Origin of the sequence: Flavobacterium restrictum, assembly GCF_007097245.1 — a bacterium.
Lineage (GTDB): Bacteria > Bacteroidota > Bacteroidia > Flavobacteriales > Flavobacteriaceae > Flavobacterium > Flavobacterium restrictum.
The window spans coordinates 1-57,671 of record NZ_VJZT01000012.1; the positions used below are offsets into that span (position 1 = coordinate 1).

Sequence of the window (57,671 nt, forward strand, 5' to 3'; positions counted from 1 at the left end):
TATTTTTTACCTTTCTTTTAATAACCTCTAAACCCGAGCGTTGCAAACAACACCTTAATGCCAATTCTAGCAATTTTATTGATTTTAAACATATATTCCTCGCGTTTTCTTGGCTTTTGATGGTAACGGCTTTGCGTGAGGGGGCGAAGTGGAGCTCTTTTTAGGACTGGCTTTTGCAGCCAGACCTAAAAAAGCGGGAACAAAGCACCCGACCCGACCTTTTTTAGGGAGGGACACGTCATAATTATTAGTTTAATTGGGTTGAAAATCCTTTTATTATAGGTTTTCAAGCGCAATGGTGGGGAATTGGTATGTTTAGATTCAGAAAAAGCGGTGTATGTAAGGAGTGATTTATGTAATTCAAGAAAACAAATAGGGTTTATCACTTTAAAGAGACGCCTCCTTATCTAATTTACATCAAATATATCTGGAATTCGTAGCTAGGCGAACAACAAAATACTCCATTTTCTGTTTACTTTTGCAAGAAATAAAATCCCATGTCAATAACAGTAAACAATATATCGAAAAATTATGGTGCCCAAAAAGCTCTTGACGCCATTTCATTTACAGTAGAAAAAGGAGAAATCGTTGGTTTTTTGGGGCCAAATGGAGCTGGGAAATCGACTTTGATGAAAATACTAACCACTTATATTGCTGCGGATGAAGGTGTGGCATTAGTAAATGGATATGATGTAAACAGCCAACAAAAATTGGTTCAGCTGTCTATTGGTTATTTGCCAGAGCACAATCCATTGTATTTGGATTTATATGTTCGGGAATATTTAGCTTTTAATGCGGATGTGTATCGTGTTGCAAAATCCAGAATCGAAGAAGTGATTCAGCTAACGGGTTTATCCAGTGAAAGTCATAAAAAAATAGGACAACTGTCAAAAGGATACCGCCAGCGTGTAGGATTGGCCAATGCTTTATTGCATAATCCTGATGTGTTGATTCTGGATGAGCCTACTACTGGTTTGGATCCAAATCAATTGATTGAAATTAGAAATGTGATAAAAAACGTGGGGAAAGACAAGACTGTTTTTTTGTCTACACATATTATGCAGGAAGTGGAGGCGATTTGTACGCGTGTCCTTATTATAGACAAAGGAAAAATTGTAGCCGATAAAAAACTAGACCACTTAATTTCGGCAGATACCGAGCAAATTATTGAAGTTGAATTTGATTATAAAATTGAGGAACAATTGATTGCTACCCTTACTAATCTGGTTTCTTATACCAACACACACGATATGATTTGGGAACTCACCTTTGTTTCAGACAAGGATATGCGATCAACAGTCTTTGATTTTGCAACTGCAAATGGTTTGAAGACATTACAACTCAACCAGAAGAACAAAAATCTAGAAACCGTTTTCAGGGAGATTACCAAATAATTAAAAAAGGCAGCTTATTGAAATAAGCTGCCTTTTTTACATAAATACGAGAATACCAATTGAAAAATGTTATCCCTAACTACTCTTGCTCATTTCCTTGACATAAGGCTGGATTGTAATTCCTGCCGCATCAAAAGCGAGTTTGCAGTTTTCTAATGTTTCGGAAAAAACGGCTCCAAAATCCTCGTTGTTTGCCCAAGGTCTTACGGCTAATTGAATAGCATTATCGGTTAGATTTTTTACGGAAACCTCTGGAACAGGCGTTTGAAGCACTTTGGGGTTGGTATTCAAAACGGTCTCGATAATGGATTTTGCCATTTTGATATCGGTATCATAGGAAATGGCAATTGTCAAATCAGCTCTTCTATAGCCTTGCATCGAATAATTAGTAATAGTCCCATTTGACAAAGCTCCATTAGGGACAAAAATAGTTTGGTTATTGGCTGTGATTAATTTGGTTACAAAAATCTGAATTTCATGTACCGTTGCCAAAACCCCTTGCGCCTCAATGGTATCGCCCACTTTGAATGGTTTGAAAAGAATAATTAACATTCCTCCTGCAAAATTTGACAACGAGCCTTGCAACGACAACCCCACTGCGAGTCCCATTGCTCCGAGAATTGCTACAAAAGAAGATGTTTCGATGCCTAGTTTTGAAATAAAAGTCACAAACAAAAGTACTCGCAAGACCCAGATTAAAATATCGGCAAGAAATTTTGTCAATGTGGGATCCAAATCCCTTTTTACCATTATTTTTTTGATAATTCTAGTAATTACCCGAATGGCGTAAAGACCAACAAAAAGGATCAAAAAAGCAGCAATCAATTTAGGCGAATAATCCAGTATTGCTTTGATAAAAGTGTTGGCGTAACTGGTAATTTGGTCAGGATTTAAGTTCATGTGTTGTGTATACTAAAAAACCTTCTATAAAAGAAGGTTTTGATTTGAAATGCAAAAGTACATTTTATTTTATTTTCAAAAAATTAATCGGCCTCTTCTTCCAGACGATTTTCGATATTTTTTAATGTCGTTGTGGCTTCTGAATCGGAATCATTTTTTAAGGACTCCACTTTATCTATTGCTACTGCCGCTTTTTCTTTTACCGTTTCAACCACTTTTCCTAACGCATCGCTTGCTTTTTCGGAGTATTCAGCGGCAACCGTTTTGGCTTGTTCTGCAAGTACATCGGCTTTTTCAATTACTGGAGTTGCGGTTTCTTTAACTTTATCGATTGTTTCAGCGACAAAAGTTTCGGCTTTATCAAGCATTGGTTCCGCGGTTTCTTTTACTTTGGCCATGGCTTCATCGGCAAAAGTTTCGGCTTTTTCCAGATACGGTGTTGCTGCTACTTTGGCTTCTTCAAAACTAGCTTCTGCTTTATCGGCCAATTCGGTTGCTGTTTCTTTGGCTGAACCAAATAAATTTTTAAAAAAAGATTCTATTCCCATGATATTTTAGTTTTTGATTACCCTACAATACTACTTCTTTTTTTTATAAAAAACTAAAAAAATAGAAACAATTTACTGATTATCAGACGTTGTAATCCAAATACAACCAAACAAAAGCCTTTTATTTAAATCGCTTCTACTATGATACCTTCTTCGTTCAACATACTTTTTAGCATGCTTTCGATACCGCTTTTTAATGTAAAAGTCGAAGAGGGACAACCATTACAAGCGCCTTGCATAATTACTTTTACGGTTTTGGTTGTTTCATCATAGGAATCAAAAAGGATATTCCCACCATCGGCAGCTACGGCTGGTTTTACATATTCCTCTAGAATGTTTATGATTTTTTGAGAGGTTTCGTCTAAACTGTCAAAAGTGGCATCCTTAACGGTGTCGTCTTTTACGGTTGCTTCTAGTAAGCTTTCGTCAAGGACTGTACCGCCATTTTCGATGAATTGTTTGATAAAGGTGCGCAGTTCCAATGTTATTTCTTGCCAGTCGTTCACCTCATATTTAGTTACCGAAATATAGTTTTCGTCGATAAAAACTTCCTTTACATACGGGAATTTAAACAATTCCTTGGCAAGCGGCGAAGCGTTCGTTTCATCTATGTTTTTGAACTCTACAGGATTTTTAGTCAACATTCTACTCACCACAAACTTCAGAGCCGCAGGATTGGGTGTAGACTCGCCATAAACAGTGATGGGTTGTTTTTTTGGTTTGTTATCATCGATTTTGATGATGATGCCGCCATTGTCAACAAAACTTTCTATTTGTTCCGCAACGGCTTCTTGTACATCCTCCCAAGCTACAATACTAAATCGCTCAATGGCAATGAAATTTCCTGAAATGTAAACCGTTTTTACAAAAGGCAAATAGAATAATTGTTGTGCCAATGGAGAGTTTCCTGCTTCGTCAATGTTCTTAAATTCAAAGCTTTCGTTTTGAGTGATAAAATCTTGAAATTCAAATTTTAATATCGCTGGGTTTTGGGTGTCTTTTATTGTAAGTTTAGTCATGATTTTGTAATTTTTTACAAATTTAGTAAAGTTATTTTCTACGAATACCTATATTTGGTTTTTAAATGAAATAAATCAGGAAAATAAGAGTTATCTAAATTGATTTTCATTTAATTGCCCCCAATTGTTTCGCTTTTATTATATAAAATTATTTAGATGTACACCAAATTTAAACTCCTACTAGCCCTTTTTATGCTAACCACCTATTCCTACTCACAGGAGGGAATTCCGGTATATTCGGATTATTTGTCAGACAATTATTACTTAATACATCCCTCGATGGCTGGTGCCGCAAATTGTTCTAAAATCAGGTTTACTGCCCGTAAACAATGGTTTGGTCAGGACGATGCACCACAATTGCAAACGGTAAGTTTTAACGGACGCATCACTGATAAAGCGGGAGCGGGAATCATCTTATTTAATGATAAAAATGGATACCACTCTCAAAAAGGGATGAAGCTTACCTACGCCTATCACTTGATGTTCTCGAGAGATGAGATTGATTTGAACCAATTGTCCTTTGGAATTAGTGCTGGATTTATACAGAGTCAATTAGACGAAACTGGATTTTTGCAATCTGGCGATTACGACCCTATTATTGATGGTACCGTGGTACAAAAGGATGCGTACATGAACTTTGATTTTGGAATGTCCTATAATTACCTTGATTTTTATGTTCATGGTACGGTAAAAAATGCTGTAGAAACCCGACGCCAAATTTACACCGAATATGAAAGTGATAATTTACGAAAATACCTTTTGAGTGCCGGTTACGTTTTTGGGAACAAAGACAAAATTTTGTGGGAACCGTCTCTTTTATTTCAAGTAGTGGATCGAACTAAAGAAAAATCGATTGACTTAAATTTAAAAGCCTACAAGAATTTAGATTTTGGTAGCCTTTGGGGTGGATTGTCCTATAGAAGAAGTTTTGATGGTGCTGAATATACAAATGGAACAACGGTTTCTAAACAAAAACTACAATATGTAACTCCTATTATAGGTATTACTTTCAATAAATTTATGTTTGCCTACACATATTCGCATGTTGTGGGTAATGTAAAATTTGACAATGGTGGCTACCACCAAATCACTTTGGGTATTAACTTATTTTGTAAACCCGAAAAATACGAGTGCAATTGTCCTGCCATTAACTAGATTTTATTTTTATAAAAAAAAACCAAAAGACCTCACACATCCTGCGAGGTCTTTTGGTTTTTAGGCGGTATTGTCTTTTTTTGGAATCTTATTACTAGCGTTGTTTTCTCTCGTTTGTGGGCACGGATTGCAAAGCTTTTGCTATCCAACAGGATGGATCTACTCCAAAAAACTACATCTTCTTGCGCATTCTAGCTACAGGAATATCGAGTTGTTCTCTATACTTGGCAATGGTGCGGCGGGCTATGGGATAGCCACGTTCTTTTAGGATTTCGGCTAATTGATCATCAGGAAGCGGTTTGTGTTTGTCCTCTTCGTCTATGACATCTTTTAGGATTTTTTTGATTTCAAGTGTCGAAACTTCTTCGCCTTGGTCGTTAGTCATGGCTTCCGAGAAAAACTCTTTGATGAGTTTGGTCCCATAAGGTGTTTCTACATATTTGCTGTTGGCAACCCGAGAAATGGTGGAAATATCAAGTCCAACTCTGTCCGCAATGTCCTTAAGGATCATGGGTTTCATTTTGGTCTCGTCACCATCCAGAAAAAATTCTTCTTGGTAGTGCATAATGGCATTCATGGTCACAAAGAGTGTTTCTTGGCGTTGCCGTATCGCATCAATAAACCATTTGGCGGAGTCTAACTTTTGCTTGATAAACTGGACAGCATCTTTTTGCTGTGCTGATTTGTCTCGAGAATCCTTGTAGGTTTGCATCATTTCCTGATAGTCCTTGGAAACGTGCAACGAGGGTGCATTTCTTCCGTTTAAGGTCAACTCGAGTTCGTTATCAACAATGCGAATGGCGAAATCAGGAACTACGTTTTCGGTAATTTTATTATTTCCTGTAAAGGAACCGCCTGGTTTTGGGTTCAATCGTTCTATTTCGTGAATGGCTTTTTTGAGTTGCTCATTCGAAACGTTGTATTTTTGGAGGAGCTTATCGTAATGTTTTTTGGTAAAGGCATCAAACTGATTTTCAATAATATCCGTAGCCAAAGCTACGTATTCCGTAGGGGTTTTGTGTTTTAATTGCAACAACAAACATTCCTGCAAGTCCCGTGCTCCCACTCCCGAAGGTTCGAGTTCGTGAATAACGTGAAGCATGCGTTCGACCATTTTCTCATCGGTATAAATGCCTTGTGTAAACGCCATATCGTCGACCATATCCGGAATACTGCGCCTGATGTATCCCATATCGTCGATACTTCCTACCAAGAATTCGGCGATTTCTCGCTCGTCGTCATTGAGAATAAATGTATTCAACTGATTGATTAAGTCTTGATGGAAACTTACTGGAGCAGCAAAAGGTGTTTCGCGCTCCTCGTCATCGTCGCTGTAATTATTGGCTTGCGTTTTGTAATCTGGTGTGTCGTCGTTGCTTAAATATTCATCTATATTGATGTCTTCGGCTTCAATTCGCTCGGATTCGGCATCGTCATAATCATCATAATCCTCGTTGTCGAATTCGTCTTTCTCGTAATCTTCGGCTTCTTTTCCAGATTCTAACGCTGGATTTTCGTTCATTTCTTCCAACAAACGCTGTTCGAATGCTTGCGTAGGCAATTGAATTAACTTCATCAACTGGATTTGTTGTGGAGATAATTTCTGGGATAGTTTGAGATTTAAAAATTGCTTAAGCATTTTTTTTATAAATTATAAGTTAAAAATTGAAGCAAACACAATTTTCTGGTACTACAAATGGTTTTAGAAATCAAGTTATTATTTAATAGCTGTATAAAATTTTATTCAACATTATTAATGGTAATAGGAAATACAAATAATGTTCTAACAATTTGTCCACTCTTTTTTCCAGGATTCCATTTTGGGGATTTTTGAAATACTCGTAAAACAGCCTCCGCACTTCCATAACCAATATCTTGAGTTATTTTCATATTAGTCAGTGAACCATCTTTTTCTACTATGAATTCTATTATAACTTTTCCTTTTAATCCAGATTTCTCTGGAGCCAAAAAATTGCTCGCAACAAATTTGTATAGCTTTTCTACTCCTCCTTCAAAATCGGGCTTTGCTTCAACTTCTGAAAGTTTGTATATAGTATCATCGTTTATTAGCTCTTGACAATAACTATTTGTTGTAAACGCCAACAAGAAAAATAAAATGATTTTTTTCATTAGGTTGAATTTAGTTTTTAGTTTTATAGTATAACTCTTAACTTATAACTTCATTAAAATTCAGCATTCATTGGCGTTCTCGGAAACGGAATAACATCTCGAATATTGGTCATTCCAGTTACAAAAAGCACCAAACGCTCAAATCCTAGCCCAAAACCAGAGTGAACTGCCGAACCAAATCGTCTCGTGTCTAAATACCACCACAACACTTCTTCGTCAATGCCTAGGGCTTTCATTTTTTCGACCAAAACGTCAAAACGTTCTTCTCTTTGTGATCCGCCCACGATCTCTCCAATGCCTGGAAAAAGAATATCCATAGCCCGAACGGTTTTGCCGTCTTCATTCAAACGCATGTAAAACGCCTTGATATTGGCTGGATAATCAAACAAAATTACAGGACATTTAAAGTGCTTTTCGACCAAATAACGCTCGTGTTCACTTTGTAAATCGGCACCCCATTCGTTGATGATGTATTGGAATTTTTTCTTTTTATTGGGGGTGCAATCTCTTAAAATATCGATTGCTTCGGTGTAGGAAACGCGCTTAAAATTGTTTTCCAACACAAAGTTTAGTTTCTCCAACAACCCCATTTCGCTTCTTTCGGCCTGTGGTTTGGATTTTTCTTCTTCTAATAAACGACCTTCCAAGAATTTCAAATCATCCGAACATTTTTCCATTGTGTATTTAATTACATATTGGATAAAATCTTCGGCCAAGTCCATATTATCGTTCAAATCATTGAAAGCCACTTCGGGTTCAATCATCCAAAATTCAGCCAAATGTCGCGACGTATTAGAATTTTCGGCTCTAAAAGTGGGGCCAAAAGTATAAATTTGTCCCAAAGCCATAGCAAAAGTTTCGCCTTCTAATTGTCCGGAAACGGTTAGATTGGTGTGTTTTCCGAAGAAATCTTTTTTATAATCGATGTTGCCTTCTTCGTTTTTAGGCAAATTATCTAATGGTAAGGAAGTGACCTGAAACATTTCGCCAGCACCTTCAGCATCAGCACCTGTAATGATGGGCGTGTTGACATACACAAAACCTTTTTGTTGAAAATAGCTGTGAACGGCAAAAGATAAAACCGAGCGCACCCGCATAATCGCTCCAAAAGCATTAGTTCTCACTCTTAAATGGGCGTTCTCACGCAAAAATTCCAAGGAATGTTTTTTGGGTTGCATGGGGAATTTCTCGGCATCCGAGTCGCCCAAAATTTCTAATTTGGCAACCTGAATTTCATATTTTTGTCCCGCTCCTTTGCTTTCGACCAAACTTCCTGTTACAGAAACGGCGGCTCCAGTGGTAATTCTTTTTAAGGTTTCGTCAGGCGTGTTTTCAAAATCGACAACACACTGTATATTATTTAGGGTCGAACCGTCGTTCAAAGCAATAAACTGATTGTTTCTAAAAGTTCGTACCCAACCTTTTGCGTTAATTTCGGGCAACGTGGTGGTGCTGCTTAGTAAGTCGCTAACTCTTGTATGTCTCATCTTCTGTTTTAGATTTCTGATTTAATCAATCGAATTACAAATATAATTGATTTGTTTGGAAAAGTTTGGAGCTAATTGCAGCTATTCAATTAAATTAGGCTTCGTCATCCGTTAGGTCTTCCTTTCGGGCTCTCTTTTTTTCAAAAGTCAAAACCAAAGCGGGCAACACCAGCAAATTAGCAAACATTGCAAAAAGCAACGTACAAGAAATCAATCCGCCCAAAGCGATGGTTCCGCTAAAACTAGAGAGCGTAAAAATGGCAAATCCAAAGATTAACACAATCGATGTGTAAAAGGTACTAATACCCGTTTCTTTCAAGGCACTAAACACTGATTTTTTGACTTTTTCGTTATTTTGTAATAAATCATGGCGGTATTTTGCCATAAACTGAATGGCATTATCAACCGAAATTCCAAAGGCGATACTGAATACCAAAATAGTTGACGGCTTGAGCGGAATCCCAAAATACCCCATCAATCCAGAGGTAATACAGAGTGGTAAAACATTAGTAATTACGGATGCCAAAACCATTTTGCCAGATCGAAACAAATAAGTCATTAATCCCGCAATCATCAAAATTGCAAAAATAAGGGATTCGATAAGGTTGTCTATCAAGTAGGAAGTTCCTTTCTGGAATACCAATGCTTTTCCGGTAAAGGTCACTTCATAGCGGTCTTTCGGGAAAAGTATATCTGTTTTTTTACGCAACTTCGCTTCTACTTTAGCCATTTCTTCGGTGCCAATGTCTTTCATAAAAGTGGTGATTCGGGCGTATTGTCCAGTAGAATCAACGTAACTTTTCATGAGATTGTCTTTACTGTTTTTAGTTGCATTTTTGGCATAGGACAAGATAAATGTTTGCTCTTGCGAAGTGGGCAATTCGTAATATTCTGGTTTTCCGTTGTAGTAGGCTTGCTTGGAATATTTAACGAGATTGACAATCGAAACGGGTTTAGATAATTCAGGAATACTAGTAATAGTTTGTTGCAATTGATCCATTTTTTTCATGGTCGATAACTTCATAACGCCTTTTTTATGCTTGGTGTTAATCATTATTTCCAAAGGCATGACACCATTAAATTCTTTTTCGAAAAATAAAATATCCTTAAAAAAAGAAGCGCTTTTGGGCATTTCGCCAATTAAACTTCCTGAAACTTTCATTTGCGAAACACCAATTATACTAAAAACGAGTAACAAACCATAAATTATGTAGATTGTTTTTCGTTTGTATTTCACTATGTTTTCGACCCAATTCAACAATCTTGAAATATAGGTTTTGGTCAAATGTTGCAAGTGTTTCTCTTTTGGAATGGGCATAAAACTATACACAATAGGCACCACAACAAGCGTTAGCAAATACACCGTTATGACATTTATGGAGGTAACCAACCCAAATTCAAACAACAAGTCGTTGCCTGTAATCATAAAGGTTGCAAATCCAGCTGCCGTGGTAAGATTGGTCATCAAGGTCGAAACGCCAATGGTCGAAATCACGCGTTGCAAAGCTTTTGCCTGATTTTGATGGATTTTTATTTCTTGTTGGTATTTGTTAATCAAGAAAATACAGTTTGTGATACCAATAACAATTATTAGCGGCGGAATAATGGCCGTAAGAATTGTGATTTTGTAATGAAACAATCCCAAGGTTCCAAAAGACCACATAACCCCAAAAAGCAAAATACAAATCGAGATAAAAGTTGCCCGAAACGAACGAAAAAAGAAAAAGAAAATCAGCGAAGTAATCAGCAAAGCGGCGCCAATAAAAAGCCCAATTTCGCCTTTCATATTCTCGGCATTGATGGTTCTAATGTAAGGCATTCCCGAAACACGAAGATCAATCCCAGTGGTTTTTTCGAATTTTTCGATTTTTGGAATTAGATTTTCGACTACAAATGTTTTTCGGTTGGGTGTGTTGACAATTTTTTTATTCAAATAAATCGCTGACCGAATGCTCCCTGATAGTTTGTTAAACAACAACCCTTCGTAAAAAGGGAGGTTATTAAAGAGTTCGAATTTTATTTTTTGAAGATAAGCCGGTTGTACCGTTTGGCTTTGATCAATAAGCGGCACAAGTTCAAATTTCTGGGCTATGGTATCTTTTTGCAGTTTTTTTAAATCATTTAAGGAGACAACAAGTTCCACTTCTTTGGCATTTTTTAAACCTGTCATAAGCTCATTCCACGCAGCAAAAGCTTTTGGAGTAAAAAAAGTATCGTCTTTGAAACCAATAACAATCAAGTTTCCCTCTTCGCCAAATTTGCTCAAAAAATCTTCGTATTGTTGGTTTACGATGTGCTTTTTGGGCAATAAATTAGCTTCGGTATAGGTCATGCCTAAATTTTTCCATTGCAAGGCTAGAAAAACGGTTAAGACCAAAATAACGGCTAAAATGGTGATTCTATTTTTAAGTACGATTCGGGCAATTGATTCCCAAAAACCGACTTTAATTTTCTTTCTCATATTTGAATTAAAATGCGTGCAAATGTAATCAAAACCGCTAGAATTCATTTCGTTTAAGTAGTTTTTTTGATTTTTACTAGGTCAATTCCTTGTTTTTTTAACTTTACAATAAGATAATTTTATGAGATATAAATTATATATTTGATTTCGTCATCTTTGTGTATATTTCAGAGAGATTAGACTACATCAAAAAAATATGAAAAAGTATAAAAATACATTGTTCTATTTTGGTATAACTGGAGGATTTACAGCTCTAATGTACTGGATTATAAGACAAGGCAAGCATTTAGAAGCAACTAAAACCATTGTTGCGCCTGTGGTCGAAAACAATTCATGGAGTGCCTTTTTGGGTGCAATGCAGCATAATTTTCAGGATCCTTTGGCGATACTTTTACTCCAAATTATTACAATAATTGTGGTGGCGCGCATTTTTGGATGGATTTTCAAAAAAATCGGGCAACCTTCCGTAATTGGTGAAATTATTGCTGGAATTGCACTTGGACCCTCTTTATTAGGCATGTATTTTCCTGAATTTTCGGCGATTTTATTCCCCGCAGATTCATTAGGAAATTTAAAATTCTTGAGCCAAATAGGGTTAATCCTTTTCATGTTTGTTATAGGAATGGAACTGGATTTGAAAGTACTCAAAAACAGAGCCAACGAGGCTGTTGTCATCAGCCATGCCAGTATTGTATTCCCTTTTACGTTAGGGATTGGACTGGCGTATTTTGTGTACAATAGTTTTGCTCCTCAAGGGGTTAAATTCTTGTCGTTCAGTTTGTTTATGGGTATTGCTATGAGTATTACGGCTTTTCCAGTTTTGGCTCGAATTGTGCAAGAACGAGGTATTCATAAAACAAAGTTAGGTGCCATTGTTATTACCTGCGCTGCTGCCGATGATATTACGGCTTGGTGCATTCTAGCGGTGGTGATTGCTATTGTAAAAGCAGGAACTTTTGTGAGTTCACTATATGTTATTTCGCTGGCAATTGGGTATGTGTTAATTATGCTTTTCATCGTAAAACCTTTTTTGAAACGAATAGGTGATTTATACGCTACCAAAGATGCGATTGTAAAACCAGTTGTTGCCATCTTTTTTCTAACACTTATTCTATCGTCTTATGCCACCGAAGTAATTGGTATTCACGCCTTATTTGGTGCTTTTATGACGGGAGTAATCATGCCCGATGTAGCTAAATTTAGAAACATATTTATCGAAAAAGTTGAGGACATATCGGTTATTTTATTATTGCCTTTGTTTTTTGTATTCACAGGTTTGCGAACCGAAATTGGATTGATTAACGATCCTTATTTATGGAAAGTGACAGGTTTTATTATACTTGTAGCCGTAGTTGGAAAGTTTTTTGGTAGTGCACTAGCAGCCAAATTTGTGGGTCAAAATTGGCGTGATAGCTTGACTATTGGTGCCTTGATGAACACACGAGGATTGATGGAATTAATTGTTTTGAATATTGGTTTAGAACTAAAAGTCCTAACACCCGAAGTGTTTACCATGATGGTTATCATGGCATTAGTAACCACGTTTATGACGGGTCCAGCACTAAATTTGATTAACTTTATTTTCAAAACCAAAGATGTTGCCGATGTAGAAGTCGATATTCGTTCGGATGTGTATCGCATTTTGATCTCTTTTGGCAATAATGAAAAAGGGAAATCCTTATTGCGATTGGCAAATAGTTTGGTCAAAAAACAAAAAAACACTTCCTCCATTACCGCCATGCACTTGTCATTAAGCGACGAAATGCACCCTTTTAATATGGAAGATAAAGAAAAAAATAGCTTTATTCCCATTGAAGAAGAATCCAAGTTATTGAAACAAGAAATTACTACCATTTTTAAAGCCACCATAGATATCGAAACCGAAATTACGGATATTGCCAATCAAGGCGATTATGATTTGCTATTGGTTGGTTTAGGGAAATCCATTTTTGAGGGTACTTTATTGGGCAAAGTCATTGGTTTTACCACTAGAATCATCAATCCCGAACGTTTGATGGATAAGTTTACTGGCAAAGAAGGGCTGTTTGTCAACTCCCCTTTTGATGAAAGAACCAGGCAAATAGTACTAAAAGCCAAAATGCCACTGGGAATTTTAATTGACAAAGAACTACAAAAAGTAGATCAGGTATTCATTCCCATTTTCAATTCCGAAGATTCCTTTTTGATTGATTATGCACAAAAATTAATTTTCAATAACAATTCGAAAGTGGTTGTTTTAGATGTAAATGGTCACATTAATACTAATTTTGTTATTGGTAATGCCATTAGCTCTTTGGAACTAAAATACCCAAACAACATTAGTTTGCATGATGATAGAATTATAAAAAAGGAGTTTTTGGCCAAACAAGATTTAATGATTATTAGCCTCGAAAGCTGGAAAGCATTAGTTGATTCTAGAAGCATTTGGTTGAGTGGCGTGCCTTCAGTTTTGATTATAAAGCCTTGATTTCCATATTTTAAGACATACCACAAATTGGACTAGGCAATATTTGCGTTAGGAATTAAACGAGGTAATACCTCCGATTAATTTCATTTCTTATGTAATATAATACCTGTGCAAACTCTTAATTTTGTTGTCATATCTACCAAACAATTCTACGTTTCGTTGACTCAAAAACAATAAAAAAAACCATCAAAATGACTCTTGATGGTTTTTTTATATATTTTTTTTGCAAAGAAATTAAGCCAATAAATCCAAAATAACGGAAGGGAATAATCCTATGATTACATTCAAAACCAATGCTACAATGGCAACTGCATAAATCAAAAAGGGTTTACCCGTTCTAGTTTCATTTGGTTCTTTACCATACATGGCTAGAATTAATTTAAAATAATATCCCACGCTTATAATTGAATTGATAACTGCAGCAATTACAACAACCAAATAACCCGCTTGAATTGTTTGACTGAACAAAACTAATTTGGCAAAAAATCCAGCAAATATTGGTATTCCAGCCATCGATAATAGCGCACCTGTAAGAACAGCAGCTAACAAAGGATTGGTTTTTCCAAGTCCGTGAAAATTGGTAATATCTTCGTTATTTTGGTTTTTGCAAACGTATAAAATCACACTAAAAGCAGCGATTCCAGCCAGGGAATAAGCAGTTGCGTAATACAATAAGCTTCCTGCGGACGTTGTAATGCTCAATAAAGTCATGAGCATAAATCCAGCATGTGAAACCCCTGAAAAAGCTAACATTCGTTTGACGTTGGCTTGTTTTAATGCCATGATATTCCCAACTGTCATCGAAGCGATAGAAATCACTACAATCACCATTTGAAATCCGTAATTAATATCTGCATTCATTGCCGATAATAATTTATACAAAGTCGCCATAGCCACCACTTTTGCCAAAGTACTCATCGTAGCCGTAGTTAATGCTGGTGAACCTTCGTAAACATCTGGTGCCCAAAAATGGAAAGGCACTGCGGCAACCTTAAAGAACATGCCAATAGTTACTAACACAATTCCAATTGGAAACCAAATAGGCAACTCGGCGGATTGTGACATTTCGCTGATTTCAGCAATATCAAATGTTCCCATTGCACCGTAAATCATGCAAATTCCAAACAAGATAATTCCAGAAGCAAAGGAACCCATCAAGAAATATTTCATTCCTGCTTCGTTACTTTTCAAATTCATTCGGTTACTGGCCGCGAGAATGTATAGCGAAATTGATAATACTTCGATTCCTAAAAAGAACATGGCCAAATTGCCAAAAGAAACCATCGCAACAGCTCCACAAAGTAAAAATATTTTTATGGCAATAAAATCCGAAAGTTTACTTTGATGATTTTCGTAGAAATTATGACTTAATGCTACCAAGAAAATCGTTAAAACAATAAATAAACTCGAAAAGCAAACCGAAAATTTATTGACCACAATCATGTTGTTGTAGTAACTGTTTGGAGCATTGTATTCGGAAATTGTTAATCCAAGTACGCCCAACAAACCAATTATTGTTATGGGAATAATGGCTTTTCTGAAATCTAGTATTTCAAATAAAAGGCATAAAACACCTAATCCTATTATAGCTATTAATGTATTCATTTTTTTATTTGACTAGTTAATTCGATTAATTTGGGTTAAAATTTCTTCTAGACTTGGTGTGATCAAATCTATAATTGGTTTTGGATACAGACCAAAAAAGAACAATACAGCAACGATTAGTACTAATGTGATTCCTTCATTGGCAGTTACATCGGCAAAAATACGTTTGTTAGTTTCTCCCAACATGGTGTATTGAAACATTTTCAACATATAATAAGCGCCCAAAATAATGGTCGTTCCTCCCAAAACAGCAAACCAAACATTGATTTGAGACAAACTGTATAAAACCGTAAATTCTCCTACAAAGTTAAATGTGGTAGGTAACGCTACAGATGCCAATACCAATAGTAAAAATAAGGAAGTGAATTTGGGCGTTTGTGCACGGATACCACCCATTTCGGCTATAGTTCTTGTTTCATATCTTCTAAAAATGATTTCGGCTACAAAAAATAATCCCACAACTACAAATCCGTGAGCAATCATTTGCAAAACCGAACCTCTCAATCCATCAAGTGTCAAAGTGTAGGTTCCTGCGGAAATCAGCCCAACGTGTGCTAATGATGAATACGCCAATAATTTTTTCAAATCTTTTTGTCTCAAAGCCACGATCGAACCATAAATAACGCCCGCAATTCCAATCCCAATCAAGACAGGTAAATACTCTTTTGCGGCAAGTGGAGCCAATGGTAATTGCCAACGGATAACGCTGTACAATCCCATTTTTAACATAATCCCAGAAAGTAACATTGTCCCAACGGTAGGTGCTTTTTGATACACATTGGCTTGCCAAGTGTGAAAAGGAATCAAAGGAATTTTGATGGCATACGCCAAAAAGAAAGCCAAGAAAATCCACAATTGTTCGCTAGAGGATAAGTTAAGTTTGTATAAATCTTCAATCAAGAAACTGCCTGCTTTGAGGTACAAATAAACAAAAGCGACAAGCATAAATAAAGATCCAGCAAGCGTGTAAATAAAGAATTTCACCACTGCTTTTTTGCGATCTTCGGCATCGCCATTTCCCCAAATCAATGCGATGAAGTAAATAGGAATAAGTGCTAACTCCCAAAATATGTAATACAAAAGCCCATCTGATGCCAGGAATGTTCCTGTCATTGCAAACGACATAAATAGGATTAAGGCATAAAATGCTTTTGAATTTTTATATTCATTTCCAAAAGAAGAAAAGATGATAATAGGAGTTAGTGCTGTTGTCAAAAGCACCATAGCTAACGAAAGTCCATCGGCTTTTAAGGCAAAGGATACATTAGGTTGTGTAATCCATCGTGTAATAAAACTGATGTTTTCACCCAAATTATAATGGTTTAATAAAACGATAGTGCAACCAAGTGATGCCAAACCAAAGAACAAAGCTACTTTTGATGCCAGTTTATCGCCAGCAAGATAAGTGACAATAGCACCAACCAAAAGCAGTATTAGTAGAAGAGATACATTCATAATATAGAATTATTGTTGAGCTAAAAATAAATAGGAAACAATGGCACAAAGCCCTAATACGAAAGCAAAAAGATACAATCCAATACTTCCATTTTGTACTTTTTTGCCATAAAAACCAATTTCGTTCGTTACTTTTCCGAATCCAAAAACCAATGCCGACAAACTCGTTTCGACAATGTCTCTAAAGAAACGGGACAATTCGTTTATCGTTTTTACAAAAACAAAATTGTAAATTTCATCTACATAATATTTGTTGTACAATACTTTAGAGAATCCAGTAATTGCAGCGTCTTCGGCAGGAACAGTATTTTGTTTGTTGTATTTGATGTACGCAATAGCAATTCCCACTACTCCACCAATAACGGCAAGTGTCATCAATAGGTATTCGGTGCTGCCTAAACCATGTTCTTCTGTCGCTACTTTCGTGAAAAGTGGCGCTAAATACCCGTTTAACCAATTGTATTCTGGAAAAGGCAAGCTAATGATACCGCCAATTGTTGCCAAAACAGCCAATACAATTAAAGGAAATGTGATCAAAGCAGGACTTTCGTGCAAATGGTGTTTTTGCTCTGCCGTTCCTCTAAATTCGTTGAAGAATGTTAAATACATCAATCGGAACATATAAAATGCCGTCATGATAGATGCAATAGAAGCCACTACCCAAAGTGGAATACTATGTTCAAAAGCGACTAATAAAATTTCATCTTTGGAGAAAAATCCAGAAAATAGCGGTATTCCAGAAATTGCTAATGAAGCAATAAGCATCGTGATATAGGTAATAGGCATCGCTTTCTTCAAACCACCCATTTTACGCATGTCTTGTTCGCCATGCAAACCGTGAATCACAGATCCTGACCCCAAGAACAAACACGCTTTAAAGAAAGCATGTGTGATTACATGAAAAACAGCTACTTCATAAGCACCCAATCCCAAAGCCAAAAACATCAATCCCAGTTGCGAAACCGTAGAATACGCCAAGACTTTTTTAATATCATTTTGAACCAAACCTATTGTAGCGGCTACTAATGCTGTAATCGCACCAATAATTGCAATAATAGTTTGTACTTGTGGAGCCAAATCAAAAACAAAATTTAATCTTGTAATCATAAAAATCCCTGCAGTTACCATTGTCGCTGCATGTATCAATGCCGAAACTGGTGTTGGCCCCGCCATCGCATCAGGCAACCACGTATACAAAGGAATTTGTGCCGATTTTCCGCAAGCGCCTATGAACAAACAAAATGCCGCTATGGAGATCCAATATGTATTTAAATTTGTGGCACCAGTAATTGCAGTTTTTAAACTAACATAATCTAATGTCGAAAATAAATTTCCAATGATAAAAATCCCAACGAGTAATCCTAAATCTCCAATTCTATTCATAATGAATGCTTTCTTGGCAGCATCATTAAAATGTTGATTTTTATACCAAAAACCAATCAATAAGTAGGAACAAAGTCCCACGCCTTCCCAACCAATGAATAATACCAATAAGTTGCTACCCACAACGAGTAGTATCATAAAGAAAATAAATAGGTTCAGGTAGGCAAAAAAGGAGTGCATTTTTTCATCATCGTGCATATAACTGAACGAATACAAATGGATTAAAGCACCTATACCAGTTACAAATAACAACCATAAAACGGATAATTGGTCTAACAAGAAACCAAAATTCACCTTAATATTGCTTATTTGAATCCAGTCAAACAATGCAATCGATAGGGGTTGTTTTGTGTTGTTTATTTGCATAAAAAAATAAAGCGTTGCGACAAATGAAACCACAACCGAAACCGTTCCAATCATTCCAGAAACTGATTTTCCTAAACTTTTTCCGAAAAAGACATTGATTAAAAACCCTAAAAAAGGAGCGAGAACTAAAACTAAAGCTATGTTGGTATTCATTTCCATTATCCTTTTAAGTTTTTCAAATTATCAATTGTAATGGATCCTAAATTTCTAAAAATAGAAACCAAAATTGCCAATCCCACCGCAACTTCTGCAGCGGCTACTGCCATCGAAAAAAACACAAAAACCTGTCCTTGTGCATCTTGATGGTACGTAGAGAAGGCAACAAACAATAAGTTCACGGCATTTAACATGATTTCAATCGACATAAATACGATGATGGCATTTCGTCTATACAAAACTCCAAAAACGCCTATACAAAAAAGGATAACGCTCAAGAAGATATAGTTTTCAATACCAATCTGATTTAAAATATTATTCATCTTATTTTTCTAGTTTTTCTTTTTTAGACAATAAAACCGTTCCAATCATTGCTACCAATAACAATATCGATGCAAATTCAAAAGGAACCATATACTCGTTCAACAACACTTTCCCCAACACTTTTATAGATTGAAAATCTTCTCCACTAGAGTCGTAATCACCAACTATAGGTTTCGAATTAATAAATATGGCAATCAAAACAATACAAATTAAACAAAAAGATACAATTGCTCCAAGCCTTGTAATTCGGGGTTTGTGTACCTCATGTTCTTCATTCAAATTCATTAACATAATCGTAAACAGGAACAAAATCATAATAGCCCCAGAATATACTATTATATGTACAATGGCCAAAAATTGAGCATTCAACAACAAATAATGACCCGCAATCGAGAAAAAACAAATGACCAAATAAATGGCACTATGTATAGGATTCCGACTAAAAATAGTCAAAAAAGCAGTCGCTAACGTGATGATTGCTAGAATACAAAAAACAATTTGTACAGGCGTCGCATGAGCTAAATCAGGTATGTGTATCATTAATTAGCGTTTTTTAGTTGAGCATTTTTCATTGCCATTTCTAGTGGCATCACCAATTTATCTTTTCCAAAAATAAAATCTTCTCTTTCGTAACTAGAAGGAACCAAAACCTTTGAAGTGGTCAAGTAAATCGCATCTTTCGGACACGCTTCTTCGCACAATCCACAAAAAATACAACGCAACATATTGATTTCATATATTTCGGCATATTTTTCCTCACGGTACAAGTGTTTTTCGTCTCCTCTACGTTCAGCAGCCTTCATTGTAATTGCTTCAGCAGGACACGATAAGGCACACAAACCACAAGCCGTACAGTTTTCACGACCTTGTTCATCTCGTTTTAGCATGTGTTGTCCACGGTACACAGGACTCATTTCCCGCACTTGTTCAGGATAATGAATTGTTGCTTTTTTTGTAAAAAAGTGTTTGATGGTAATCAACAACCCTTTTACAATCGCTACAAGATACATGCGTTCCAAAAAAGTCATCTCCTTATTGGAGACCATTTTTTTTCTACCCGACAAGGATATAGTTTCTATTGACATTTTTATTTTTTTTTATTTTGAAGCTAATCCTGCACCCGAGCCTGAAAGAGCGAACTGGCGAAGCAATCCGTTACAATTTTTTATGCCGAACATCGGTACAAAAGGATTTTTACTACTATCAGGGCTAGGGTATTTCGTATTTAATACACTCTAGTTTTTATAACCAATTTTCGTTCTTTCGATTCTGTTTTCATTCTTATCAATTAATTCATCTAGATAATTGAAAACAAGCTCTATGTTTTTATCGTGATTTATTAATTTTTTTTTTATATCCTCAATTTCTAACTTAACACTCAAATTGTTAGTTAGAAATTCTCTCATTTTTATAAATGCTTCGACTATTTTTATACTAAATTCAATTGCTCTATCACTGGTCAATATATTCCCTAACATCATTGTTCCATGTTCTGTAAAAACATAAGGCAAGGTTGACGAGAATTTTAATTTATTGAGGTGGTCGCAATTTGCTACCACCTGCTCTTTTTCAATAGCAGTCAATTGAAACATAAAATTATTTGGAAAACGTTTTGTGTTTCTTTTTACTTGTTGGTTCAATTGTTTAGTTGTAACTCCGTATAGTGTTGCTAAATCAGAATCAATCATTACCTTTTGATTTCTAATAAGTAAAATTTTACTCATTATAAATTCTTCTGTAATTATAAATTCTGTATCCATTTTTTAATTTTTATTTTGGATGTGGTCACAGATTGTGACCACCTGTATTTTAACTTGAGGTGCCAATTGGCTTCTCAAAATGTAATTTTTCGTTATTCTATTATAGAATAGATTAAAATTACAATCTTAAAATCCCAAATAAGCTGCTATATCACTCCTCAAAAGCACAATTCCAGTAATCATAATATTTACAATCGAAAGCGGAATCAATATTCTCCATCCCAAATGCATCAATTGATCGTATCTAAATCTTGGAATCGTCCAACGAATCCACATATAGAAAAAGATGAATCCACAAATTTTTGCAAATAAAACAATAATTCCAATGATATTCCCAATATTCACCCCAACGTTTTCAACAACCCAACTCATTCCGGGATAATTATAACCTCCAAAGAACAAAATCGCTAAAATCGTAGACGAAATAAACATATTTGCATATTCAGCAAAGAGATAAAATCCCATTTTCATCGAAGAATATTCTGTATGGTATCCTCCAATTAATTCACTTTCGCATTCCGCTAAATCAAAAGGGGTCCTGTTTGTTTCTGCAAAAGCACAAATCAAAAAGATTAAAAAGGATAGTGGCTGGTAAAATACATTCCAATTCATTCCTGCTTGTTGTGCCGAAATCTCTCTCAAACTCAACGTTCCAGTCATCATCAACAAGGCAATCATCGACAATCCCATCGCAACTTCGTAAGATACCATTTGCGAAGCGGCACGAACCGCTCCCATCAATGAAAACTTATTATTTGATGCCCATCCGCCAATCATAATCCCATAAACACCCACCGATACTACTCCAAATACATAGAGTAATCCAATGTTTAAATCAGTAGCTTGTAATAAAATATCTCTGCCAAAAATATGTAATTTGTCCCCCCAAGGAATAACGGCACTCGTCATCAAAGCGGTACTCATGGCTATTGCGGGTCCAACAAAAAACAAAAATCGATTTGGGGTATTGGGTTCAAATTCTTCTTTCGAGAATAATTTCAATCCGTCAGCAAGTGGTTGTAATAAACCTCCCCACCCGGCACGATTAGGACCAACTCTATCCTGCAAGTAAGCTGCTACTTTACGCTCTGCCCAAGTAGAATACATGGCCATAATCATAGTTATGGCAAAGACCACAACAATAACAACACTTTTTTCTATAATAAACGTACTATCCATTGCTTATGAATTTGTATTATTAGCATTCAATGGAATTTCAGCCATACTAATTTTTTTCCGGTCTTCATCTCTACCCAAAAGAATATTTTTTTCGGTTGCTATTTCTACTTTTTCTAATTTTTGGGTGTAATTATTTTGATTGATAACCGAATCTTTCTCGAATTCTCTTGGGCTTTCGATTGTCCAATCTTCCACGTTTTTATGATCAAAACGGCAACCGTTACAAATGAATTCTTCTACTTCATGGTACTCATCTTTGCGACCCGTTACCCGTTGTATTTCGCCACCAAACATCCAAACGGTTGTTTTACCGCAACATTTATCGCAATCTCTGTGAGCATTATAAGGTTTGTTAAACCAAACTCTCGATTTGAAACGAAAGGTTTTATCGGTCAAAGCACCTACAGGGCACACGTCAATCATATTTCCTGAAAATTCATTGTCAATCGCTTTCGAAATACAAGTCGAAATATTGGCATGATCCCCACGATCCATCACACCATGCACTCTATTATCGGTCAATTGATCCGCAACTTGTACACATCGTTGGCATAAAATACAACGGTTCATGTGCAATTGAATATTTGGACCTATATTTTCGGGTTCAAAAGTTCTTTTTTCTTCAATAAAACGGGTTTGTGATTTTCCGTGCTCGAAACTTAAGTTTTGCAAATCACATTCTCCTGCTTGATCACAAACGGGACAATCCAAAGGATGATTGATCAACAAAAATTCGGTTACCGATTTTCGGGCTTCGGTGACTCTTTCAGATGATTTGCTGTTTACTTCCATTCCGTCCATACAACCCGTTACGCACGATGCCATCAATTTTGGCATTGGTCTCGGATCGGCATCACTTCCTTTGGCAACTTCTACCAAACAACAACGGCATTTACCACCGCTGCCTTTTAGTTTAGAATAATAACACATCGCTGGCGGCACTACATCTCCACCAATCATACGTGCTGCTTGCAGGATGGTTGTTCCTGGCGCTACTTCTATTGACTGACCGTCTATTGTTACTTTCATTATCGGCTACTATTTCTTATTTCTGAAATCAAAATCGTTATTCTTAAATGTATTGTTTCGCAACTAAATGCTTCACTTTCTCAAAAGGTTCATTCACAAAATGGTCTCTGTTTTTTATTTTTTCTGGAAAACGAATGTGGTATTCAAACTCCTCTCTAAAATGACGAATTGCAGCAGCTACAGGCCACGAAGCGGCATCTCCAAGAGGACAAATCGTGTTTCCTTCAATTTTGGATTGAATACTCAAAAGCAAATCGATGTCTTCCTCACGACCGTGACCATTTTCGATTCTATGTAATACTTTTTCTAACCAACCTGTTCCTTCGCGACACGGTGTGCATTGTCCGCACGATTCGTGGTGGTAAAAGCGAGAAAAATTCCAAGTGTTCCTAACAATGCAAGACGTGTCATTGTAAACAATAAAACCTCCAGAACCTAACATAGAACCTGTGGCAAAACCACCGTCGCTTAAGGATTCGTAGGACATTAAACGATCTTCGCCTGCGGCTGTTTTGTAAATTAAATGTGCTGGTAAAACAGGAACAGAACTTCCTCCTGGCACAAAGGCTTTCAATGGACGATCGGAACTCATTCCGCCCAAATATTCGTCGGAATTCATGAATTCATAAACGGATAATCCCAATTCTATTTCATAAACTCCTGGATTTTTAATATGTCCCGAGGCAGAAATCAATTTGGTTCCTGTAGAACGACCGATTCCAATTTTGGCATAATCCGCACCTGAATTGTTTACAATCCAAGGCACAGCGGCAATAGTTTCTACGTTATTGACCACAGTTGGGTTTGCCCAAAGTCCAGAAACCGCTGGAAATGGCGGCTTAATACGTGGATTACCTCGTTTTCCTTCTAGAGATTCTATCAAGGCTGTTTCTTCACCACAAATGTAAGCTCCTCCTCCTATTTGAACATAAAGTTCTAAATCAAATCCTGAACCTAATATATTTTTTCCCAAAAATCCAGCAGCTTTCGCTTCGTTAATGGCTCTTTCTAAAATTTTGTACACCCACATATATTCGCCACGAATGTAGATATAAGAACGGTTTGCACCCAAAGCATAACTGGAGGTAATCATTCCTTCAATCAATAAATGAGGGATATATTCCATTAAATAACGATCTTTGAATGTTCCAGGCTCTGACTCATCGGCGTTGCAAACCAAATGACGTGGTTTTCCTGATTTTTTGTCAATAAAACTCCATTTCATTCCTGCGGGAAAACCGGCACCTCCACGACCACGCAATCCCGAAGTTTTCACTTCTTCGACTACTTCGTCTGGTGTTAGGGTTTTTAACGCTTTTTCTACCGAGGCATACCCACCGTTTGCACGATAGACTTCGTAGGTTTTAATCCCAGGAATATTGATTTTGTCTAATAATATTTTTTGTGACATATTATTTATCGTGTAATATAATTTTATCTCCTTTACAATCGGCAATCAATTGATCGATTTTTGTTTCATTCAAATGTTCCTTGTAAAAATCACCCAATTGCATCATTGGTGCATAGCCACAAGCTCCTAAACATTCTACGCCTCGTATTTCAAAAAGTCCGTCTGGAGTTATTTCCCCAATTTTTACACCCAGTTTTTCACAAGTGTAATCCATCAAGTTTTCTACTCCATTCAAACAACAGGGTGAAGTTTGACAAAATTCAAACATGTATTTACCAATAGGTTTTTGATTAAACATGGTGTAAAAAGAAACCACCTCATACACTTCGACAGGTTTTATCAAAAGTATTTGGGCGACTTTATCCATTAATTCAATACTCAACCAATTCTCGTGAGCATCTTGAACTTCGTGTAAAACAGGCAATAAAGCTGATTTTCTTTTGTCTTCAGGATAATGACTGATTAATTCATCGATGCGATTCATCAATGCTTCGGTCATGTTTATTTCTTGTTTGTGGTACGTTCTTTCCATTTTAATTATTTTAAATTTTGAATTATAAATTTTAAATATTTTCGAATAATTTATAATTTAAAATTCATCATTTATAATTTTTTTATGCGTCTAATTCTCCAGCAATAACATTTAAACTTGATAAAATAACAATTGCATCCGAAAGTAAAGCTCCTTTAATCATTTCTGGGTAGGCTTGATAGTATATGAAGCAAGGCCTGCGGAAATGCAATCGATATGGCGTACGACTGCCGTCGGTTACGAGATAAAAACCAAGTTCTCCATTTCCTCCCTCAACAGGATGGTAGATTTCGGCAACTGGAACGGGAATTTCGCCCATTACAATTTTGAAATGATAAATAAGGGATTCCATATTGTGATACACGTCTTCTTTTGGGGGAAGGTAATATTCAGGAACATCGGCGTGAAATTCGTTTCCTTCTGGCATTTTTGCCAAGGCTTGTTTAATAATGCTAATGCTTTCCCAAACTTCGGCATTACGAACGCAAAAACGATCGTACGTATCTCCAGATTTTCCAACAGGAACAATAAAATCAAAATCTTCGTAGGAACTGTATGGTTGTGCTACCCGAACGTCATAATCAACGCCAGCAGCACGAAGGTTTGGACCTGTAAATCCATAAGCCATAGCTTTCTCGGCGGTAATGGCTCCCACATTTACGGTACGGTCAATAAAAATTCTATTTCTTTCAAACAGGTTTTCAAATTCTTTCCAAGCTATAGGGAAATCAATAAGAAATGTATTTAATAATTCAAAAGCTTTTGGCGACCAATCTCTCTCGAAACCACCAATTCTTCCCATATTTGTTGTCAAACGGGCTCCACAAATTTCTTCGTAGATTTCATATACTTTTTCTCTAAACTGAAAAACATACAAAAAACCCGTATAGGCTCCTGTATCTACACCAAGAATTGAATTACAAATTAAGTGATCCGTAATTCGTGCCAATTCCATCACGATAACTCTTAAATATTGGGCTCTTTTAGGAACTTCAACACCTAATAGTTTTTCTAAAGTCATCCACCAACCCATATTGTTAATGGGAGAAGAGCAATAGTTCATACGATCCGTAAGTGGCGTGATTTGGTAAAAAGGACGGTTTTCGGCAATTTTTTCAAAAGCTCTGTGAATGTAACCAATAGTAGGTTCGGCTTCCAGAATTTTCTCCCCATCCATCAACAAGATATTTTGAAAAATACCGTGTGTAGCAGGATGTGTTGGACCTAAATTCAAGATAGAAAGCTCGCTTCCATCTTCATTGTGCCGTTCTTGGATTATTTTAGCATAGCGATGCTCTGGTGGTAATAATAGTTCTGACATTTATCTAATGTGAAAAATTATATGATGTGTTTCTAGCTATTTATTGTTGTTCTTCCAAAGAAACGGTCGTCTTTATCAGTTCTTCCGCTGTCTTCCATTGGGAATTCTTTTCGCATCGGATGCGAAATCATTTCATCCATGTTCAAAATACGTTTCAATTGTGGATGCCCGATGAAGTTGATTCCAAAAAAATCCCAAGTTTCTCTTTCCATCCAATTGGAACTCAAGAAAATATTGGATATTGTTTTTATTTCGGGTTTTGCTCCATTTATAAAAGACTTAATTTTGATGCGTTTGTTTTCGTACCAATTGTGCAAATGATATACGACTGCAAATTGCCTTTCTTCTTCATTATCAGGATAATGAATACCACATAAATCGGTTAAAAAATGAAAGCGTAATGTTGGGTCGTTTTTCAAGAAGAGAATCACAGCCGTAATTTTGTCAGCATCAACTTCAAATGAAAAAATATCTTTTTCTTGATCGAATTGAAAAACCGCCGAACCAAAAGTGGCCACTAGTTTTTCTTGGATTTCTATTGTTTCTAAAGCCATTTTTATTTGATATTATAAGAAGCCAATAATTCTTGATACTCGGGAGAACTTCTTCTTCTTACGGATTCGCTTTTTACTATTTCTTGCAATTTCATCACGCCATCCACAATTTGTTCCGGTCTTGGCGGACAACCAGGTACATAAACGTCAACAGGTATTACTTTATCAATTCCCTGCAAAACCGAATAAGTGTCAAAAATCCCACCAGAACACGCACAAGCACCAACAGCAATAACCCAACGAGGCTCTGACATTTGCTCGTACACTTGTCGTAAAATGGGTGCCATTTTTTTAGAAATCGTCCCCATTACCATTAACATATCGGCTTGACGAGGAGAAAAACTTACTCTTTCTGATCCAAATCGGGCTAAATCGTAATGCGATGCCATGGTTGCCATAAATTCGATACCACAACAAGAGGTTGCAAAAGGCAATGGCCAAAGCGAATTGGCGCGTGCTAGACCAACGACATCATTGAGTTTTGTAGCAAAAAAACCTTCGCCTGAAACACCTTCTGGAGGTGCTACCATTTCTATATTTGAATTGCTCATTTTAATTTTAGATTTTAGATTTTAGATTTTAGATTCCTGTGAATCTTTAAAAAAAATCATTTTTTAAATCAATATTTTAATTTGAGAAATTTATTTTAAATCTAAAATGCTATAATTTAACTGTTGTCAAATATAAAATCTAAAATCTAAAATTTAAAATTTCTCTATTCCCATTCTAATGCTTTCTTCTTGATGATGTAAAAGAACCCCACCAATAATAAAAACATGAACACAATCATTTTAAACATACCTTCGATACCTAATTCTTTGAAATTGATTGCCCAAGGGTATAAAAAGATTACTTCGACATCAAATAATACAAAAAGAATGGCTACTAAAAAGTATTTAACCGAAAAAGGAATTCGGGCATTACCTACGGATTCGATCCCGCATTCAAAGTTTTTATCTTTGGTCTCGGAGTTTCTTTTTGGCCCTAATTTTCCAGAAACAAAAATGGTTCCTGCAACAAATCCTACTGCTAAAACGAGTTGCATCAGGATAGGAATATAATTTATTTGATCGGATTGCATAATATGTGTATTTGTTATAAAACAAGCTACAAATATAGCTTTAGCGCATTTAAAACACAAGCTAATGACTAGAATTAGTTTCAGTCAAAATACGGTTTTCTTGTAATTTTTAATGATTATAAATAATCCTGTATTTATAATCTTGTTTATTGAGTTTTATGTAAAAAAAAACGTTCCGAAATAAATCGAAACGTTTTTTAGACATTTGTGCCAAAAATAGGTAACTATTTTTATGCTTAAAGAACTGCTACTTTAGCAGCAACTTTACCTTTTCTTCCTTCTTCTTCTTCATAGCTAACTCTGTCACCTTCGCGCAATTCTTCCGCGTTGATTCCTGATGCATGAACAAAAATGTCTTTTCCTGTTTCTTCGTCTGTAATGAATCCGTAACCTTTAGATTCATTGAAAAATTTAACTGTACCTGTACGCATTGTAATAATAATAATAATTTATAATGAGGCAAATGTAATCTTTAATATAATACGAAAGTTATTCTTGCATTATTTTTTTGTAAAAATATTGATTTACAGTTGTTTCGGCTTTTATTTTAAACTTAATTGAATATGTAATTCGTTTAATTGCAATTCATCAATAGTTGATGGCGCATCAATCATTACATCTCTACCCGAATTATTTTTTGGGAAAGCAATGAAATCACGAATGGTTTCTTGACCACCTAAAATGGCCACTAATCGGTCTAGACCGAAGGCTAAACCTCCGTGTGGCGGTGCTCCAAACTGAAACGCATCCATTAGGAAACCAAATTGCGCTTTGGCTTCTTCCTCGGTGAAACCTAAATATTTAAACATTAATTGTTGCGTCGCTTTATCGTGTATACGAATAGAACCACCTCCAATTTCGTTCCCGTTCAAGACCATATCATAAGCATTGGCACGCACTTTCCCCGGGTTTGTTTCCAGTAAGCGCATGTCTTCAGGTTTTGGCGAGGTAAAGGGATGGTGCATGGCGTGATAGCGTCCGCTTTCTTCGTCGAATTCTAGTAAAGGAAAATCCACTACCCAAAGTGGTGCGAATTCAGCTGGATTTCTTAATCCTAAACGTGTGGCTAATTCCATTCTCAAAGCCGAAAGTTGTGTTCTTGTTTTATCAGCTGAGCCAGAAAGCACAAAAATCATATCGCCAGCAACGGCTCCTGTGGTTTTTGCCCAATTGGTCAAATCGTCCTGATCGTAGAATTTATCTACGGAAGATTTGAAAGTGCCATCTTCGTTGCATTTTACATAAACCATTCCGCTTGCACCTACTTGTGGACGTTTTACCCAGTCAATTAAGGCGTCAATTTCTTTACGGGTATAATTTCCTGCTCCTGGAACTGCTATTCCAACTACTAATTCGGCAGCATTGAAAACTGGGAATTCTTTGTGTTGTGCAAATGCGTTCAATTCACCAAATTCCATTCCGAAACGAATGTCTGGTTTGTCATTTCCGTACGTTTTCATGGCATATTCGTAAGTAATTCTGGGGAATTTAGCGACTTCGATGCCTTTTATTTCTTTTAATAAATGTCTAGTCAACCCTTCAAATACATTCAAAATATCTTCTTGCTCGACAAAAGCCATTTCGCAATCGATTTGTGTAAATTCGGGTTGTCTATCGGCACGCAAATCCTCGTCACGGAAACATTTTACTATTTGAAAATATTTATCCATGCCACCCACCATCAATAATTGTTTGAACGTTTGTGGCGATTGTGGCAAAGCATAGAATTGCCCTGCATTCATTCGAGAAGGAACAACGAAATCTCTAGCTCCTTCTGGTGTTGACTTGATTAAGTAAGGTGTTTCTACTTCGCAAAAATCCAAATCAGATAAGTATTTGCGTACTTCCATCGCTACTTTATGACGGAAAAGCAAGCTGTTTTTCACCGGATTTCTACGAATATCCAAGTAACGGTATTTCATTCTAATATCTTCTCCACCATCAGTTTCGTCTTCAATGGTAAATGGAGGAGTCAGCGATGCGTTTAGAATTTTTAATTCAGATACTAATATTTCGATTTCTCCCGTTGGGATATTTTTGTTTTTGGCTTCACGCTCAATAACGCTTCCCTTTACTTGGATTACATATTCGCGACCAAGCGTTTTTGCAGCATCAAAAACGGCTTTTATGGAGCGACTTTCGTCAAAAATTAATTGCGTTATTCCGTATCGGTCTCTTAAATCTACCCAATTCATAAATCCTTTATCGCGTGATTTTTGAACCCAACCGGCAAGTGTAACTTCTGTATTGATGTGAGAGGCGTTTAATTCACCGCAATTATGACTTCTGTACATGTTTTATATTTTAAATTACTATCAAGTCCATATTTTGAACTAGGGTGCAAATTTAGTACTAATTATTAATAATATGGGTAAAAATCAGGTTTTGGAACAAACATAAAAGAATTTTTATATGGCAATTAAACTAGAATATTTTTTTATTTTACCAAAAAATAGGTTCGTATTTAGCGAACCTATTAGAAATTTATGGATTTATGTTTTATGCTAAAAGTCCTTTATTTTTGGCAATATTGACTAAATCTGTATCAGTTCCATTTTCCATTTTTAATAACACTTTTAAATTTTCTTTACGACGTTCGATAGCACTTATTGAAATGGGAATGTATTGTGGCATTGCTGCCATTTTTGTCCCTTTTGATAATTGAAACAAAATTTGTTTGTCGATTTGGTCAATTTCTATCGTATCGTTTTGCAATTGACTTAAGAGTTGTAAAACAGACTGGCTGTAATATTTTTCGTTTTTCAATATTTTATCGAAAGCAAAAAGTAATTCATTAAAGGTCAAATCATTTTTTATGACTAGACCGCTCGGATTTATGTCTTTTATTATTGTTTTTATTCGCAATGATTCTGTGTACATCGTGAGTAGAATAATCTTGCAATTGGGCATTGTTTTGAGAAGTAATTTAGCTAAATCCTCGCCTGAAAAAATTCCTTTTTCTTCGTAAGGGGGTATACTTATATCTAAAAAAGCAATGTCATAAGGAACTATTTCAGGATTTATTATGGCTTCATATCCTGATTTACAATCTTTGGACTGCGTAATTGCAAAATCATATTCATTTGGGTTATATCGGGTAATGGCGTTTTTGTATCCTTCTATTATAAAAGGATGGTCGTCTACGATTAAAATATTGTTTTTAATCCTAGTTTTTACATCAATTGACTCGGTTTTCATTACTGCGTAGGTTTTTAGTTAAGTTGGAACATTAACTGTAATAGTTGTTCCTTCTCCTATTTTTGAAATTATTGTAACTGTGCCATTACATTCATTGGTTCTATAAATTATATTTTGTAAACCAATGCCTTTTTTAGCTTTCTTGACATTATAACCAATGCCGTTGTCGCTGATTACCAAAACTAAATTGTCTAATTCTTTTTTAAACTCAATAATTATGGTAGTTGCCTTGGCGTATTTATTACTGTTTTGAAGGGCTTCTTGTACAATACGATACAAATTGATTTTAGTAGCATTACTAATTAATTCCCATTTGATTGACGCGTCAATATTGGAAATTAATTTGGACGTATAGGTGTTTTTTTGCTTTTCAAATAAATCTTCCACCAATACTACGAAGTTATTAATTAAATCCGACTTTTCTCGGTTCAAATCATGTGAAATTTCACGAATGTCTTGTTCGATATTTTTTAATTCCGTGAGGTAATCATTTCTTTTCTCAAAGGCAGTTTGGTCATTGATTTGATTCAAGCTGTCTAGATTAATACGTACGCCAAACATACGTCCTAAAACACCGTCGTGAAGTTCTCTTGCAACTCGTTTTTTTTCGATGAGACGGCTGCTTTCAATGGCTGTTTGTTGCGAAATTATTAGGTTGTAAATTTCGGTATTTGCCTTTTGCTGTTCCTGTTTAAATAGGAGTGCTCGGTGTTTGGCTCGTTGGGTTATACTAATAAAAGTAAAGGCAGTTAGGAGCAAAACAAGTCCAAATACATAGAGCAAATTCCTGTTTTGAATTACTAAATCGGTGTTTTCGTTTTTTATTTCATCGGTTTCGTATTCAATTCGCGAGAATTTATCACCTATTTTTCGTTCGGCTTTTTGAAGACTGTCGTTGATGTGAATGTATTCTTTGGAGTATCGAGTGGCATTTTTGGGCTCGACAAGTGCGATTTGTTTGAGTGCCGCCAAAACATTTCTAAAATTTTTTGCTTTTCTAGAAGTGGTAAGTGCTTCGTTGGCATATTGTATCGCTTTTACAGAATCTTTTTGATAGGCATAAAACTCCGATAAGTGTATTTTGTTTATGAATACACCAGATGTTAATTGTAAGCTGTCCCTTATTTTCAATGATTTTATAAATTCTTCAGGAAGGCTATCGAGCTCTTTTAATTTAAATTTGGAATACGCTAAATTATCTACTAGCATAGCATATAAGGCAGGTTTGTCTATTTTCAATTTTTTTTGGGACAAGCCTTCTTGAAAATATTTTTTAGCTTTACTATGTTCATTCAAGTTTTGATAGACATACCCAATATTGTTTAGGGATGTTGCTTTTGACTGAAAAACGTTAGGAATCACTTTGTCATCAATGCTTTCAAGTGCCTTGTTATGAAATTCAATTGCTTTGTTATAATCACCTATTTCATTGTAAATAGCACCCAATAGATTGTTTGCGTCATACAAAATATCATTTGCTTTTTCTCCTTTTATAACTTTTAAGGCATTAAAAACGGCAATTTCTCCTCCCAAAAAGTCACTTTCCCCATACTGTAAATTCGCTTTACTTAATCGAGTTCTTGCTAAATTATAGTTGTCATTAAGCTTTAAATACATTTTTTCAGCTTTAAAATAATACATAAATGCACTATCTGAAATGCCTTGTGAGACGTAATAATCTCCTAAATAAGTGAATGCTTTTGCAGTGTTTATATTGTCTTTTCCTATTTCTGCATTTTTTATAATTAAACGAACTGTTTTTTTGTAATCATTCCAATCGTTCATGTTGTAATACCTATTAGCTATTTTAAATAGATTTATTCTATTAATTGAATCATTTTCCTGATTAATAATGATTTCAAAAGCTTTCTGGTTGTATTCTTTTTTTTTAGTTAAGGTGAGACTGTCGTCGTTAGCCAAAGATAAATATGAAGAGAGACTGTCATTTGTTAGACTTACTGAATTTTCATTGTTGTTCTTTTTGGTACATCCAAAAAGAACAACAATGAAAATGACAAGTATGAGGAGAGATTTTTTCAATAGTTTTTTTGCATTATGACCAAAAATAGTAAAACTATTGAAATAAAAAAAGGGCTACCATAAAATGATAGCCCTAATATAAAATTTGATGCTTTTTAATTAATCTACTTTTTTGTTTCCACCAACGCTGCTTCCGCCATTAATGTCAACTTTTTTGTTTCCACCAACGCTGCTTCCACCATTAATGTCAACTTTTTTATTTCCACCAACACTACTTCCACCATTGATTTCAATTGAAGTATTTTTTTCATTGATGTTTTTGGCTGCTTTTTCATTTGAAGTAAATGATGTTAATACCATTACTAATGAGAATAATCCGATGGTTAAGATAGTTTTTTTCATGATTTGGGGTTTATGTTTATACGTTTTTTAAAGGTTTTTGCCACTATTATTGCTTAATGACATAGTAAAAGTATACAGCAACTCCTGAATTAGAATGAAAAAAAATGCGTTTGTGGTAGAATGAGTTCGTTTGATAGTGAATACTGGTCAAATTTGGGTAAATGACTTTTTTTTAAATTTCGAGATAGTTTCCAGCCGAAATCTCACTAATTATAAGGTCAATATTAGTCTTGTAGGTTTTTGAAAAGGGAAGTTTTGTAGTGGTGTTTTTGATATAACACACGGTATTTCCAGTATGAATTCTAGAAATGTAATTTTTATTTACAATATAACTGTTGTGAATGCGCACGAATGGTTGGGGTACTAGTGCTTCAAAATGTTTTAGTGTTTTGAAAGCGGTAACGATTTCGCCATTATTTAAATGTAAATCCGTTGAATTATTGTCGGCTTGCAAATAACAAATGTCATTGGCATTAATGTACCGGTAATCGCCATAGGATTTTATGCACAATACAAGAGGTTGTTGGGCTTGAAGTTGAACTGGTTTTTCAGGATTAATGGTATTTGTTGCAGGTTTTGGGTCTTCCTGCGGTACTGATTTATCCAACTTCAAAAGCAATTTGATCAAATCGATACGGGCTACTGGTTTTATAAAATAATCGGTAACTTGATGTTTTATACACTCATAAGTGAAGTCTTTTTTGGTTGTAGTGATAATTATTTTTGGAATGACGTTCAAATAACGGTGTAATTCATTCAGGAGTGTTATTGATAAATTACTATTTGGATCCGTTGGGTCAATTTCTAAAAAAACTAGTTGCGGGTTGTATTCTAATATTAAGTTCAAACCGTCTTCATAATTTTGAGCTTTTCCTACAAAAGAAAGTTCCAAAAAACAATCAGCCACAGCTTTGGTTTTCAGGATACTGTCTTCATTGTCGTCAATGATTATGTATGAATACGTCATCAATAGTTTTTACTAAATAGTTTAGTTTTTTATCAGCTTTAGTAATTGAAATTGGCTTGCATTACAGCTAGTTTTGGTAAACTAATTGGAAATTATTAATGCTTTAACTAGCTAAAAATAAACAATACACTGTTTTTTAGGGTCTGTTGTTAACACATTAGCGCTCAATGTTAACAGATTATGGTGAAATGCAAATAAATCCGTTGAACTGCATATTTTAAAATTATGAATGATCAGGCAAAGATTCGATTTCTAATTTTGTACCGCTATGGAACAATTGATTTTGTGCTTTACTGAAATCCTAACTTTAGTCACAATCAATCAAATGACTTAATTTGGATTTAAAAGTCTATTATTGAAGATTTTTGTTTTAAGAAAATTGAATTCCATATAAAAATTAAGACTATTTAAACAATTGTAATAGAAAATATAATTTATATTTGATCCAATAAAAAATAAACAGAAACTATGGCATTCAATTCTAAAAATCCGTTTTTAACTAACAAAACTTTTTCGACAGCTACTGTTTCCAAAAAAGACGAAGTACATCAAGCCACTGTCTTGGGTTACGACACCGAGATGACTTTGTCAGGAACAATTAATAAAAGTTTGATCCTGTTTTTATTGCTAACTGCATCGGCAACGGTGATTTGGTGGTTAACATTTAATGGTATGAATCCTATAATTCCAGCTTTTGGAGGCGCTATAATTGGATTGATTTTGGTTGTGACCTCGGCTTTCAAACCGCAATTATCTCCATATTTAGCACCTGGTTATGCGTTATTTGAAGGACTTTTTATAGGAGGAATATCAGCCATTTTTGAAGCTCGTTATCCTGGGATTGTTATTCAGGCTGTTGGAGCTACGTTTGTTACTTTTTTGGTTTGTTTGGGACTTTATAAATACAAAATTGTAAAAGTAACCGAGCAATTCAAATCGGTTGTGCTTGCCGCAACGCTTGCCATTGCTACCTATTATCTTGTTTCATGGTTATTCTCGATGTTTACTAGTTTTACACCGGTACATTACGGGAATTCAGGAATGAGCATTGGGATTAGCGTGTTTGTAATTGTAATTGCTGCTTTGAATTTGTTCTTGGATTTTGACCGAATAGAAAAAGGTGCGGAACAAAAAATGCCCAAATACATGGAATGGTATGGCGCAATGGGTTTAATGATTACTTTAGTTTGGTTGTATATCGAGTTTTTGCGATTGCTTTCTAAACTATCGAGCAAAAACTAATTAATTTAGAAACAAATTAGGCAAAAGCCTCAAAAGAATTGCATTCTTTTGAGGCTTTTTTTTTGGATTTAATTGTGAAAACCTTTTTTAATACTAAAAAGGACAGTTTTACTTTTTTTGATTATTGGATCTTTAATCTAAAAAGAATCAAAGTCCTAAATCAATAACGAAACTAATTTTTACGGCAATGTTATCTTCAAATTTAGACAATTGATTGGGGCCATATCTATAAAAACCGCTCAATCCCAATCCTTTATAAATTTGATTGAGTTCGATTCCTGACTCAAAAAAACCATCTTTTAGAGTTTTATATTCAATCCCTACATGTTGCTCGGGATGTTCCATAGCGCCCCAAGCCATTCTAGAAACCAAAACCAATGATGGTTTTATTTTTTTGAAAATAACGACTCTGCTAAACCCGTGTTTGAACTGAAAAAAAGCAAATTTACTAGAGAAAAACTCATTGAAATACATGGTTTCAAAACTGTTTTTCCCTGAAAAAGTAATTCGTTGCAGTACCGTTTCCTTGGTCAAATTATTAGGTGCCGTATTGTATAAATGCGTAATGGGCAAATCGCCTAGAGCATAACCAGCTTCAAATAGCAAATTGGTTTTTTGACCATTCAAATACTTTTTTTCGTACTCGGTTCTAAAATCAAACTTGCTGAATTCAAAATCATTATTGGCTATTTTGGGTAACGATTGCGTAATTTGAAACGTAAATTTTGGAAACCTTTTTTCGACTTCAATTCTTCCTGATGGCGTTTGCATATAATCGCTGAAAGGCGACCAACGCAACGAAACCATTGCTGTAGTCAAGGTATAATTATCGTATAATTTTCCGTTTAGGTTGTACAGATAATTAAATTTTGGAGTAACAACCGTTTGCGAAAGCTCCCAAACACTTTCGGTTTTTGGGATAATTTTGGTTTCAATAACGCCTTTCCAGCTCACATAATTATAAAAAGTGCTGATGTTTATGGGTCTTGGATCATAAATTTTAAAGGCGCGCTTGTCAATCGACCAAGTGGTGCTGCCAATTTCCTTAACATCATCCGTATAGGAAATGCCAATCCAAGAGTTCGAAAACTTGCCCAATCGAGTACCAATACCTAAATTGTATTTTAATTTTCCGTCTTTGATACCATAAGCGGTGTAGCCCTCCATTTTTAGGATTTTCGAAAAATGATCGTTCGTTATTCCGCCCGCTCCTACCCGAAAACCTTCGTAATTGTTGAAACTAATGAACTTTCGTAAATTCAAATCTACAAATCCTACAGGCAAATACCCGTTGAGAATTTTTCGACCTAAAGTCAATCGGCTTTCGATTCTTCTTTTTACCGAAAGGCTATCGAGAGCGCTATATGTTTTTTGGCTTCGGGCGTCTAAACTGTCTTTCCTGAAGTGTTCCCAAAAACTTTCTGGCTTGTTGATGGCATCGTCTTTGACTTCAATAAAAATTGACGCTTTTTTGATTGTTATGGGTTGGTTGTACTTGATATCAAAATTGTGGGTTTGCGATAGTAAATACGTATAATCCGAAGCTTGTTTTTTTCGGGTTTTAAAATCTTTGGCCACATCGCCATCAAACTGAATCGTACCACCAAGAATCTTGATGTCATCGTCATTTTTGCCTTTTACAATTTTAAAAATCTTATCATTAGGAAACCACAATTGCACTTGAGGAATGTAAGTAAATGTATGAACACCGCTTATATCAAGGACTCCTTTTATGCGCATAACCGCTTTTGCGACTGCAAAATTTTGCGTATCTATGTACAAAACACCTTCTAATCCTGCTGCTTTTCGTTTCTTTTTGAAATAAACCATGGCTGTTGGCCGGCCATCAATGATTACCGAATCGAGCAATTTAAAATTGTATTCATTAGGCGCATCGGTAGCAATGGGACTGTTGTATTTGGTTTCAAAAAGTTCATAACGCAAATCGTAAATAGAAAACGATTGCAAATTAAATCCTAGTATTTCGTATATGGGTTGCTTGAAACCTGCCATTTTTGTCCCTAAAATCGTTTCTTTCAGTTTGTGATTATTGAATTGAAATTGGGACACTTTTTCGGTTTGAAACAAATGTTGTTGCTTAATAATTTCTTTAAACTTATAATTAGAAGAATCTATTTTCACAAACTTTTTCCCATACGATTTCACGATAAAAACCGAATCCAATTCGCTGCGTATCGAATCCGGATTAGCAGTTACGAGGAGTTTAGTATAGGATTTAAAATCAAAACTTTGTAGCTGTACTTGCGGGTTGTTATTGTTTTTGTTGGCAATAACTTTTTGAATTAAGGCTAATGCTTGTTTGGAATTGGCAATTTTAATTTCGGCTAAATCAGTTGTTTTCGCCCCCATTGCAACCCAATAATAAGACTTATTTTTTGCTGTAAAAACGGTCGTTTTAGAAAATCCAATATACGAAACCTCGAATTGGGTCAACTCATTTGTAGTAGCAAGCGTAAATTTTCCGTCAACATCGGATATGGTATTGATACCACCATTAGCAGTAATGGTAGCAAATGGAAGGGGTAGATTAGAAGTCCCATCTTTGACAATCCCATTTATTTGAAATTGCGCATGAAGCGAAAATGTAAAAAACAAGAACAACAGGCGTGCATGCTTCATAAAAAGTAGTGTTCAAAGAAAAACGAAAATACCATTATTTTGGTATACTAAAAGCAGCAATAAAAAAATCCGTTCGCTGGAACGGATTTTTTTAAAGGTAAATGAGTCCTTACACTTTCATGATTTCGGCTTCTTTTAGCACCAATAATTCATCTATTTTTCTAATAAATTTATTGGTCAAATTTTGTACTTCTTCCTCGGCGCTTTTGCAAATATCTTCCGAAGTTCCGTCTTTTTCTAATTTTTTAATATCTGAATTGGAATCTTTTCGAACATTACGAATCCCAATTTTAGCATCTTCGGCCTCTGATTTGGCTTGTTTTGCCAAATCTCTTCTACGATCTTCGGTCAAAGGAGGAACACTAATGATGATAACATCACCATTATTCATGGGGTTAAAACCAATATTAGCGACCATAATTGCTTTTTCAATTGGGTGCAGCATGTTTTTTTCAAACGGTTGCAACGTAATTGTTCTTGCATCTGGAACGCTTATTTTGGACATTTGTGACAGTGGACTCGCAGACCCATAATAATCTACAAAAACACTACCCAACATGGCTGGAGATGCTTTTCCGGCACGAATATTTAAGAATGATTTTTCTAAATGTGCAATAGAACCATTCATGGATTCCTCGGTGCTATCTAATATAAATTCAATTTCTTCGGTCATTTTTTTAGATTTTTTTGGATTTTTAGATCATCTAAAAAGCCAGTTATATATTAACTACTGTTCCTATATTTTCGCCTTCGCAAATTTTCAATAAATTCCCCATGGTGTTCATATCAAAAACAACAATTGGCAATTTATTTTCCTGACTCAACGTAAAAGCGGTAGAATCCATTACATTTAATCCTTTTTTAATAACCTCTTCAAAGGAAATGAAATCAAATTTCACGGCACTTTTATTTTTTTCTGGATCCGAATCATAAATTCCATCCACGCGAGTTCCTTTCAAAATCACATCGGCATTAATTTCCACACCTCTTAAAACGGCTGCAGTATCAGTTGTAAAGTACGGATTTCCGGTACCTGCACCAAAAATCACAATTCTTCTTTTTTCGAGATGGCGAACGGCTCGTCGCTTGATATAAGGCTCGGCAATAGACTCAATTTTCAAAGCAGTTTGCAATCGGGTTAGCATTCCTTTTTCTTCGAGTGCTCCTTGCAATGCCATACCGTTGATTACCGTAGCTAGCATTCCCATGTAATCGCCTTGTACGCGATCCATTCCTGCACTTGCTCCTGCAACACCTCTAAAAATATTTCCACCACCAATAACAATGGCAATTTCCACACCTCTATCATGAATTTGTTTGATTTCATCAGCATATTCAGCTAATCTTTTTGGGTCAATTCCGTACTGCAACTCGCCCATTAAAGCTTCGCCACTTAATTTTAGAAGAATTCTTTTATATTTCATTCCGATTTGTTATTTAAAATTTGGAGTCATGCTGTCGCTAACTCAAGTCATTCCGATTTGTTATTTAAAATTTGGAGTCATGCTGTCGCAAACTCAAGTCATTCCGATTTGTTATTTAAAATTTGGAGTCGTGCTGCCGCTAACTCTATTCAGGTGAATTGAATTATTTTGTGCAAATATAGACATATTCTCATTTTATTAAAAAAATGATTCATAAAATAAAAGAACATTTTTCAAAATTCAACGTGATATTTATCACTCACTTTCTTTTCCAAAAGGAGTACTTTTGGATCAAAACAACCTTAATTATGAAAGCAATTGTGGCCAAAGCACTTTTTGACAGCCATACCTATCCCGAATATCGAAAATTAATTGCTGATTTGCTCACCGAAAACAAAACAACAGGAAACGACCAATCAGCGGAATTAACCCACTATTCTTCGCTAAACAATACCCGAATGAATCGTTTAGACAAAACCATTTCACTGTTAGAAACTGTTTCTTTGGCATTAAAAAAAATAAAAAAAGAATACATTTGGCTAGTCCTTTCCGAAGGCTGGTGCGGTGATGCTGCACAAATACTACCCGTTCTTAACAAAATGGCGTTAGAAACAAATGCAATCGATTTTAGAATCGTTTTACGTGACGAAAATGAATCCTTGATGAATGGTTTTTTGACCAATGGTGCAAAGGCAATCCCAAAGTTAGTATTAATTGACAAAGCTACTGGGAGTGTAATTGGGGATTGGGGACCTAGACCCAAAGCCGCTATTCAATTGATGCTGGATTATACGTTGAGAAACGGAGTCATTGACCAAAAAATCAAAGAAGAATTACAGATGTGGTATTTTCACGACAAAGGAATTGCTATTCAAAATGAAATTCTCGAATTGATGATGAATGTAGAACGGTAAATCACTTTTAAGTACCCAAAGTTGCCTCAAAATCAGTTACATCAACCGCATTCGCAACATTATAATCGCCAATTTTGGTGCGTCGCAAAACCGTTAAATGAGAACCTGATTGCAAGGCGACACCAAAATCGAAAGCCAGCGAGCGAATGTACGTTCCCTTGCTGCAAACCACTCTAAAATCGACTTCGGGAAGCGCAATTCTGGTGATTTCAAATTCGTGTATGGTAGTTTTTCTGGAGGCAATTTCAATAGTTTCTCCTGCACGAGCGTGTTCGTAAAGACGAACACCATCTTTTTTGATAGCCGAATAAATGGGTGGTTTCTGGTCAATTTCGCCTAGAAATTGGGTCACCGTTTCGTGAATAAAAGCTTCGTCAATATGCGAAATTGGAAAGGTTTGGTCAATTTCGGTTTCTAAATCATAGGAAGGTGTTGTGGCTCCAATGTAGAATGTTCCTGTATATTCTTTGGCTTGACCTTGCAACTCGGTAATTCGTTTGGTAAATTTTCCAGTACAAACCAAAAGTAAACCACTTGCTAATGGATCTAATGTGCCAGCGTGACCAATTTTGAATTTTTTAGGAAGTCTCACTTTGTTGATCAGGGCGTACTTCAATTTATTTACAGCTTGAAAAGAAGTGAAATGCAAGGGTTTGTCAATCAAAAGGATTTGCCCGTTTAAATAGTCTTCAGCAGTCATTAAATGATGGTCAAAGGATGAATGAAAAAATGAATCACCAATAAAACAATTCCTGTAATAATGCGGTAATACCCAAACATTTTGAAACCATTTTTTGTCAAAAACCCGATGAATGTTTTGATGGCTAATAATGCCACCACAAAAGCGACGACATTACCAATAATCAAATAGTTAATTTGGTCGTGAGAAAGTACAAATCCATCTTTATAATAATCGTAACATTTTTTAGCTGTTGCGCCAAGCATCGTTGGAACGGCTAGAAAAAACGAAAATTCGGCTGCGGAGGTACGTGACAATCCTTGTGACATCCCGCCCACAATACTGGCACCACTTCTAGAAACGCCAGGCACCATAGCCAGACATTGAAACAATCCAATTTTGAATGCTTGAATATAAGTGATATTTTCTTTCAGTTCCGTAGTTGGTACCGTTTGTGATGGGCTAAACCAATCGTCTACTTTTAACAAAATGATACCTCCAACTAATAGCGACACAGCTACCGTCACGGGACTTTCTAATAAAGCATCGATTTTTTTGCTAAAAAGCAATCCAAAAACAACGGCAGGAATAAAAGCGACCAACAATTTAAAATAAAAATCAAACGACTGAAAAAAGCGTTTGAAATACAAAACCACCACCGAAAGTATCGCTCCTAACTGAATCACAATGGTAAAAAGCTTCGTAAAATCGTCGTGCGCAATCCCGAAAAAAGACGATGCAATAATCATGTGACCCGTTGAGGAAACAGGCAAAAACTCGGTTATGCCTTCAATTATTGCCAGAATAATAGCTTGTAGTGTATTCATTAGATTGTAGATTTTTGAGTGTAGATTTTAGATTCTGCTAAACGAATACTAAATACTGTTTACTGTTTTTTAGGATTTTTCAGAATTGCATAAATGGTAATCCCAAAACCAATTAAAACGGTTGTTGGAGCCAATCTAATGCGTCTGAAATTGAAAATAGCATCGCTAAATACTTTAGGATCATCGCTTCCGCCACCAGACATAAGTATAAATCCAATTACGATTACCGCAATTCCGATTAAAAGAATTTTGTAATTTATTTTTTCAAAAAGGAATTCTTGTTTGTGTTCTTCGTTTTTCATTTTCATTTTTTTATATCACCCTAAGCGCAGTCGAAGGGCTAAAATCATCAATCTAAAATTAATAAAGATCGTCTGTTCTTAAATTTAAAAAGCGTTGCGTGGCAAAATAAGTGCTCAACCACGTGATTAAAACACCAAGTCCAAAAACACCCAGTAGCACTAAACCAATTAGCAATTTGTCCTCCATAATACCCAAATCTGGGAAGCTAGTTTCAAGATAAATCAACACACCAATAAGTGCTAGAATGGCTAAACCAGCGCCAATCATGCCCAGCTTAATGCTTCTTGTTACAAATGGTTTGCGGATAAAGGATTTTGTAGCTCCAACCATTTGCATGGTTTTAATAATAAATCTATTGGAATGTATGGACAAACGCAACGAACTATTGATTAACAAAACCGCAATTACGGTCAGAAATCCGCTGATGATTAGAATCCACATACTAACTTTTTTGATGTTATCGTTGACAAGATTTACAAGCTGTTTGTCGTAAACAATATCTGAAACCATGGCATTTTTGCGCAAGCGGGTTTCTATTTTTGCAATGCTGTCTCTTTCTACATAATCGGCTTTTAAGTGAATATCAAAAGAGTTTTGAAGTGGATTTTCGCCTAAAAAAGTCAAAAAATCTTCGCCAATAATATCCGTATGTTCCTTGGCTGCTTTTTCTTTGGAAACATAAACGAAAGATTTTGCGAATTTTACGGTTCTCATTTCGGTATCAAAAGCTTTGATAATGGTATCATTTGCTTCATTTTTGAAGAAAACCGTCATGGCGATTTTCTCTTTAAAATCATCGGCTAATTTTTTGGAATTAATAATAAATAGACCCAAAATCCCCAAGAGGAACAATACCAAGAATACACTCAATACTACCGAAAAATAAGAGGAAATTAACCTGCGTTTTTGAAATTTATCAAAATTAGAGCTCATAGTTTACTTAAATTATGGGGTAAAAATAACAAAGAATTTCTTTATTTAAAGTTAATAACGTTCAAAGTTTTAATTTTCGTGCAATAAATGTAAATTTGCCACTCAATTTTACAGAATCCTTTTTAGAAGCATCCCGATTTACCGAGACTGAAGGGTTTAAAATACACATTCCATGAAATACAATCCGAACGAAATAGAAGATAAATGGCAAGAATATTGGAAAACCAATAAAACTTTTGCAGCACAAAATAATTCTGATAAACCAAAATATTATGTTTTGGATATGTTTCCGTATCCATCAGGAGCGGGATTACACGTGGGGCATCCGTTGGGTTACATCGCTTCGGATGTGTATTCGAGATACAAAAGACATCGTGGATTCAATGTTTTGCACCCAATGGGTTACGATAGTTTTGGATTGCCCGCCGAACAATATGCGATTCAAACGGGCCAACGTCCGGAAGATACAACATCCGTAAATATTGACGGAGGTTTGGACAAGGAAGGAAACCAAATTGCAGGTTATAGAAAACAACTCGACAAAATAGGATTTTCATTCGATTGGAGTCGTGAAGTACGTACTTCAAATCCGGATTATTACAAACATACGCAGTGGATTTTCATTCAATTATTCAATTCGTGGTACAATAAAAGCACGGACAAAGCCGAGGATATTTCGACTTTGGTTTCCATTTTTGAAACAGAAGGAAATGCGAATGTAAATGCCGTTTGCGACGACAATATTGTTACTTTTTCGTCAAGCCAATGGAATGCACTTTCGTCAGAAGACCAACAAAAAATATTATTGCAATACCGTTTGACTTATTTAGCTGAAACCGAAGTCAACTGGTGTCCCGGATTGGGAACGGTTTTGGCGAATGACGAAATCGTAAATGGCGTTTCGGAACGGGGTGGTTTTCCTGTGATTCGCAAGAAAATGACGCAATGGAGTATGCGGATTTCTGCTTATGCAGAGCGTTTATTGCAAGGTTTGAATGACATTGACTGGAGCGAAAGTATTAAAGAAAGTCAGCGGAATTGGATTGGGAAATCGGTTGGAGCGATGGTTTCTTTTAATTTGAAGCCAAGAGCCAAGAGCCAAGAGCCAAGAGCTATCGAAGTATTTACTACAAGACCAGATACGATTTTTGGAGTTACGTTTATGACTCTAGCACCTGAACACGAATTGGTGGCACAAATCACGACTCCAGAACAAAAATCGGCTGTTGATGCCTATATCGAAAAAACAGCAAAACGTTCCGAAAGAGAGCGTATGGCGGATGTAAAAACCATTTCAGGCGTTTTCACGGGAGCGTATGCCGAGCATCCGTTTACGGCAGCACCAATTCCGGTTTGGATTGGGGATTATGTTCTCGCAGGTTATGGAACTGGCGCTGTTATGGCGGTTCCTTGCGGAGACGAAAGAGATTATGCTTTCGCCAGTTTCTTCAAAGGACAAAACGGAATGCCCGAAATCAAGAATATTTTTGATAAAGACATTTCCGAAAGTGCTTTTGGTGCGAAAGAAGGTTTTCAATTGGTAGATTCTGATTTCTTGAATGGATTAGGATACAAAGAAGCCACCAAAAAAGTCATAGCTGCATTAGAAGAAATAAACCAAGGAAAAGGGAAAATCAATTACCGTTTGCGTGATGCAGTTTTCTCCCGTCAACGCTATTGGGGCGAACCGTTTCCGGTATATTATGTGAATGGCTTGCCGCAAATGATTGATGCGAAATATTTGCCAATCGTGTTGCCAGAAGTAGAGAAATATTTGCCAACCGAAGACGGATTGCCTCCATTAGGAAACGCAACAATTTGGGCTTGGGACAGCGTAAATAATAAAGTTGTTGAAACAAATTTGGTCGACAACAAAACTATTTTTCCATTAGAATTGAACACAATGCCAGGTTGGGCGGGAAGTTCTTGGTATTGGATGCGTTATATGGATGCACACAATGAAAGTGAATTTGCCAGCAAAGACGCATTGAACTATTGGGAAAGCGTGGATTTATACATTGGCGGAAGCGAACACGCTACAGGTCACTTATTGTATTCCCGTTTTTGGAACAAATTTCTAAAAGACAAAGGTTTTGCACCAACCGAAGAACCCTTCAAAAAGCTGATTAATCAGGGAATGATTTTGGGGCTTTCTGCTATAGTTTATAGAATTGAAGTGTCTATACTTGGATATTTTGAAATTTTAACTAATGAAAACGGTGAAGAAAAAATAATTTTTGATGGAACTGAGGTTGATTCAATTGTGAAAGAATTATTTGTTTCTAAAGAAATCTTAGCGAAGACTTTAGGATTGAAAAATTTAAAAGAATTCGGAGGCGGTGGGTTTAATAAATTATTTACTAAAATACCAAATAAGGATGAATTAATCATATACATATATGATAATTTTGGTTTTTCTGAAGAAATAATAAGTGACGTAATTAATAAAAGAAAAAAACTTTTGGAAATTAAAGCATTTCCTTTGAGTGTTGATGTTGGGAATGTTAATCTTTCGGATGAAATTAGTGATTTAAATGTTCTGAAAAAATGGTCAGGATGGGAGAATGCAAAATTCTTATTAGATAATAATAAATTGATTTCTGAAAGAGTTGTCGAAAAAATGTCGAAATCCAAATACAATGTAGTAACTCCAGATGATATTTGTAACGAATACGGAGCCGATACGTTGCGTTTGTATGAAATGTTTTTAGGACCATTGGAACAAGCGAAACCTTGGAACACTGCAGGAATTTCAGGCGTTTTTGGATTCCTTAAAAAATTATGGAGGCTTTACTTCGATGAGAATAGCGGTTTAATCGTAAACAACGACGAGCCAACGAAAGACAACTTAAAATCATTGCACAAAACCATCAAAAAAGTAGCAGAAGATATTGAAGGTTTCTCGTTCAACACTTCGGTTTCGCAGTTTATGATTTGCGTGAATGAATTGTCAACGCAGAATTGTCATTCCCGTGGGATTTTAGAACCATTAGCGATTTTGATTTCGCCTTATGCACCACATATTGCCGAGGAATTGTGGTGTCAATTATCCTCCCCCAACCCCTCCGAAGGAGGGGAGAAAGTACTTCCAAAAGGATATAAAGGAATTTCCGAGCAGCCATTTCCTGTTTTTGAAGCCAAGCATTTGGTAGAATCAGAGAAAGAATATCCAGTTTCCTTCAACGGAAAAATGCGTTTCACGATGGTTTTGCCTTTGGATTTAACCAAGGAACAAATCGAGGAAATCGTTATGAATGATGAAAGAACCATCAAACAATTGGACGGAAAAATACCAAACAAAGTGATTATCGTTCCTGCTAAAATTATTAATTTGGTGGGGTAAATTTAGGATAGCGCTTCAAATCGAAAGCCTCTTTGCTGCAAAGCTTCAATTATTTTGGGCAAGGCATATTTCATATTCACTGCCGCTTTTACGCTGTCGTGAAACACAATAATACTCCCGGATTTTACATTGTCTAGCACGTTGTTCAAACAAGTTTCGGGAGTTATGGTGGTGTCAAAATCGGCACTCAACACGTCCCACATAATGATTTTATAACCTAGTTTAAGCATTTGTCGGGCTTGGCTATTTTTTATTTTGCCGTAAGGCGGACGAAATAAAGTGCAACTATCCCGTGTTTGCTCGTTAATTGCAGCATGACATAATTTGGCATTTTCGAGATATTCCGTAATGGTAGATTGCCAGCCATTCAAATGATTTTGTGTGTGATTTCCTATAGCGTGTCCTGCCAGAATGGTTTGAATGAAAATATCGGGTTGTTCTTCGATGTTTTTTCCAATACAAAAAAACGTCGCTTTTATGGCATTTTTTTTTAATTCACTTAAAACCCAAGACGTAACTTCAGGAGTTGGACCATCATCAAAAGTAAGGTAAATGGTGTTTTCGCTATTGGGAATATGCCAAATATAGCTGCGGAATAGCTTTTTTATAACCCGATTTGTTTTTGTCCAATACCACCGCATATTCTTCCTGTTTTTTTTCGGGAATAAAGATAAAAAAAATGTAGCACTATTTTCATAGTGCTACATTCATTTACAAATAGGCCTTGTTCTGTTTTTTATTCTTTTTCACGACCAAATCGTTCAAAAATATTAACATAGGTATTGAACTGGATTTTGTTTTTGTTGTAAAACGCTACATCTTTACTTTCTTTCATCACGGTCAATAAACTGCGATAACGCTCAATATCGGTTATAATATCAATTGCGATATCAGTTTGTTCAGATGGGGCTAATTTGCTGTAATAGTTAAGATTTTCTTGGTATTTTTGAATTAATTTATTCAAAAGATCGTGTGCTTTTCCAGTTTCGCCCACATCATAATACCCTTTGGCAAAAGGTTCTAAAAGGGAGTAATATCCAAATTTCTCCAACGGCATTTTGTCCATAGCCAAATCAATAATTTGTTTTGCTTTGTCCAATTTTCCTTCCAGAATTAATTGATTCATTAATCGAGACAAGTACGAACGGTAATTGATACTGTTTTTTCTCGTTTCGGGATCGTGGTAAATGGTAAGGCTTTCGCTGTTGCCCCAGTCCATTTTCATGATATTGGCGTACATTTTGTCAGAATCAATCATTCCCATATCAAGCGGGCTGCCGTCTTTAGGAAACGTTGTTTTTAGGGGCACTAATTTATAAGCCATTCCTACAAGTTGAAGGTAATCCTTCATCCATAGAAAATCTTCGGCATCATAGGCACCGGTGCTAAAATAAATGGGTCTTTTCCAGTTGTTATTGGCAATAATATCAAGCATCATCAACCTATTTTTGTACAAAGCGCTTCCTTTGATGTCGATATCAATATAAGGAACGATAGAATCATTGTATTTTGAAGCCACAACTTTGTTTTTGATGATTTCATTTTTATCAACCGGAATTCTAATTTTATTGGTTGGGAAAAAATGAATCGTTTGTCCGTTTTGCAATTCAACGGTCGATTTTGGATTTTTAATAAACCGAATCAAATCTTTCAGATCCCAGCGGCTTTCGACTTTTTGAATATAAGCTACATAATCCAATTTATCGCCCACATAATCCTCGTGATTAAAGGAAATAGGCAAAGGTTCAGCATCGTAGGTTTTGGTTTTCATTTGGTCAATATACCAATCGGTCATGAAGAGGCTCGTGTTCACAATTTTTACATCGGTTCTTACTTTTTCAATTTCTTGGGCGTACCAAAGTGGAAAGGTATCGTTGTCACCAATGGTAAATAATATGGCATTAGGATCGCAGGAATTCAAGTAGGCTTTTGCCAATGCTACTGCGGTGTAGCGATTAGAGCGATCGTGATCATCCCAGTTTTGAGAAGCCATAAGCACCGGAGCGGCAAGTAAACTAGCGGCAATTAATACTGGACCAGCGATTTTTGGAGCCAAGTATTTTTGGGCACTTTCGTACAAAGCATAGACTCCAAATCCAATCCAAATAGCAAATACATAAAAGGAGCCTACCAAGGCATAGTCTCTTTCTCGTGGTTCAAAAGGGCGTTCGTTCAAGTAAATTTTAAGCGCAATTCCTGTAAATAAAAACAAGGCTAAAAGCACATAAAAACTTTTTAAATCCTTATTGGCATGATACATTAATCCTATGAGCCCCAGCAAAAATGGCAGAAAAAAATATACATTTCGTCCTTTGTTATTCAGAACATCCGAAGGCAAATTGTCTTGCGAACCCAAGTGCAGTTGATCCATAAATTTGATACCGCTAATCCAATTTCCGTCGAGATTGTCGTATTTTCCTTGAACATCACTTTGTCGTCCTACAAAATTCCACATCAAATACCTCCAATACATATACCCAAATTGGTATTCGAACATAAAACTTAAATTATCAACTGTAGTTGGTTTTTCGATGATTAAAAAATCGCCATAACTCTTTAAAAACTTCACATAACCTTCGTTGTCAATTTGTTTTTGAGCATAAGCAGTTCTGAATTCGGCTACTGTTTTTTCTATTTCATTGCGCAATTGTGCTGTCGCTTTATTGAGTTCTTCTTCGGTCAATTGACTTGGATCCACACCATATTTAGGCAAATCATCTTCGTAAGCATAATCAGGATTTATTTTGAATGCAGGCGGATTGGTAAAATTCATATAGTTTTCTACATGCTCCGTGCTCCACAATCTTGGCAAAATCGTTTTTTGATTGTCGTCGCTGTTTTGTTCCGCTTTGATGTAGTTATTTACAATGACATATTTACCGGTTTTGTAATCTCTTTCGTAGTTGGGTGCTTTGTCTAAATAGGGATTGTTTTTGTCCAAACCTCCAAAAGTCTCGGTGTATTGCGGGCCATAAAACAATGGATTTGATCCGTATTGTTCCCTGTTATAATACGCAAGAACCTCTCTAGCATCCGATGGTTTGTTCTCATTGATAACAACATTCGCATTGGCACGAATAGGCAACATCATCCAAGTAGAGAATCCTATCAAAATAAACAAAACACACAAAATCAATGTATTGTACTGCACAAGTCCTTTGTCATGCGTGAATTTTAATCCAAAATAGAAAAAAGCAATTAGCAATAATGCTACTGCAATAGTTCCTGAATCAAAAGGCATTCCTAAATCGTTGACCATAAAAACTTCGGTTTTACCAAAGAAAGCCATCGTTAACGGAAGCAACAATTTGAATATAAAAAGCAATATAGAAACCACTACGACATTAGCAATTATAAAATTCTTGAGGGTGACTACTTTATAATGCTTAAAAAAGTATAAGAAACCAATAGCTGGAATCGTCAATAAAGCCATAAAATGCACCCCAAACGAAAGTCCAATAACTAACGAAATAATAAGCAACCATTTATTACCTCTTGGCGTATCCATATCCTGCTCCCAGCGCAATCCAAGCCAAAAAAGTAAGGCAATAAACAGGGAGGCCATAGCATATACCTCGGCTTCAACGGCATTGAACCAAAAACTATCCGAGAACGTGTAGGCCAAGGCGCCCACCATCGAACTCCCAAGTATCACAATGGCATTACTTTGTGTCAATTCCTCGGTAGCTATAGCTTCTGGATTTGAATTTGTAATGCGGACAATGATTTTTTTCAAAATCATGGAACTAGACCAATACATAAACAATATGGCAAAAGCACTCGAAAAAACAGACATCATATTTACCATCAAAGCAATATGTTTATCATCTATGGCAAACATTGCAAAAAAAGCGCCTATCATTTGAAACAAAGGAGCTCCAGGTGGGTGACCAACCTCTAGTTTTGCTGCCGTAGCAATATACTCGCCACAATCCCAAAAACTCATAGAAGGTTCAACGGTGAGAGTATAGGTTAGTAATGCGATCCCAAATGCCAACCAACCTAAAATTGTATTCCACTTATTGAAATTGAATGTTGCCTTATTCATGTAGTAAAAATTGTTTTATTTTTGAGTTACAAAGAAAATGTTTTTTTGTGTAACGATACAATCATTAACAATTTTTTCTAAAAAAGTATTTCTAGAGGGTAACTTTCTGAAAGCAAGTTATTTCTAATTTTCAACACAACAGTTTTCGATTTAAAATATTTTTTTTTGAATAAAAAGCGTTCAAAAATTTGTACAACTTAAAATTTGTTATAAATTTGCACTCGCTTAACAGCAACGAAATTGGTCTATGGTGTAATGGTAACACAACTGTTTTTGGTGCAGTCTTTCAAGGTTCGAGTCCTTGTAGACCAACAAAAAAAACCTCTCAAAATTTTGAGAGGTTTTTTTATGCTTTTTTTTAAGGTTTTAAAGAACTTATATTTTAAATGTAATTACTGGTTTTACGGTATGATTCACAAGATCTTCGGTGATACTTCCGTTAAAAAAATGAGCTAATCCTGTGCGTCCATGACTGCAAATCCCAATCAAATCAGCATTGATACTATTGGTAAAATTGATAATTCCTTTTTCGATGTTCGAATCGTTATAGGTTTGCAAAGTATAGTTTGAAATATCAAATTCAGCTATAAAATCATTCATGATTTTAGTCGCCACAGATGTAGTTTTAAAACTATTTGGCGTACAAATCATCACTAAATTTATCCTTGCGTTAAATAACGCAGCAAATTCAATCATTTTTCGGAACGGTTTTTTGGACTCTTTAGAAAAATCGGAAGCAAAAACAAAGTCGGAAGTAATGAAATCGCCGTGGTCTTTTTTAATAACCAGCACTGGAATAGTAGACAGCCGAACTACTTTTTCAGTATTAGACCCTATAAATATCTCTTCCATGCCTGCTACACCATGCGAACCCATTACAATTAAATCTACTTCGTTTTTTTTAGTATAATTCAATATTCCCGAAAAAGCCTTCTCAAATTGAACCACTTCTCTAATTACAATTCCGTCTAAATAAGGGCTGCTTTTGATTTTTTCAAAAGTTTCATGTGCCTTTCTCATAAACAACATCACTTCGGGAATACTGGCACCGCCGGTTGTAGCGTCACTCATTTGCCCTGGCAATTCCAGCATGTGAAGCAAAGCAATTTCGGCATTATTGTTTTTTGCAATTTGGGCTGCCACTTTTAATGCGTCTTCGGCATAGGCAGAAAAATCGGTTGGGACTAAAATTCGTTTCATAATTTAGGGGTTATTTCATGAGAAAATCCTTTATTTTAAATCTACTTTAAAGATAAGAAATATTTTTACAGCAATCAAATATTTTGATTTATAAAAAAACACTATATTTGCACCGTTATTTATTAAAACTTAAGTAATGAGGGGACTAATGTCCCCTCTTTTTATAAAAATATGACATTTAAAGAAAAGGTAAATACGGTATTAGAAGAATGTCTTTTGGATAAGCCATCAATTTTTTTAATTGACTTAATCATAACAGATTCCTTTAAGGTAATCGTGAATTTAGATGGCGACAATGGGGTTGCTTTGCAAGATTGCATTGATGTAAGTCGTGCAATTGATGCCAATTTGGACAGAGAAGAGCAAGATTATTCTCTAGAAGTAGCGTCAGTTGGAGTGGGTTCGCCTTTAAAAATGATTCGCCAATATAAAAAAAACGTTGGCAGAACGTTAATTGTTAAGACAACAACTCAAAATATCGAAGCCGAAATAATAGAAGCTACCGATGATTTTATAATTTTGTCTTGGATGGCTAGAGAACCCAAAAAAATAGGAAAAGGAAAAGAAACGGTGCAAAAAACACAGGAAATTCCCTATTCAGAAATAAAAGAAGCAATTGTTACAGTAACATTTTAATTAAAGAGTTCGCATGGAAAATTTAGCATTAATCGATTCATTTTCAGAGTTTAAAGACGATAAACTTATTGATCGTGTAACGCTTATGGCAATTTTAGAAGATGTATTTAGAAATGCATTGAAAAAGAAATACGGTTCAGATGATAATTTTGACATCATTATAAATCCTGACAAAGGAGATATGGAGATTTGGAGACGAAGAGTAATCGTTGCGGACGAGGACTTGGATTTTGAAAATGAAGAAATCACATTGACCGAAGCTAGAAAAATAGAAGCCGATTTTGAAATTGGCGAAGAGGTTTCAGAAGAAGTAAAATTAATTGATTTAGGTAGAAGAGCTATTTTGGCCTTGCGCCAAAACTTGATTTCAAAAATACACGAACACGATAACACCAATCTTTACAAGCAATTTAAAGATATTATTGGTGATATTTATACTGCCGAAGTGCATCACGTACGCCCAAGAGTAGTTATTCTTGTGGATGACGAAGGGAATGAAATCGTGTTGCCAAAGGAAAAACAAATTCCATCTGACTTTTTTCGTAAAGGCGATAATGTACGTGGAATTATAGAAAGCGTTGAATTAAAAGGAAACAAACCTCAAATTATTATGTCTAGAACTTCGGAGAAGTTTTTAGAAAAATTATTTGAACAAGAAATCCCAGAGGTTTTTGACGGTTTGATTATGGTTAAAAACGTAGTTCGAATCCCAGGCGAAAAAGCAAAAGTAGCCGTAGATTCTTATGACGATAGAATTGATCCAGTAGGAGCTTGTGTAGGTATGAAAGGATCTCGTATTCACGGAATTGTTCGAGAATTAGGGAACGAAAATATTGACGTTATCAATTACACCAGCAACATTCAATTGTTCATCACTAGAGCCTTAAGTCCTGCCAAAGTATCTTCAATCAAAATTAATGAAGAAACCAAAAGAGCCGAAGTTTTCTTGAAATTAGAAGAAGTTTCTAAAGCAATTGGTCGTGGTGGTCACAATATAAAATTAGCAGGATTATTGACAGGATATGAATTAGATGTTATTCGCGAAGGCGATATTGCTGGAGCTACTGCTGATGATGACGATGTTGAATTAACAGAGTTTTCGGATGAAATTGAAGACTGGGTTATCGAAGAATTTGCAAAAATTGGTTTGGATACTGCCAAAAGCATCTTGAAACAAGACGTCGATGATTTGGTAAGAAGAACAGACCTAGAAGAGGAAACAATTCTAGATGTAATTAGAATATTGAAAGAAGAATTTGATAGTTAATCAAATCTTCTAGCAACACAACAAAAAAGGTAATAATAAAAAGGTTTTATGTCTGAAGAGAGAGTAATAAGAATAAACAAGGTTTTAAGGGAATTAAATATTTCGTTAGAAAGAGCTGTGGATTATCTAAAAGATAAAGGTATTGCTATTGACGCAAACCCAAACACAAAAATCTCTGATAAGGAATTTAATATCCTACAAAGTCAGTTTGCAGGCGACAAGGGGAACAAAGAAGCTTCGAAAGAAGTGGGCGAAGAGAAAAGGAAAGAAAAAGAAGCCCTTAGGGTAGAACGTGAAAAAGAAATTGAAGACAAACGTAAAGTCGAAGAGGAGCGTTTGAAACAACAAGAAGTCATCAAAGCGAGAGCGGTGGTAACTGGACCAGTACAAGTTGGGAAAATTGATTTAAACCCAAAAAAACCAACCGTAATTGTTCCCACCCCAGCTCCTGTTGCTGTTGCTGTAGAAAAAAAGGAAATAGCAGTAGTTGCACCAGTACAAGAAGCAAATCCTGTAACTCCAAAGGAAATTACTCCAGAGAAAATTGTTTCAGACAAAAAAGAAATAAAACCAATTCCTGGTATCAAAGAGATTAAGAAAGCAGTAGCTGCACCAATTATTCCAAAAGAAAAAGAGGTCGTAAACACTACTACAACCACTGATGAAGCGCCAGTTGATGAAACCATAACAACGCAATACCAAAAACTTTCTGGTACTACTTTAACTGGTCAAGTAATTGATTTATCGCAATTCAACAAACCGAAAAAGAAAAAAGAAGAGCCTAAAATTACACCTAACAAGCCTGGAGTTCCCGGAGCAGCTGGTGCTAATAATGCCAACAAAAATAAACGCAAAAGAATTGCACCTAAACCAGGAGCACCAAGACCACCTGCAATACCAGGAGTTCCAGGTGCACCTAATCCTAACAAAATCACCCCAAACACGGGTGGCGGAGGTTTTAATGCCAACAGAAGTGCTCGTCCTGGTTTTGTAAAAGGAAACCGACCTGCAATTGTGGCCAAAGTAGAACCTACAGAAGAGGAAGTAAAAAACCAAATCCGTGAAACGCTAGAAAAATTACAAGGAAAAGGCGGTAAATCAAAAGCGGCAAAATACAGAAGAGACAAAAGAGACACGCACCGTCAAAAATCGGATGACGAGCAAAGAGCTCTTGACGAAGGAAGTAAAACCATTAAAGTTACTGAATTTGTTACCGTTGGCGAAATTGCCATCATGATGGATGTGCCAATTACCAAAGTAATTGGAACTTGTATGTCACTTGGAATCATGGTAACCATGAACCAACGTTTGGATGCAGAAACCTTAACTATCGTTGCCGATGAATTTGGCTACGAAGTAGAATTTATAACAGTTGATATCGAAGAAGCCATTCAAGTAGTGGCAGATAGAGAAGAAGATTTAGTCTTTAGAGCACCTATCGTTACCGTAATGGGTCACGTCGATCACGGTAAAACCTCGCTACTAGATTACATTCGTAAAGAAAACGTAATCGCAGGCGAGTCAGGAGGAATTACACAACATATTGGTGCCTATGGAGTAACTTTGGACAATGGTCAAAAAATTGCATTTTTAGACACACCTGGGCACGAAGCGTTTACTGCGATGCGTGCACGTGGAGCACAAGTTACCGATATTGCAATTATTGTAATCGCTGCCGATGATGACATCATGCCGCAAACCAAAGAAGCTATCTCTCACGCTCAAGCTGCGGGAGTACCAATTATTTTTGCAATCAATAAAATTGATAAGCCGAATGCTAATCCAGAAAAAGTAAAAGAACGATTAGCGGGTATGAACTTACTAGTAGAAGACTGGGGAGGGAAAATTCAATCTCATGATATCTCTGCCAAAGTTGGAACAGGCGTAAAAGAATTATTAGAAAAAGTATTACTAGAAGCCGAATTGTTAGATTTAAAATCAAATCCAAACAAAGCAGCACAAGGTACCGTTGTCGAAGCATTCTTGGATAAAGGAAAAGGATACGTATCTACCATATTAGTACAACACGGAACCCTGAAAATAGGCGATTATATGCTGGCAGGAAAACATCATGGTAAAATCAAAGCCATGCATGACGAAAGAGGACATATTGTTACCGTAGCAGGACCATCAACTCCAGTATCCGTATTGGGACTTGACGGAGCAGCAACTGCAGGGGATAAGTTCAATATTTTTGAAGATGAAAAAGAAGCCAAACAAATCGCCTCTAAACGTTCTCAATTAATGCGTGAACAATCCGTACGTACGCAACGACACATTACATTAGACGAAATTGGACGTCGAATTGCGTTGGGTCAATTTAAAGAATTGAACATCATCCTTAAAGGTGACGTGGATGGATCTGTTGAAGCTTTGTCCGATTCGTTCTCTAAATTGTCTACCGAAGAAATTCAAATCAACATTATCCACAAAGGAGTTGGAGCCATTACAGAAACTGATGTTATGTTAGCTTCCGCATCTGATGCCATTATTATTGGATTTAATGTTCGTCCTGCTGGAAATGCAAGACAATTGGCCGACAAGGAAGAAATTGACATCCGTTATTATTCAATCATTTACGCCGCTATAGACGACTTGAAAGATGCAATGGAAGGAATGCTTGCTCCTGAAATGAAAGAAGAAGTGTTAGGTACTGCCGAAATTAGAGAGATCTTCAAAATCTCTAAAGTAGGTTCTATCGCTGGTTGTATGGTTATGGACGGTAAAATCCAGAAATCAGCCAAAATCCGTATCATTCGTGAGGGTGTAGTTGTATTTACAGGCGAGCTTTTAGCACTGAAACGTTTCAAAGATGATGTTCGTGAAGTAGCCAAAGGATACGATTGTGGTATTCAAATAAAAGGATACAACGACATCGAAGAGCGCGATGTTATAGAAGCCTACCATGAAGTAGCCATCAAAAAGAAATTGAAATAAAATAGTTCCTATTTATAAAAAATCCCGATTGCTCGGGATTTTTTTGTTATAACAATTTACTAATCAAGGTTTAATAGTCAAAAAAAGGTGCTATTGTACCAATACTGTTTATAAAATAGTCCAATCTACACGCACTTTTTATTCAGTACTTCTCAAAAATAATTCCGTAGCGAAAACTATGCAATAATTTTTTCATTGTCTCTAAAAAAATAAATTACTCATAACCTGTCACTAGCAACAAATGCTATTAGCAATTATTTGAAGATATAACGTTACCAAACAATTTCTAATTCACTTCCTTTTTTTAAAACAACCTTTTGGGTTTTATTGCCCGAAATAAGTGTCGTTTCACCACCATTTTTAGAAAAAACAGTTACTTTTTTTAGCGTTTTTGCATTCCATTCCATCGCAATCTCAAATCCTCCACGAGCGCATATTCCTTTTATAGCACCACTTTCCCAAGCATCGGGCAAAGCAGGTAATAATCGGATTTCAGTTTCATTGGATTGCACCAACATTTCGGCAACAGCAGCCGCTCCTCCAAAATTGCCATCAATTTGAAACGGCGGATGCGCATCGAATAAATTGGGATACGTCCCTCCTCCCCGTCTTGGTGTGTCTGTTTTTTTGCCATCAGGATCCACATATTTGAGTAATTCTCGGTACATTTTGTAGGCATGATTACCATCCCACAATCGTGCCCAAAGATTAATACGCCAACCCTTGGACCAACCTGTGGTTTCGTCGCCTTTTATTTCCAACGTTTTTTGGCAGGCGTTTGCTAATTCTGGCGTTTGTAATGGTGTGATATGATTGCCTGGAAAAAGTCCAAACAATTGTGACTGGTGACGGTGTTTTGGATCTTGATCGTTCCAATCGAAATACCATTCTTGCAAGTTTCCTTTTTGCCCAATTTGGTAGGGATGCAGTTTTGAAAGTGCGGTTTCGAGTTTTGTTCTAAATTCCGCATCGATATTCAATACTTTTGAAGCCTTAATAGTTTTATCAAAACAT

Annotated in this window: 48 protein-coding genes and 1 tRNA gene (1 of these 49 running past the window's edge); 10 read left to right on the forward strand and 39 right to left on the reverse strand. The window is 35.9% G+C overall.

Annotated elements, in window-relative coordinates:
- Window positions 1-497 precede the first annotated feature (497 nt).
- Complete coding sequence (gene gldA / locus FNW21_RS11475) at window positions 498-1,394, forward strand: gliding motility-associated ABC transporter ATP-binding subunit GldA (RefSeq protein WP_144256890.1); 897 nt, start codon at window positions 498-500, stop codon at window positions 1,392-1,394.
- 75 nt (window positions 1,395-1,469) lie between these two features.
- Here gldA and FNW21_RS11480 read toward each other — a convergent pair whose 3' ends face one another.
- From FNW21_RS11480 to FNW21_RS11490, 3 genes are all read right to left on the reverse strand, one after another.
- Complete coding sequence (locus FNW21_RS11480) at window positions 1,470-2,294, reverse strand: mechanosensitive ion channel family protein (RefSeq protein WP_144256891.1); 825 nt, start codon at window positions 2,292-2,294, stop codon at window positions 1,470-1,472.
- 83 nt (window positions 2,295-2,377) lie between these two features.
- Entirely contained in the window at window positions 2,378-2,842 is a 465-nt protein-coding gene (locus FNW21_RS11485) for a YtxH domain-containing protein (protein ID WP_144256892.1), read from the reverse strand.
- Window positions 2,843-2,967: 125 nt separating this feature from the next.
- Window positions 2,968-3,861: a NifU family protein gene (locus tag FNW21_RS11490; protein WP_144256894.1), complete on the reverse strand. Its 894-nt coding sequence runs from the start codon at window positions 3,859-3,861 to the stop codon at window positions 2,968-2,970.
- A 156-nt stretch (window positions 3,862-4,017) separates the two neighbouring features.
- On the opposite strand from FNW21_RS11490, the gene FNW21_RS11495 reads away from it, so the two are divergent.
- Window positions 4,018-5,016, forward strand: a complete 999-nt coding sequence (locus FNW21_RS11495) for a PorP/SprF family type IX secretion system membrane protein (protein ID WP_144256895.1) — start codon at window positions 4,018-4,020, stop codon at window positions 5,014-5,016.
- A gap of 172 nt (window positions 5,017-5,188) precedes the next feature.
- Here the strand turns inward: FNW21_RS11495 and rpoN are convergent, their stop codons facing one another.
- The 4 genes from rpoN to FNW21_RS11515 form a co-directional block, all read right to left on the reverse strand.
- On the reverse strand, window positions 5,189-6,655 hold the full coding sequence (gene rpoN, locus FNW21_RS11500) for an RNA polymerase factor sigma-54 (RefSeq protein ID WP_144256897.1): 1,467 nt from the start codon (window positions 6,653-6,655) through the stop codon (window positions 5,189-5,191).
- A gap of 101 nt (window positions 6,656-6,756) precedes the next feature.
- Window positions 6,757-7,146: an energy transducer TonB gene (locus tag FNW21_RS11505; protein WP_144256898.1), complete on the reverse strand. Its 390-nt coding sequence runs from the start codon at window positions 7,144-7,146 to the stop codon at window positions 6,757-6,759.
- A 53-nt stretch (window positions 7,147-7,199) separates the two neighbouring features.
- Window positions 7,200-8,633, reverse strand: coding sequence for an asparagine--tRNA ligase (gene asnS / locus FNW21_RS11510; protein ID WP_144256899.1), 1,434 nt, complete (start codon window positions 8,631-8,633; stop codon window positions 7,200-7,202).
- 94 nt (window positions 8,634-8,727) lie between these two features.
- Complete coding sequence (locus FNW21_RS11515) at window positions 8,728-11,094, reverse strand: efflux RND transporter permease subunit (protein ID WP_144256900.1); 2,367 nt, start codon at window positions 11,092-11,094, stop codon at window positions 8,728-8,730.
- Between the two features lie 196 nt (window positions 11,095-11,290).
- On the opposite strand from FNW21_RS11515, the gene FNW21_RS11520 reads away from it, so the two are divergent.
- Window positions 11,291-13,561 (forward strand): cation:proton antiporter domain-containing protein, encoded by a 2,271-nt coding sequence (locus tag FNW21_RS11520; RefSeq protein ID WP_144256901.1) that lies wholly within the window; start codon window positions 11,291-11,293, stop codon window positions 13,559-13,561.
- A gap of 234 nt (window positions 13,562-13,795) precedes the next feature.
- Here FNW21_RS11520 and FNW21_RS11530 read toward each other — a convergent pair whose 3' ends face one another.
- The 21 genes from FNW21_RS11530 to FNW21_RS11630 form a co-directional block, all read right to left on the reverse strand.
- Window positions 13,796-15,166, reverse strand: coding sequence for an NADH-quinone oxidoreductase subunit N (locus tag FNW21_RS11530; protein WP_144256903.1), 1,371 nt, complete (start codon window positions 15,164-15,166; stop codon window positions 13,796-13,798).
- A gap of 12 nt (window positions 15,167-15,178) precedes the next feature.
- On the reverse strand, window positions 15,179-16,621 hold the full coding sequence (locus FNW21_RS11535; protein ID WP_144256904.1) for a complex I subunit 4 family protein: 1,443 nt from the start codon (window positions 16,619-16,621) through the stop codon (window positions 15,179-15,181).
- Window positions 16,622-16,630: 9 nt separating this feature from the next.
- On the reverse strand, window positions 16,631-18,523 hold the full coding sequence (gene nuoL / locus FNW21_RS11540) for an NADH-quinone oxidoreductase subunit L (protein WP_144256905.1): 1,893 nt from the start codon (window positions 18,521-18,523) through the stop codon (window positions 16,631-16,633).
- A gap of 5 nt (window positions 18,524-18,528) precedes the next feature.
- Window positions 18,529-18,849: an NADH-quinone oxidoreductase subunit NuoK gene (gene nuoK, locus FNW21_RS11545; protein ID WP_073205053.1), complete on the reverse strand. Its 321-nt coding sequence runs from the start codon at window positions 18,847-18,849 to the stop codon at window positions 18,529-18,531.
- A gap of 1 nt (window position 18,850) precedes the next feature.
- A complete protein-coding gene (locus FNW21_RS11550) occupies window positions 18,851-19,390 on the reverse strand; it encodes an NADH-quinone oxidoreductase subunit J family protein (RefSeq protein WP_144256907.1) in 540 nt (179 codons plus the stop codon).
- A complete protein-coding gene (locus FNW21_RS11555; RefSeq protein WP_185963925.1) occupies window positions 19,390-19,935 on the reverse strand; it encodes a NuoI/complex I 23 kDa subunit family protein in 546 nt (181 codons plus the stop codon). The genes FNW21_RS11550 and FNW21_RS11555 overlap by 1 nt, the downstream gene beginning before the upstream one ends.
- Before the next feature lie 150 nt (window positions 19,936-20,085).
- Window positions 20,086-20,610, reverse strand: a complete 525-nt coding sequence (locus FNW21_RS11560; protein WP_144256909.1) for an ORF6N domain-containing protein — start codon at window positions 20,608-20,610, stop codon at window positions 20,086-20,088.
- A 126-nt stretch (window positions 20,611-20,736) separates the two neighbouring features.
- Entirely contained in the window at window positions 20,737-21,789 is a 1,053-nt protein-coding gene (gene nuoH / locus FNW21_RS11565; RefSeq protein ID WP_144256910.1) for an NADH-quinone oxidoreductase subunit NuoH, read from the reverse strand.
- A 3-nt stretch (window positions 21,790-21,792) separates the two neighbouring features.
- On the reverse strand, window positions 21,793-22,818 hold the full coding sequence (locus FNW21_RS11570) for a 2Fe-2S iron-sulfur cluster-binding protein (RefSeq protein ID WP_144256911.1): 1,026 nt from the start codon (window positions 22,816-22,818) through the stop codon (window positions 21,793-21,795).
- A 43-nt stretch (window positions 22,819-22,861) separates the two neighbouring features.
- A complete protein-coding gene (gene nuoF / locus FNW21_RS11575) occupies window positions 22,862-24,229 on the reverse strand; it encodes an NADH-quinone oxidoreductase subunit NuoF (RefSeq protein ID WP_144256912.1) in 1,368 nt (455 codons plus the stop codon).
- 1 nt (window position 24,230) lies between these two features.
- The gene (locus FNW21_RS11580) at window positions 24,231-24,761 is read right to left on the reverse strand and encodes an NADH-quinone oxidoreductase subunit NuoE family protein (RefSeq protein ID WP_144256913.1); all 531 of its coding nucleotides are present in this window, start codon (window positions 24,759-24,761) and stop codon (window positions 24,231-24,233) included.
- Window positions 24,762-24,843: 82 nt separating this feature from the next.
- On the reverse strand, window positions 24,844-26,082 hold the full coding sequence (locus tag FNW21_RS11585) for an NADH-quinone oxidoreductase subunit D (protein ID WP_144256914.1): 1,239 nt from the start codon (window positions 26,080-26,082) through the stop codon (window positions 24,844-24,846).
- 32 nt (window positions 26,083-26,114) lie between these two features.
- The gene (locus FNW21_RS11590; RefSeq protein WP_144256915.1) at window positions 26,115-26,636 is read right to left on the reverse strand and encodes an NADH-quinone oxidoreductase subunit C; all 522 of its coding nucleotides are present in this window, start codon (window positions 26,634-26,636) and stop codon (window positions 26,115-26,117) included.
- Window positions 26,637-26,638: 2 nt separating this feature from the next.
- A complete protein-coding gene (locus FNW21_RS11595) occupies window positions 26,639-27,187 on the reverse strand; it encodes an NADH-quinone oxidoreductase subunit B (protein ID WP_144256916.1) in 549 nt (182 codons plus the stop codon).
- Window positions 27,188-27,351: 164 nt separating this feature from the next.
- Window positions 27,352-27,717, reverse strand: coding sequence for an NADH-quinone oxidoreductase subunit A (locus FNW21_RS11600; protein ID WP_144256917.1), 366 nt, complete (start codon window positions 27,715-27,717; stop codon window positions 27,352-27,354).
- Window positions 27,718-27,953: 236 nt separating this feature from the next.
- Window positions 27,954-28,148, reverse strand: a complete 195-nt coding sequence (locus FNW21_RS11605) for a cold-shock protein (protein WP_077378011.1) — start codon at window positions 28,146-28,148, stop codon at window positions 27,954-27,956.
- Window positions 28,149-28,259: 111 nt separating this feature from the next.
- Window positions 28,260-30,011 (reverse strand): aspartate--tRNA ligase, encoded by a 1,752-nt coding sequence (gene aspS / locus FNW21_RS11610; protein ID WP_144256918.1) that lies wholly within the window; start codon window positions 30,009-30,011, stop codon window positions 28,260-28,262.
- A 205-nt stretch (window positions 30,012-30,216) separates the two neighbouring features.
- Entirely contained in the window at window positions 30,217-30,915 is a 699-nt protein-coding gene (locus tag FNW21_RS11615) for a response regulator (protein WP_144256919.1), read from the reverse strand.
- Between the two features lie 18 nt (window positions 30,916-30,933).
- Window positions 30,934-32,955, reverse strand: a complete 2,022-nt coding sequence (locus tag FNW21_RS11620; protein WP_144256920.1) for a tetratricopeptide repeat-containing sensor histidine kinase — start codon at window positions 32,953-32,955, stop codon at window positions 30,934-30,936.
- Between the two features lie 99 nt (window positions 32,956-33,054).
- The gene (locus FNW21_RS11625) at window positions 33,055-33,297 is read right to left on the reverse strand and encodes a 3-oxoacyl-ACP reductase (protein ID WP_144256921.1); all 243 of its coding nucleotides are present in this window, start codon (window positions 33,295-33,297) and stop codon (window positions 33,055-33,057) included.
- A 172-nt stretch (window positions 33,298-33,469) separates the two neighbouring features.
- Complete coding sequence (locus FNW21_RS11630; protein WP_144256922.1) at window positions 33,470-34,264, reverse strand: LytR/AlgR family response regulator transcription factor; 795 nt, start codon at window positions 34,262-34,264, stop codon at window positions 33,470-33,472.
- Window positions 34,265-34,732: 468 nt separating this feature from the next.
- Here FNW21_RS11630 and FNW21_RS11635 point away from each other — a divergent pair, with 468 nt between their 5' ends.
- Window positions 34,733-35,506 carry a Bax inhibitor-1/YccA family protein gene (locus tag FNW21_RS11635; protein ID WP_144256923.1) on the forward strand — a complete coding sequence of 258 codons (774 nt, stop codon included), beginning with the start codon at window positions 34,733-34,735 and terminating at the stop codon, window positions 35,504-35,506.
- A gap of 147 nt (window positions 35,507-35,653) precedes the next feature.
- On the opposite strand, the gene FNW21_RS11640 is transcribed toward FNW21_RS11635, so the two are convergent.
- The 3 genes from FNW21_RS11640 to pyrH form a co-directional block, all read right to left on the reverse strand.
- Window positions 35,654-38,146, reverse strand: a complete 2,493-nt coding sequence (locus FNW21_RS11640) for a DUF5686 family protein (protein WP_144256924.1) — start codon at window positions 38,144-38,146, stop codon at window positions 35,654-35,656.
- A gap of 109 nt (window positions 38,147-38,255) precedes the next feature.
- Entirely contained in the window at window positions 38,256-38,819 is a 564-nt protein-coding gene (gene frr, locus FNW21_RS11645) for a ribosome recycling factor (protein WP_144256925.1), read from the reverse strand.
- 43 nt (window positions 38,820-38,862) lie between these two features.
- On the reverse strand, window positions 38,863-39,570 hold the full coding sequence (pyrH, locus tag FNW21_RS11650) for a UMP kinase (protein ID WP_144256926.1): 708 nt from the start codon (window positions 39,568-39,570) through the stop codon (window positions 38,863-38,865).
- A gap of 308 nt (window positions 39,571-39,878) precedes the next feature.
- On the opposite strand from pyrH, the gene FNW21_RS11655 reads away from it, so the two are divergent.
- Window positions 39,879-40,484, forward strand: coding sequence for a thioredoxin family protein (locus tag FNW21_RS11655; RefSeq protein WP_144256927.1), 606 nt, complete (start codon window positions 39,879-39,881; stop codon window positions 40,482-40,484).
- Between the two features lie 7 nt (window positions 40,485-40,491).
- Here FNW21_RS11655 and truB read toward each other — a convergent pair whose 3' ends face one another.
- From truB to FNW21_RS11675, 4 genes are read right to left on the reverse strand one after another with little or no spacing between them, the layout of a single operon-like run.
- Window positions 40,492-41,184, reverse strand: a complete 693-nt coding sequence (truB, locus tag FNW21_RS11660; RefSeq protein ID WP_144256928.1) for a tRNA pseudouridine(55) synthase TruB — start codon at window positions 41,182-41,184, stop codon at window positions 40,492-40,494.
- Complete coding sequence (locus tag FNW21_RS11665) at window positions 41,184-41,990, reverse strand: undecaprenyl-diphosphate phosphatase (RefSeq protein WP_144256929.1); 807 nt, start codon at window positions 41,988-41,990, stop codon at window positions 41,184-41,186. The genes truB and FNW21_RS11665 overlap by 1 nt, the downstream gene beginning before the upstream one ends.
- 59 nt (window positions 41,991-42,049) lie before the next feature.
- Window positions 42,050-42,292, reverse strand: a complete 243-nt coding sequence (locus FNW21_RS11670) for a DUF3098 domain-containing protein (RefSeq protein WP_144256930.1) — start codon at window positions 42,290-42,292, stop codon at window positions 42,050-42,052.
- Between the two features lie 58 nt (window positions 42,293-42,350).
- Window positions 42,351-43,226, reverse strand: a complete 876-nt coding sequence (locus tag FNW21_RS11675) for a cell division protein FtsX (protein WP_144256931.1) — start codon at window positions 43,224-43,226, stop codon at window positions 42,351-42,353.
- A gap of 172 nt (window positions 43,227-43,398) precedes the next feature.
- On the opposite strand from FNW21_RS11675, the gene FNW21_RS11680 reads away from it, so the two are divergent.
- Entirely contained in the window at window positions 43,399-46,569 is a 3,171-nt protein-coding gene (locus FNW21_RS11680; protein ID WP_144256932.1) for a leucine--tRNA ligase, read from the forward strand.
- 2 nt (window positions 46,570-46,571) lie between these two features.
- Here FNW21_RS11680 and FNW21_RS11685 read toward each other — a convergent pair whose 3' ends face one another.
- Window positions 46,572-47,210 (reverse strand): polysaccharide deacetylase family protein, encoded by a 639-nt coding sequence (locus FNW21_RS11685; protein ID WP_144256933.1) that lies wholly within the window; start codon window positions 47,208-47,210, stop codon window positions 46,572-46,574.
- A 95-nt stretch (window positions 47,211-47,305) separates the two neighbouring features.
- Window positions 47,306-50,617 (reverse strand): glycosyltransferase family 117 protein, encoded by a 3,312-nt coding sequence (locus tag FNW21_RS11690; RefSeq protein ID WP_144256934.1) that lies wholly within the window; start codon window positions 50,615-50,617, stop codon window positions 47,306-47,308.
- 241 nt (window positions 50,618-50,858) lie between these two features.
- On the opposite strand from FNW21_RS11690, the gene FNW21_RS11695 reads away from it, so the two are divergent.
- Window positions 50,859-50,929: transfer RNA gene (locus FNW21_RS11695), tRNA-Gln, on the forward strand.
- Window positions 50,930-50,992: 63 nt separating this feature from the next.
- Here FNW21_RS11695 and FNW21_RS11700 read toward each other — a convergent pair.
- A complete protein-coding gene (locus FNW21_RS11700; RefSeq protein ID WP_144256935.1) occupies window positions 50,993-51,817 on the reverse strand; it encodes a universal stress protein in 825 nt (274 codons plus the stop codon).
- A gap of 171 nt (window positions 51,818-51,988) precedes the next feature.
- Here FNW21_RS11700 and rimP point away from each other — a divergent pair, with 171 nt between their 5' ends.
- Genes rimP through infB form a run of 3 tightly spaced genes read left to right on the forward strand, consistent with a single transcriptional unit; the run spans window position 51,989 to window position 56,657 of the window.
- On the forward strand, window positions 51,989-52,453 hold the full coding sequence (gene rimP, locus FNW21_RS11705; RefSeq protein ID WP_144256936.1) for a ribosome assembly cofactor RimP: 465 nt from the start codon (window positions 51,989-51,991) through the stop codon (window positions 52,451-52,453).
- A 13-nt stretch (window positions 52,454-52,466) separates the two neighbouring features.
- Window positions 52,467-53,720: a transcription termination factor NusA gene (gene nusA, locus FNW21_RS11710; RefSeq protein WP_144256937.1), complete on the forward strand. Its 1,254-nt coding sequence runs from the start codon at window positions 52,467-52,469 to the stop codon at window positions 53,718-53,720.
- A 48-nt stretch (window positions 53,721-53,768) separates the two neighbouring features.
- Window positions 53,769-56,657 (forward strand): translation initiation factor IF-2, encoded by a 2,889-nt coding sequence (gene infB / locus FNW21_RS11715; protein WP_144256938.1) that lies wholly within the window; start codon window positions 53,769-53,771, stop codon window positions 56,655-56,657.
- Between the two features lie 272 nt (window positions 56,658-56,929).
- On the opposite strand, the gene FNW21_RS11720 is transcribed toward infB, so the two are convergent.
- Window positions 56,930-57,671 carry the 3' end of a glycoside hydrolase family 95 protein gene (locus FNW21_RS11720; RefSeq protein WP_144256939.1) on the reverse strand. The gene runs 1,679 nt beyond the window's last position, so only the last 742 of its 2,421 coding nucleotides appear in the window; its start codon lies off the right edge, out of view — the gene reads right to left on this strand; its stop codon occupies window positions 56,930-56,932.

What these genes read in the sequence shown, in the direction of transcription:
- gldA (WP_144256890.1), top strand. Translation starts at nt 498, where the DNA reads ATGTCAATAACAGTAAACAATATATCGAAAAATTATGGTGCCCAAAAA.
- FNW21_RS11480 (WP_144256891.1), bottom strand. Translation starts at nt 2,294, where the DNA reads ATGAACTTAAATCCTGACCAAATTACCAGTTACGCCAACACTTTTATC.
- FNW21_RS11485 (WP_144256892.1), bottom strand. Translation starts at nt 2,842, where the DNA reads ATGGGAATAGAATCTTTTTTTAAAAATTTATTTGGTTCAGCCAAAGAA.
- FNW21_RS11490 (WP_144256894.1), bottom strand. Translation starts at nt 3,861, where the DNA reads ATGACTAAACTTACAATAAAAGACACCCAAAACCCAGCGATATTAAAA.
- FNW21_RS11495 (WP_144256895.1), top strand. Translation starts at nt 4,018, where the DNA reads ATGTACACCAAATTTAAACTCCTACTAGCCCTTTTTATGCTAACCACC.
- rpoN (WP_144256897.1), bottom strand. Translation starts at nt 6,655, where the DNA reads ATGCTTAAGCAATTTTTAAATCTCAAACTATCCCAGAAATTATCTCCA.
- FNW21_RS11505 (WP_144256898.1), bottom strand. Translation starts at nt 7,146, where the DNA reads ATGAAAAAAATCATTTTATTTTTCTTGTTGGCGTTTACAACAAATAGT.
- asnS (WP_144256899.1), bottom strand. Translation starts at nt 8,633, where the DNA reads ATGAGACATACAAGAGTTAGCGACTTACTAAGCAGCACCACCACGTTG.
- FNW21_RS11515 (WP_144256900.1), bottom strand. Translation starts at nt 11,094, where the DNA reads ATGAGAAAGAAAATTAAAGTCGGTTTTTGGGAATCAATTGCCCGAATC.
- FNW21_RS11520 (WP_144256901.1), top strand. Translation starts at nt 11,291, where the DNA reads ATGAAAAAGTATAAAAATACATTGTTCTATTTTGGTATAACTGGAGGA.
- FNW21_RS11530 (WP_144256903.1), bottom strand. Translation starts at nt 15,166, where the DNA reads ATGAATACATTAATAGCTATAATAGGATTAGGTGTTTTATGCCTTTTA.
- FNW21_RS11535 (WP_144256904.1), bottom strand. Translation starts at nt 16,621, where the DNA reads ATGAATGTATCTCTTCTACTAATACTGCTTTTGGTTGGTGCTATTGTC.
- nuoL (WP_144256905.1), bottom strand. Translation starts at nt 18,523, where the DNA reads ATGAATACCAACATAGCTTTAGTTTTAGTTCTCGCTCCTTTTTTAGGG.
- nuoK (WP_073205053.1), bottom strand. Translation starts at nt 18,849, where the DNA reads ATGAATAATATTTTAAATCAGATTGGTATTGAAAACTATATCTTCTTG.
- FNW21_RS11550 (WP_144256907.1), bottom strand. Translation starts at nt 19,390, where the DNA reads ATGATACACATACCTGATTTAGCTCATGCGACGCCTGTACAAATTGTT.
- FNW21_RS11555 (WP_185963925.1), bottom strand. Translation starts at nt 19,935, where the DNA reads ATGTCAATAGAAACTATATCCTTGTCGGGTAGAAAAAAAATGGTCTCC.
- FNW21_RS11560 (WP_144256909.1), bottom strand. Translation starts at nt 20,610, where the DNA reads ATGGATACAGAATTTATAATTACAGAAGAATTTATAATGAGTAAAATT.
- nuoH (WP_144256910.1), bottom strand. Translation starts at nt 21,789, where the DNA reads ATGGATAGTACGTTTATTATAGAAAAAAGTGTTGTTATTGTTGTGGTC.
- FNW21_RS11570 (WP_144256911.1), bottom strand. Translation starts at nt 22,818, where the DNA reads ATGAAAGTAACAATAGACGGTCAGTCAATAGAAGTAGCGCCAGGAACA.
- nuoF (WP_144256912.1), bottom strand. Translation starts at nt 24,229, where the DNA reads ATGTCACAAAAAATATTATTAGACAAAATCAATATTCCTGGGATTAAA.
- FNW21_RS11580 (WP_144256913.1), bottom strand. Translation starts at nt 24,761, where the DNA reads ATGGAAAGAACGTACCACAAACAAGAAATAAACATGACCGAAGCATTG.
- FNW21_RS11585 (WP_144256914.1), bottom strand. Translation starts at nt 26,082, where the DNA reads ATGTCAGAACTATTATTACCACCAGAGCATCGCTATGCTAAAATAATC.
- FNW21_RS11590 (WP_144256915.1), bottom strand. Translation starts at nt 26,636, where the DNA reads ATGGCTTTAGAAACAATAGAAATCCAAGAAAAACTAGTGGCCACTTTT.
- FNW21_RS11595 (WP_144256916.1), bottom strand. Translation starts at nt 27,187, where the DNA reads ATGAGCAATTCAAATATAGAAATGGTAGCACCTCCAGAAGGTGTTTCA.
- FNW21_RS11600 (WP_144256917.1), bottom strand. Translation starts at nt 27,717, where the DNA reads ATGCAATCCGATCAAATAAATTATATTCCTATCCTGATGCAACTCGTT.
- FNW21_RS11605 (WP_077378011.1), bottom strand. Translation starts at nt 28,148, where the DNA reads ATGCGTACAGGTACAGTTAAATTTTTCAATGAATCTAAAGGTTACGGA.
- aspS (WP_144256918.1), bottom strand. Translation starts at nt 30,011, where the DNA reads ATGTACAGAAGTCATAATTGCGGTGAATTAAACGCCTCTCACATCAAT.
- FNW21_RS11615 (WP_144256919.1), bottom strand. Translation starts at nt 30,915, where the DNA reads ATGAAAACCGAGTCAATTGATGTAAAAACTAGGATTAAAAACAATATT.
- FNW21_RS11625 (WP_144256921.1), bottom strand. Translation starts at nt 33,297, where the DNA reads ATGAAAAAAACTATCTTAACCATCGGATTATTCTCATTAGTAATGGTA.
- FNW21_RS11630 (WP_144256922.1), bottom strand. Translation starts at nt 34,264, where the DNA reads ATGACGTATTCATACATAATCATTGACGACAATGAAGACAGTATCCTG.
- FNW21_RS11635 (WP_144256923.1), top strand. Translation starts at nt 34,733, where the DNA reads ATGGCATTCAATTCTAAAAATCCGTTTTTAACTAACAAAACTTTTTCG.
- FNW21_RS11640 (WP_144256924.1), bottom strand. Translation starts at nt 38,146, where the DNA reads ATGAAGCATGCACGCCTGTTGTTCTTGTTTTTTACATTTTCGCTTCAT.
- frr (WP_144256925.1), bottom strand. Translation starts at nt 38,819, where the DNA reads ATGACCGAAGAAATTGAATTTATATTAGATAGCACCGAGGAATCCATG.
- pyrH (WP_144256926.1), bottom strand. Translation starts at nt 39,570, where the DNA reads ATGAAATATAAAAGAATTCTTCTAAAATTAAGTGGCGAAGCTTTAATG.
- FNW21_RS11655 (WP_144256927.1), top strand. Translation starts at nt 39,879, where the DNA reads ATGAAAGCAATTGTGGCCAAAGCACTTTTTGACAGCCATACCTATCCC.
- truB (WP_144256928.1), bottom strand. Translation starts at nt 41,184, where the DNA reads ATGACTGCTGAAGACTATTTAAACGGGCAAATCCTTTTGATTGACAAA.
- FNW21_RS11665 (WP_144256929.1), bottom strand. Translation starts at nt 41,990, where the DNA reads ATGAATACACTACAAGCTATTATTCTGGCAATAATTGAAGGCATAACC.
- FNW21_RS11670 (WP_144256930.1), bottom strand. Translation starts at nt 42,292, where the DNA reads ATGAAAAACGAAGAACACAAACAAGAATTCCTTTTTGAAAAAATAAAT.
- FNW21_RS11675 (WP_144256931.1), bottom strand. Translation starts at nt 43,226, where the DNA reads ATGAGCTCTAATTTTGATAAATTTCAAAAACGCAGGTTAATTTCCTCT.
- FNW21_RS11680 (WP_144256932.1), top strand. Translation starts at nt 43,399, where the DNA reads ATGAAATACAATCCGAACGAAATAGAAGATAAATGGCAAGAATATTGG.
- FNW21_RS11685 (WP_144256933.1), bottom strand. Translation starts at nt 47,210, where the DNA reads ATGCGGTGGTATTGGACAAAAACAAATCGGGTTATAAAAAAGCTATTC.
- FNW21_RS11690 (WP_144256934.1), bottom strand. Translation starts at nt 50,617, where the DNA reads ATGAATAAGGCAACATTCAATTTCAATAAGTGGAATACAATTTTAGGT.
- FNW21_RS11700 (WP_144256935.1), bottom strand. Translation starts at nt 51,817, where the DNA reads ATGAAACGAATTTTAGTCCCAACCGATTTTTCTGCCTATGCCGAAGAC.
- rimP (WP_144256936.1), top strand. Translation starts at nt 51,989, where the DNA reads ATGACATTTAAAGAAAAGGTAAATACGGTATTAGAAGAATGTCTTTTG.
- nusA (WP_144256937.1), top strand. Translation starts at nt 52,467, where the DNA reads ATGGAAAATTTAGCATTAATCGATTCATTTTCAGAGTTTAAAGACGAT.
- infB (WP_144256938.1), top strand. Translation starts at nt 53,769, where the DNA reads ATGTCTGAAGAGAGAGTAATAAGAATAAACAAGGTTTTAAGGGAATTA.